Source organism: Aquamicrobium sp. YD-1-mutant5 (assembly GCF_059509755.1).
Genome location: NZ_JCAKKP010000016.1, coordinates 57,532 through 103,532, shown reverse-complemented (window position 1 = coordinate 103,532; position 46,001 = coordinate 57,532). Strand labels below are relative to the sequence as shown.

Below are 46,001 nucleotides of genomic sequence, written 5' to 3'. Positions count from 1 at the left end.
ATGCCGAAGGGCGGCAGCCCCGTCAGCACCGCCGCCGCCAGATAACGCACTGCCCTCGCCCTTCCCGGATGCCTTGTCCAGAGCGCCGCATGCACGGCGACGAAGGAGAGTGAGGCCGCTAGCCAAAGCAGAAGGCCGGGCCAGAGATCGGCGGCATAGAAGTTGGCGACGCCCAGCGGCAAACCACGCGAAGCGACCAGAAAATAGCCGGCCGACACGAGGGCCGCGACCACGCGCGACCGCGACATCGCCCAGAGCGCCGGGAAGAACATCGCGGTCGGAAGAGCGAGCACATTGCCGCTCCAGCCGAGTGAGCCGCAGACGACGGAGGCGACGATGAGCAACGCAGATCGCCAAAGGCCAGAAATGTGATCACGGATCGAAGGTGAGGATCGGCCGGGCGACGCCGAGGAGGCCGCGGTCCGGAACCGGCCCAAAATATCGGGAATCATAGGAGCTCGCAAAAGAGGAATGGAGATAGAGATGTCCTGATGGCACGATGCCACCTGGATATGGCGTGATCGTCCTGCCCTCTCCGTCCGTCTTCCGGACGGCGGATGCGGCAAGGGAACCGCCGTCGATCGCGACGTGATCCGTAATTTCGACATGCTGTCCGGGAAGCGCGGCGACCGTCTTGATCAGCGGCGCAAACCCACCGGCGCACAAGCCCCGCCGGAGATATCCTCGCAGTCGCGCTTCCTCGAACGGCGCAGTCGGGGGCGAGCAGATGAAGACGAGATCTCCTGCCTCGACCGGACGATTGAGTTTCTCGATGCGCCAGAGCCCGAGCGGCTCGCTCGGCGTCAGGTTCAGCCGATAGCCACCGACGACCGCAGCCGTGATGAGGCCCGCGATAGCAACCATTGACGTGCTCAACAGCATGATCGCACGGCGCCGCTTCATTGCTTCACAACCGGAGTCCGGCGTTGCGCGAGACGCAATTCCTCGACCTGCCGCAGGGTCTCGGTCGTACGCTCATGGGCGGCGAGCTGCTGGGCCGTGCGCATGACCGGCCAGGCTTCCTTGAGACGTTCCTTCTCTTGGTGGGAGAGGCCTTCGGAGAGTTTGTCGAAGAGTTTGCCCGATGGCTCACGCGCAGCGTTGGTGAGCAAGGTGCGCTCGCCGAAGCGTTCGGTGACGGCCTTGTTGAACCCGTCGATCTCCAGCTTCGTCTCGCGGTTGCTCAGCGCATATGCAAGGGCGGCGGGAAGATCGTTGCGGTCGATCGCATCGCGCACGCGCTCGAGCACCGCGCGTGCATCAGGCGACAGGGCCGGGATGTCGATCGAGACGCGCTGGCGCAGCGCCTGTTCGTCAGCCGCCATGCGCTGTGTGGCGCTTTCGCGCATGTGGAGATAGCGTTCGAGGTCGCGCTTCAGGGCGGGCACATTGACCTCGGCGACGCGTCGCGCCTCGCGCTCCGTCTTGCTGGCAAGAATGTCGGTCTTGCCCCTGAGCGGACCGATCGACGCCGGCTCGGCCTCAAGCTTCTGAAGCACCTGTCGCGCCGCGTCTCTATCCGCCAGCACGGCGTCGAAATTCATTGCCCGGAAGGCGGTTTCGGGATCGGCGAAGACGTAAGCGAACCGGATCGAAACCTCCTCCCATTGCTTCTTCAAGGCCGGATCAGCGTCGAGCCTCTCGCTGACCGTTTCTGCGACGGGATTCTCGAACCGGGTGATGCCGGCGACCATGGGTTTCAACTCCTTGACTGATTGGGTTGCCGGCGATTGCCGCAAGCCAAGCCGTTCGCCGAGAGCGCGAAGGCGGTTGGTGAGATCGGCCAGCTTGCTTTTCTGCCGCAGTGTCCAGTCGAGCCGGTCGCGCAGCAATGTTCGCGCCACGTGAACGATGTGCAGGCCTCGGTTTTCGGCAAAGCGAAGCGCCTCGCGGTAAAGCGTGCCGCGCTCGTAATCGAGGGTTGCTTCCTTGGCATTCTTCCGGGAGAGAACCTTGCTCAGCCCGCCGTTCATCTCGAACGAGCGGCGCCCGAAATAGACCTGCAGATCCTCCCGATGGCGCGTCATCGCGACATAGGTAAGGTGGCGATCCAGAGAGAGTGAAGCCAGCACCTTCACCCTGTCGACGGTCGCGCCTTGGGCTTTGTGGATCGTGGTGGCGTAGCCGTGATCGAGGTTGCTGTAGATGTGGCTCTCGACCATCACTTGCCGACGCTGATCGCCCTCACCCACGGCGACGGTGATGCGGTTCGCCGCCGCCTCTACCACATGACCGATCATGCCATTCTTGACTGCGAGCGAGCCGTCGTTCTTCAGGAAGACGATCTGGTCGCCGGCGTCGAAACGGCGGGTGCCGTCGGCGGTTTTGAAGGTGTGGCCCTCTCCGACGATCCCGCGTTCGACCAACTTTTCGCGTGCCATGACATTGAGCATGCGCACATCGCGTCGAAGATGGGCGACGATCAGCGTCGTCTTCGTCTGATCATAGTCGTGGTTCCAGTCGGCGATCAGCCTCTCGACGGCTTCAGACTTCAGGCGCGCGCCGAGCACCCTGCCTGCACCCTGGTATGCCACAATCGCCCGTTCGACATTGCCGCGTGCAAGATCGAGCGACGCCTTGCGCATCCAGTCCTGGCGCTGGCGATAGATGGTTTCGAGTTCGGCGTAGCCGATGCGATCGACGATGGCGCGGAAGGCAGCACCCGCCTCGATCGGTTGAAGCTGTTCGGGATCCCCGATAAGCACGATCTTCGCACCTGCCTTGACCACGGCGTCGATGAACCCGCCCATCTGTTTTGAGGCAACCATGCCGGCCTCGTCCATGACGAAGATGGTCTTGTTGTTCAGAACGTCACGGCCGCGGTTCCACCGTAGCTCCCATGAGGCAAGCGTGCGGCTCTGGATCCCCGCTTCCTTTTCCAGACCTTCCGCTGCCTTGCCCGCAAGCGCACCGCCAACGACGCGATATCCGGCCATTTCCCACGCCTCGCGGGCAGCCTTCATCATCGTGGTCTTGCCAGCACCTGCGCGACCGACCACGGCTGCGATACGCGCTGAACCGGCGACATGCTGGACGGCAGTCCGCTGTTCATCCGACAGACGCGAATGACGGGCGAAGGTGGCCTCCAGCACCGTGGCCGAGACGTCATGCGACACCCTTGCCGCAAGCCAGATTGAGCGACGCGCCATCTCCGCCTCGAGCCGGATCAACTCGCGCGTCGTGTAACGGGCCGGCACTCTTTCCCCGGTCGCGAAGTCGATTGTGTCGGGCTGAAGCCGCAGCACCTCCGGGCTCTCGATGATCCGAGCCAGGAGCTGCTGGAACACGGTCGCATCGTCGACATAACGGTTCAAAAGCTTTGCAACATCTCGGGCGTTGAAGACGCTTTTCTCCCGCGTGATCAGATCGAGCACGATCCCAGGGTTTCGAAGAATGCGGCGGGTGTTTTCCGCGCGCCGCGCATCGTTCAGCTCGATCCGTTCCAACTCCGGCCGAACGCCCTGTCTCTCCGCCTTCCGCTGAATCGCCTTGGCGCCGACGCCCAGATGGATGGTCGGCTCCAGATCGATGCCCTGCTTCTCATAGGATCGGCCATCGACGCGCAGCGAGATCCCGTTCAGCGCCAGGTGATGATTGAGACGCTCGAACCAGGCGTCACGAAAAGCGTTGAAATCATCCGTCCCGCCGGCCCAGAGCTCGTAGACGATCTTGCCCGCCTTGTTTCGCAGCGGTTGCCCGTCTTCGCCTGTTACCGCGACCTTCTTCGTGCCGAAACCATCCTCGGTCAGCGGACGCAGGGTCGTCATCAGGTGGATATGCGGATTGCCGGGATTGTCGTGGTAGACCCAGTCCGCCACCATGCCCTTCGACAGGATGTGCCGCTCCACGAAATCCCGCACCAGAGCAATGTTCTGCTCTGCCGTCAGCTCCAGCGGCAAAGCAATGGTCAGGTCCTTGGCAAGCTGGGCATCGGAGCGCTTTTCGAAAGCCTCGACCTTGTTCCAGAAGGTTTCCGAAGCACCGGCAATCGAACGATCGGCTGTCAGCAGCCGCACCCATTTCGGGGCATCCGCCGGGAGAGCAAACTCCTCGTGCAGAAGCCCTTCTTTCCGGGTGTAGTCGATGGTGCGGGCCTCCCGCTCGTACTCCATCCTGGCACAATGCCGGTAGGCAGCCGACAGCACTGCACTGCGGCCGTCACCACGGCTGACAATGCTGACGGAGAAGTGGGCGATGGCCACGGAGGTGAGTCTCCTGGTTCGAACCTCGTTCGTCGGGAACTGGCCAGGCCGTTCAGGCCTCAACGCAAGGCGTCGCGCCAGCGACGTATAATTGCGCCCTTGGACCGCTCCTTCGGAACGGCGGGATCATCCTCCAAAGTGTCGGCCTTGCCGACGTGCAAATCTGCACATTTCCTTGAGCATGCATCCGGAGGAGTCTTGGCGTCGCGAATGCAACGCCAAGACAGCCAGGGAGTGCCACCGGAATGAAGAAACCGTCGTCGAAGATCAGGGAAGAAATCGCGAAGCTCCAGGATCAACTCAAAGCAGCCGAGACACGCGAGGCGGAGCGCATCGGCAGGATCGCGCTCAAAGCCGGTCTCGGCGAAATCGAGATCGACGAGGCCACACTTCAGGCGGCGTTCGAGGACATCGCCGGACGGTTTCGCGGAGGCAAGGGACAGACGACCGGAAAGAAGAATGCCGGCGACGGCAGGACCGGCGGGGAGACATCCGCGGCGGTCGCGCCTGGCGCGGATGCGGGCAGCGCTGGCGAGGCTTGAGCGCATGCGGCGAACGACATCGACCGATGCCCGCAAGAAAGACACGCGCGAAAAAATCGAGCTCGGCGGTCTGATCGTGAAGGCCGGCCTGCGCTACGAAAAAAGGGCGCTGCTGCTGGGGCTGCTGATCGATGCCGCGGGGCGCATCCGCGGCGACGAAGTCGAGCGCTCGCGGTTGACTGCAATCGGCGCCGAGGCGTTCGGTCGCGGTAATGAATGAATAGGCTCCTTCTCACAATCCTGCCAGCGGCATTCATGATCGCAGCCATGTTGGCGATATCAGGAATCGAGACCTGGCTATCGGGTTTCGGAGCATCGCCTCGGGCGAAGCTGTTGCTCGGACGGATCGGCCTCGCCCTGCCCTACGCGGCGGCGGCGGCGATCGGCGTCATTGCCCTGTTCGCGACGGCGGGCGCGGCAAACATCAAGGCAGCCGGTTTGAGCGTACTGGCAGGCGCTTCAATCGTCTGCATCGCGGCGATCGCACGCGAAGGGTGGCGGCTCTTTGCTCTTGCCGATCGGATGCCTCACGGCCAGTCGGTTTTCGCTTATACCGATCCGTCGGCGATGCTCGGGGCATTCGCAGCCGTCCTTACCGGGATCTTCGCGCTACGCGTCGCGATCAGGGGGAACGCCGCCTTTGCCAAAGCAACGCCGCGGCGGATCGCGGGGAAGCGAGCCGTGCACGGCGAGGCCGACTGGATGAAGATGGGAGACGCCGCCAGGCTGTTTCCCGATGCCGGCGGCATCGTGATCGGTGAACGCTACCGCGTCGACAAGGACAGCGTGGCGGCGATGCCGTTTCGCGCCGGTGAGACGCAGAGCTGGGGCGCCGGCGGGAAATCTCCGCTGTTGTGTTTCGACGGCTCGTTCGGTTCGTCGCACGGTATCGTCTTCGCCGGTTCGGGCGGCTTCAAGACGACATCCGTGACGATCCCGACCGCACTCAAATGGGGTGGCGGCCTCGTCGTGCTCGACCCATCGAGCGAAGTTGCACCGATGGTCGTCGATCACCGGCGCAAGGCGGGCCGAAACGTCATCGTGCTCGATCCTGCCACGCCCGCGATCGGCTTCAACGCGCTAGACTGGATCGGCCGCCACGGCAACACGAAGGAAGAGGACATCGTCGCGGTGGCGACGTGGATAATGACCGACAATGCGCGTGCCGCATCGGCCCGCGACGACTTCTTCCGCGCATCCGCCATGCAGCTCCTGACGGCGCTGATCGCCGACGTTTGTCTCTCCGGGCATACGGACGAGAAAGACCAGACGCTGCGCCGCGTCCGGGCCAATCTCTCGGAGCCGGAGCCGAAGCTGCGCGAACGCCTGACGCGGATCTACGAGCAGTCCGAGTCCGAATTCGTGAAGGAGAACGTTGCCGTCTTCGTCAACATGACGCCGGAGACGTTTTCCGGCGTCTACGCCAATGCCGTCAAGGAAACACACTGGCTCTCCTATCCGAACTATGCGGCGCTCGTGTCGGGCGACAGTTTCTCGACCGACGATCTCGCTGGAGGCGAAGCGGACCTGTTCATCGCGCTCGATCTGAAGGTGCTGGAAGCCCATCCGGGACTGGCACGCGTCGTCATCGGCTCGCTGCTGAACGCCATCTACAACCGGAATGGCGCGGTCAAGGGGCGCACGCTCTTCCTGCTCGACGAGGTCGCCCGCCTCGGCTATCTGCGCATCCTTGAAACGGCCCGCGACGCTGGCCGGAAATACGGCATCACGCTCACCATGATCTTCCAGTCGATCGGCCAGATGCGCGAGGCCTATGGCGGCCGTGACGCGACCAGCAAATGGTTCGAGTCCGCATCGTGGATCTCGTTCGCTGCGATCAATGATCCGGACACGGCCGACTACATCTCGAAGCGCTGCGGCGACACCACGGTCGAGGTCGACCAGACAAACCGCTCCACCGGCATGAAGGGTTCGTCGCGCTCGCGCTCAAAACAGCTCAGCCGCCGGCCGCTGATCATGCCGCACGAAGTCCTGCGCATGCGCAGCGACGAGCAGATCGTGTTCACGGCAGGCAATCCACCGCTCAGATGCGGTCGCGCGATCTGGTTCCGGCGCGAGGACATGAAAGCCTGTGTCGGGCAGAACAGGTTTCATCGTGAAGGGCAAAAAGGGAATGACAGCAGCGCCTGAACCCGCGCAACCAGGTGCCGGCGGCGAGCCGGTCCGCGAGAGGATCGAAACCCGCATGGGACGAAACCGCTTGGCGGGTTCGGTGCGCTTCAGCGCATAGAGCCGTGCGGCAAAGCCGCCTCGCCCACGCCCCTCTACCTCCGGAGGGGAAAACCATCAGCGAGATGAATCAATCACGCAGGATCGATTCATGGAAGTCGTTGGACGCTGCTTCAAAACGAAGCGAGAATCCAATCATGGAAAACGAGGGGACAGGCCAGATTCATCTTCACCGTATCGACGCGGCCCGGAACATGCGTCGCTTCTATACGCTTGCGATCCAGCCGACGCTGTTCGGCGGCGCCTCCGTCATCCGCAACTGGGGCCGGATCGGATCTAGCGGCCAGACGATGATGGAAACCTTCGACGGCCAAGAGGATGCAGACAGGGCGCTATCGCGCCTGGAGCGCACGAAACGAAAGCGGGGCTATCGCGACGCCCACCGCGCCAAATAACAGACCTTGAACAGCCCGAGCCTGCTTGTTTCCTGTGGTTTTCTCGCATCTGCCAACACTTCCAGCATTCGCGCCTCTATCGGCGCCGCGTCTTCATCGTCATAGCTGAAGGACAACCACCAGCAGAGGAGACTGTCCTTCATGACTACCACCAACGAAATCGCCGACAAGATCGCATTTGAGCAGAACCTGACCAAGACACAGGCCAAGGCCATCGTCGAAAGCGTGTTCAGCCAGATCGCAGAGGCGGCAAAGAGCGGCGCGGAAACTTCCATCCCATCCTTCGGCAAGTTCAAGATCAAGGACACGCCGGAACGCGAGGGCCGCAATCCCGCAACCGGTGCGACGATCAAGATCGCCGCTTCGAAGAAGCTGACGTTCACGCCCGGCAAGGCGGTCAAGGACGCACTGAACGGCTGAGGCGAGTGGGCTGCTGAGATCGGCAGCCCTATGGAAGTCTCCTAGAAAGGAGGCTCCCCGCTGATACGGCCGTCCTGTTCGGCCTCAACGGCCGCAAGCTCGGCCTGCGCCAGTTCCAGCTCCACCGCAATCTGGCAGCGCTCGCTCGCGTCCAGAACGGCCCTGAGCTCAGCTTTCAGTTCCTCGATTTGCATTTCGAGAGAAATCGTCATCGTCGTCTCCTTGACGCTTGTGAAAGACGACGCCGCGCGTCATCGCGGAGCGGAGGAGTCCAGGATCGCGGAACGCGACCGCCGGAGGCGGCGAGCGGGGGAGCCGAAATGCGCCAGCATTTTGGGGGTACCGCTCGTGCTGGACGCCTTCGGTCCGCCATGGCATTCTCGGACGAACTGAGCAGACCCCCCAGCTCTCCGGATGGCACCCGAAAGGCCGGAAGCGGGCTCGATGCCCGCGACCGGCTTCCTCAGGCGACATAAGAAGAAGAGCCCCGCCCGGTGGCGGAGCTCCTGGGCGTGGCGATCAAGCCTCCCGCTTCGGGCGGTTCCAGATGAGGGCGTATTCGCCTTCCTTCTCGCTCGGCCACAGGGCCGCGGTGATCGGGGCGTTGAAGCTCGGGTCGTCCAGCTTGACCGAGATATATTCCTCGCCGTCGTTGGAGACCGCCTTCCAGCCTGCGCCGACCTCGACACCGTTGCCGGCGGTGATACGGAAGTCCGGGGCGTCGCGCGAGACGCGCTCGATGGGGTTGAGGCGGACCCGCATGCTGACCGTGAGCGTGCGCACGTTGCCGATGATCGAGTTGTTGCCGTTGGTGGTGAATTCGCCGATGACTGCCATTGTCGTGATCCGTGCGCCAAGAGTGACGGCTGGAAACCGTCACGCGCACTTTTTGCCCCTGCAGGGTGGGAGACCCTGCCGCCAACGCGCCGCAAGCGCGGGGGCTGAAGCAGACGGGTGAGGTAAGCCGGGTGCCTTCGGCAAGCCATAAATAAGCAGAACCCGTCAAAGTCGGACGGCCAGGGACTTCCGCCCGTGGCCGGTCCGGCAAGCATGCCTGTTATGGGAAGAATAATCGAACCGATGTTTGAAGCCTCGTTGCAACATGGAACCTGCCAAGCCGGAAGTGGGCAGGTCGGTCGAAAGACCGGAGAAGCGCCGATCTCCGCTGGATTACCGGGGATCAGGGGCGTGCGCGGTCGCGCGCGTCAGCCAGCGGCCCAGCTTGCGGTGGCCGATGGCCGGAGTTCTCACGGGGTAGAGTCGGTCCCTAAGGCAGGCGAAGGGACAACAGGTGAACTTGGGAACCTTGCCGTGTTCTCTCCCGCCGGACGGCGCGAGATGATCGAGGCGACCGATGATCGGCGCGGCTGGGGGCGGAGTCTTCGTAGTAGTCCGAGGGCGGGAAAGCCGTCCACATGGCGAAGGGAGACAGTGAGTGAAGCAAGCCGGCAGGAGGTGGGCCGATGAAGCCCGATGCGGTGAATACCGTGTTCGTCCTCGACATGCAGCGCAAACTTCACAGGTGGAGTGTCGCGGACGCCGACAAGGTGTTCGCGGATCTGTTCAACATCGTATGCGACCGCAGGACGCTCTCGGAAAGCTGGCGACGCTTGTCCCGTAACAAGGGCAGTCGAACACCGGGAACCGATGGCGTCACGCGGAAAACGGTTGAAGAGCGGCCGGGCGGCGCTGTGCAATTCGTCGAGGATATCCGAAATGAGCTGCGCGGCGGCACATATCGGCCCGAGCCTGTCCGGCAAAGGCTGATCCCAAAACCGGGCAAACCCGGCAAGGTGCGTCCACTCGGCATTCCAACGCTCAAGGACCGACTGGTACAAATGGCTTTGAAGCTCGTGCTGGAACCGATCTTCGAGGCGGACTTTTATCCGACCTCATACGGCTTCCGGCCCGGCAGGAGCACCCATGATGCGCTGGCGAACATCCAGCGTCATTTGCACCCCACACCCAGCGGCACCTCCGAGTACCGCTTCGTGATCGAAGGGGACATCAGGGGCTGCTTCGACGCCGTCGATCATCATGTGCTGATGGAGCGAGTACGCTGCCGTGTCGGAGATCGAAAGGTTCTCTGGCTCGTACTCGCCTTCCTGAAGGCCGGTGTCATGGTCGAGGGCTCCGTCCGCCACCCTGTCACGGGCACCCCGCAGGGTGGCATCATCTCGCCGTTGCTGGCCAACATCTATCTGGCTGCCATTGACGAGAGGTATGGACGGTGGTCGATGCGTCCTCGCGAGCGACCGCAGAATGCAGCCGATCGGCGGCTTTACGACCGCCGGAGAAACAGGCCGACATTCTTCGCCGTTCGATATGCCGACGACTTCGTCGTGCTGACGGACGGAACACGTGAGGAAGCGGAGACCGAAAAGCTGGCGCTAGCGCAGTTCCTACAGCAGGAATTGCGCATGGAACTGTCGATGGAAAAGACCAGGATCACCCAGGTTGGGGAAGGCTTCGACTTCCTCGGCTATCGGGTAGTGCAGACCAAGGCTCGCCGCACCGGCCGTATGGTCGGCAATCTCTTCATACCGAAGAGCAAGCTGAAGGATCTGCGCCACAAGATCAAGGTCAGGGTGAAGGAGACACCGACAGGTCAATCCCTTGCCGATCTCATCGAGAGCCTCAACCCGGTCATCACCGGCTGGCGAAATTACTACCGCTACGCCACATGGGCCACGCGGGACTTCTCCGGTCTGGATTGGTGGCTATGGGAGCGCATCGGGCGATGGCTGCGCAAGAAGTATCGAAAGGCGACATGGCGTGAGCTATGTCGCCGCTTCCGTGCAACAGCACCCGACAGCCGCTGGCGATGGGTCGACGGACCGAAATCGCTGCGGTTCTTCCGGGAGGGCGGGTCAACCCGCTTCCCGTTCCGGGGCATACGAATACCAAACGGATGGAACGACCCTGACGAGAAGTTCCGAAAAGGAGCTGATCGCTTCTGGGCATCGTTCGACACCCTCATGTCCGTGTGAGGGCCACCCGTGGCGATAGCCACGCATGGAGAGCCGGTGGCTTGGAAAACTTGCACGTCCGGTTCGGCGAGAGGGGCGCAGAAACCACCTGCCGCGAGGCAGGCAGGCGCTGTGCTCCTACTCTACTTTCCGGTTTGCTCGAGCCGCGCCCACCGCGGCCTCGATGGCGGTGTAAGGACCGATGGCGATCGACGCCGCACCCCGGGGGGCCGGAACGTGAGTGGAGGACGGCCGGGAGCGGCTTTCTTGGTTACCGCGAGGAATGCGAACGCAGTTCGCAGGGGAAGAAAGTTGCGGACGGCCGTTGCGGGATGGCGATCGAGACGAAGTCGTCCTTCGGTCACACCAGATCCATCGAGGTCTGCGTGGGTGTGGCCCGCTTCAATCGAGCAAGGAACACCGATCATGGCCCGGAGTTCATCGGCGATCCCCGACGGCGACCGCGGTGATGGCACCGCTCTCTCACGATGGCTCCCGTCCGCACGGCTCGCCGTGTCCGTCGATCCCTCACCGACGCCCCATCCGCATCATGTCCATAACGAATGCGCTGGTCGGCGCCGATCTTATGGCGGCTCTTCCATCGCGCGCGTATCCTCGGACAAGCGGGCAACCCGGGTTTCACGGCACCTCCCTGGAGGGCGGTCGAGAGGAAGGAATGGGAGCGCTTCGAAACCAACAGGCTCGCGGCATGCCTATATCGACCACACCAGATCCGCCGTCGCGCGGCGGGGCTCGTTCCGCGTGCCTGCCGACTTCGCCCGCCCGATCAGAAGGGCCTACACGTGACGATCGCCGACACTGCACCGCGCCGTTAGACGTCGCTCGGCGAAATGAGCTTCGGCCCTCTCGTCGGGAGTGTCGGCCCGGGAATCTTCCAAGGCCTCCTGCACCTTCGCCCGAAACCAGCCATCATGGCCGGCCGCGTCAGGGTACGGTGTCGACGTCTGTCTGTCTGAACTCATCTGCCGTCGCCAGAATGGGTACGTTATAATATTTGGCGCATGCATAATGCAGGCAGTCACCGAGATTGAGGCCCCGGCGGCCCGCGCGATAGCGATGCGCGGCGGAAAGAGCGATCCGGGTAGTCGCGTCCGCAGGCGGGAGATCGCGGATTTCGATTCCGCGCTCATCGAGGAACTCGATGACGATCGGTTCTACCTCCGCCACGGCGAGGCCGAACTTGTCGGAGCGGGCAAGGCCGAGCACCGCTTCAAGCACGGCAACCGGGGATGTGAAGGCGACCTTCGCGGACGCGATCGCATTGGAGACACGCTCCGCTTCCGGCTCGTCGGAGAGGAGCGCTATGATGGCGCAGGCATCGACGAACATCAGCTTTCCCACAGTTCGTCGTAGGCTTCGTGCGGAAGCGGCTGTCTCTGAGCCTCATCGAGTTTGACGCCATGTTGTTCGCGGAGCCGGGCAGCGGTTTGCAGCGGCGTCTCCTCGTGACGGCGGCGTTCGATCGCCTCTTTCATGGCAATCACGATCGCATCAGTAATGCTGACGCCAGCCATATGCGCGAACTTGCGCGTGAGCGCGTCCGCTTCAGGATTGTTGACGTTGATCGGCATGGGTCACTCCATGTAGATAAATTCAAGAAATAATGTAGATCGGCTCGCCCATATCTGCAAGGTTTCTCCAACAGATGAATCGAAGCTCGCACGGCCGGATGAGGAAGGCCGGTCGCCCTCCCCATCGATGTTCGGAGCGTCACCATCAGGCAGCCTTCCGCTCCGCATTCGGCTGGAGGTCATGAAGATAGGCGACAGCGCGTTGCGCATGTGCGGCCGCCTGGAAGATTGCCCGGCGGTCACCGTCGAGCAGCTTCAACCACGAGGCCACATAGCTCGCGTGATCGGGCCGCGGCTCCAGCTCGGGCACGATTCCGAGATCGGCGCAGAGGAAACATGCCCCTATGTCGGCACAAAGCTCTTCGCGCGCGCGATCCGTGCGATCCTTGTGATAGCGGCTCAAATCCCGATTCAGCCGGTGGCTTGCGCCGACCCAGTGGGTGACCTCATGTCCGAGGACGGCGTAATAACTGTCGGCATCCCGGAACGTCTCGAAACCCGGCATCTGAATGCTATCGCTGGATGGCTGATAGAAGGCCTGTGACCCACCATGCCGGATCACCGCGCCCGTGTTGGCGAAAAAGCGGTCCGCGTACTCGATGCGCCCGAGCGGCTCTGCGCCCGGTTCCGGGCGGTGATAGTAGTGATCCGGAAGCCCCTCGATTTGATCACAATTGAACACCGTGTACGCCTTGAGGAACGGTATGTCGCGCTCGACTTCACCGCCGCCGGCATCCTTCTCGGTCTTCGTGAAGCGGCTGGCGTAGACGACGGTCGCGCCGCTCTCGCCCTTGCGAACATGGGCGCCGAGTTCGTTCGCCTGGCGCAGCGTCATCCAAGTCGCCGACATGAACCCGCTGGCGATACTCTCGGACCAGAGCAGGAGGACATTCAGCCCCGTATATGGCTGGCCGTTATGGCGCAGCGGCCGGGTGATCCGGCCGGACATGTTGCCGGCACTCCAGGGCTGCACCCACGGGCGCACGCCCTTCTCCAGATCGGCGACAATGCGCTCCGTGATCCGCGCATAGATGTCAATCCTCGCGCTTGCTGATTTCCTGCTCATCCTTCTGACCTCCGTGTGAGGCCGCGCCCATCGCGGCCCCGTCGCGGAGGGTCGATGGCAGGAGCGGTCGGGCGGCATGCGCACCGGAACGGCCGGAACGAAGAGAAGGACGGCGTAGCCGTTGCGCCTGCCGCCGGCTCCTGCAGGACCGACAGAAGGGACGGGCCGCGATGGCGCCTGTCTCTCGCCCCGATTTCTTTCTCTCTCTCACCTCTCCTGATGCGACTTCGCCGCGACGTCGAAACGCGAAAAGCCGCCCCCCGTGAGGAGACGGCTTCTTCCTGGATACGATGAAGGCGGAGCCGAAGCTCCGCCAGGTCGGCCTCAATCGAAGGCCGACATCTGCGCCGCGGCCGCCTTGCGGTCGAGGGACTGGCCCGGATTGTCGACAGGCCGGTCGAAGGGCTTCCATGCTTCGCCAACGATCTGCTCGTAGGCGGCGACGGCACTTTCGGCGGCCATCCGCAGCGCGTGCGCCTGAACGCCCATGTCGGCCGCGAACTCGCGCTTGCGCTGGGCGGCGCTGTCATAGCCGACGGGACCGTCGAGATCCTCGTCGCGCGCATCGGCGACACCCTTAGCGGTGGCGTCACGCGCCTCGCTGACGGCGCGGGAGTAGAACTGGCCCGCGCCATGAGCGGATCCGACATACGCTCCAACGATGCGCTGCAGATGGATCTGCATCGCCCGTTCGCTTAAGCCCTCGGAGAGTCCTGTGGCGGTTTCGATGATCAGGCGCTCGTGCATGTCGCGGATGCCGTCGCTGTCGAGAATGGCGGTCCCGAAGCTCTCGGCGATCCGGAGCGCCTGCGCTTCATCGGGGCATGTGAGGCGGACCATTTCGATGGTGGCGCCCTTGCGGAGCTGGACGACTCGGGCGGATTGGCGGGACTGGGTTGCGGACTTTGTCATGGTGGTTTCCTTCTCGGTTTCCCCGAAGCGGTTCGGCCCCCTTGGCCGATCTGCCCTTCGGTGCGGTCAAGAGGAGCCGGCGCAAGCCGGGCGTTTCAGGGTCCGGGCAGGCCAGATCGAGCGGAGCCGGTGCGCGAGCAAGCGGGTCTTTGAGACCTGCGAGGCCCGCGTTCCTGCTCTGCGACAAGCGGCATGACCGGCCGCCCCGCGGCGCGACAGCGGCCTTGAAACGACCGGCAGCCGGTTCAGACCGCAACGAAACCGAAGGGCGGAACGGCCAAGGGATCGACATCGGATGCCAGAGCCGAAGAGGAAACAAGGCAAGGCGCGCCAAAACCAATTCCCATCTGCCGGAAGAGCTTCGCTCACCAGGACCGGAATGCTTTGACGGCCCTCCTGATGTCCGCTGGTCTGCGAGGCGCCCTCGATGGGAAAGCGGCGGTTTGCTCTCGGCGGCTTTCCGCGATAGATGCGCTCCTGACATGCGGGACCCTTGCAAGGTCTCCCAGGGAAGGGGCACGACAGATGAGCGACCAGAGCAACGACGATTACGTCTATGACGAAGCAACCGGGGAATGGCAGCCGGCCTCCGAACTTGCCGCGGAGAAGGCGAAGACAGCCGAAGTCCGGGATGCCTCCGGCAATATTCTAGCCGACGGCGACTCCGTAGTGCTGATCAAGGATCTGAAGGTCAAAGGCGCCGGCCAGACACTGAAGCAGGGCACCGTCATCAGGTCGATCCGGCTCACCGATAATCCGGAAGAGATCGATTGCCGCCACGACGCGATCAAGGGGCTGGTCCTGCGCACGGAATTCGTGCGCAAGCGCTGACGGGATGCGCTACCGTTTGGGCAAGCGGTAACGATCAAGCCAGGTGGGGCCGTGCGTGTTGCGAAGTCGGCGTAATATCCCGACATCGTCATGGGGCGCTTCGCCCATCCAGGCGTTGTTCAGGATGCGCTTCCACGAACGCCCGTGTCTGGCGGCATAATGCTGAAGGGCATTCACCTCTTCCTCGGTCAGAGGTGGAAGGGGCTCGGCGTCGAAGCGCCTCATGGCGCGCTCCTCTCACGACGGTGATGACGGCATCCTCGTTCCGGACCCCGAGCGGAAGCATTAAATTCCGGTCGCGCCTGGAAAGCGGCGATGGCCGCCTCCTGGCGCGCGAGCTTGCGAGCAAGAGCATCGATCTCCGGCTGCCGTTCCGCGGTGATCGCCGCCAGACTGGAGCGATAGCGGGCGAGGAAGGCTTCCGGCGCGGGCGGTTTACCCCGCCGGTATCCGCTTCGGCGCCGCCCGAGCGACGGGATGAGAGCCGTCATCTTGGCGGTAATCTGCCGGTCGATCATGTCGAGCTGGCGTTGAGTCTGGCGGCGGGCCTCTTCCATCCGGAAAAGCAACTCCTGACGTTCCGGGGACCGGGTCATGACGTCTCCCTCCCCTGCCAGACGACAAAGCTCGATGGCCCGTCATAGGACCGATGACGATCGACATCGATGACGAAACCGAAGCGGCCCGGCTCGTATTCACTAGATGGCACGAGAAACCGTCGTTCCCCGGCATTGTGCTCCCGCTTCCCGCCACGCGTGGCGATCACTTCGATCATGCCGGGATGATGATCGGAGCGAAGGGCGGAGATGACGATCCAGTCACCGGCATGGGCCGCCTCGAAAGCGCGACGGTCCTTCACATGGGACTCCCCCGGCGCAAGGGTCGTGACGAAGATCGTTTCCCAGGCGTCGGGCCACCATTCCTTGATGGACCGTTCCGCGCACCGGCGTTCGAACGCGGTGAACAGATGGGGGAAGGTGATCGCGACGATCGCCCAGGCGGAGTCCTCCTCATAGAAGCCGTCTTTCGACCGCAGCAGCGGGTGAACCTTTCGGTTGCGCTCGGCCGAGAGCTTGAAGCCGCCGTGCCCGGCGGTGGAATGGCACTCGATACCCTGCGCATAGACGGTCGTGCGCTGCGGCATTCCCCAGGGCGTATGGACACGGGTGAAGATCTCGCAGCGGCCAAGTGCCTGCCGTTCGCGCTGATGTTCGGCGTTCTCGATCACGCGTGCACGAAACGCCGCCTCGTCGGCGAGTTCGCCGGAATGGCCGTAGAAGTCGGATCGCCGCCACTCGGCAAGCGGCCGGGCGATCTTACCACCGAGGCCAAGATAGTGCCGCCCATTACGGCCGGGCACCATCGCGAACGCCGTATCGGCGACACGGGCGACCGGAAAGCCATCGGCGGATCGCCCAAAAGAGACCTCCGGATATCCGGAGGTGTCATTGGCTTCGGTCATGACAGGGCTGGTGTTCATGCTGCCGCCCTCCCTTCCACGACGTCGGCAGCGACCTCGTCCGCAGTGACGACCTCCAGCACGGCATGAGGATAGCCGTGTCGGGACAGCCATTCCTCTGCGGCTCGGCGGTTCGCTGCGAGATGGACGAGCTCGGCATTGTCGCCGGCGCGATCGAACACGCGGCAACTGCCGATGGCAGGGCGTTCTGCAATCGTGAACGTCAGACGGGTCTCCAGCGAGAAAGTCCAATGAACGCGGATTGTGATGACGCAAGCAGCACCTTGGTCGTCTTCATGAAGCGTGAAGCTCGCGGGCAGGATGCTGCTGCCTGAGCCAAGTTCTCCCTGTTTGCGGATCAGGCGGCCGCTGCTGTTATTGCTCTGCCATGCAGACAGCTTCCTGCGATGGCGTTCGGGTGGCCGCGGCGCGCCGTCCGACCAGGCGATGATCGAGCCGATGGGTGCCATGAATGCGATATGCGCGGACATGCAAGTTCTCCCTAAGTTTCGAGGGTTGCGCAAACGAAACCGCCGCCGATGGAGATCACCGGCGGCGGAACATCATTCGGAAGGAAGTGAGGCGTGCGGCTATTCCGCCGCGATGCAATAGGCCTCCTGCTCATCGTCGAGATCGGTTGCATCAGGAGCATCGTCTGACGTGTCGAGCAGATCGGCTTGACCCTCGAACGGATCGAGAGCTTCACCTTCATCTACGACGCTCCCATCAATCGGAGCGCCTTCGCCTGGATCCGTCTCCGCATCGACCGCGGCGCCCTCAACGGGCTCGCCGTCGAGGCCATCCTCTGCGGCGTCAACCTGGGCTTCATCATCGTCAAGAGTATCGGCTTGGCTGATCAGATCGGCGACATCATTCGAATCGGGCGCGAAGAGCGCCGACGAATGGACGAAATGGCCTTCCTTGAAGTGTTCGACCAAAGCCGCACGGGTTTCGCGCACCTTTGGACGCGGCAGGACATTGACCTCCTTCGCTGCCGATTCCAGCGCCTGCCGCGACAGGCACAACAGGAAGTCTTCCGAGCCCATGTTCGTGAGATACCCGTCGGCGCCGATGGCATCGCCGGCGATGCGGGAAACGACACCGCTGTTCGAGATGCCGCGGCGGCAGGACAGGACGTCGATCAGCATGGAGCGGGCGGCGACGCGCACCGTCTCCATATCGAAGGAAAGCTTGCCGTCCCCGGAGAAGAGGCGGGCGGCATGGCGCCGGAAACGCTTCGGTCCGAACACGGTGTCGTTGGAGCCAGAGTCGACGCGGACATTCTGGCCGGCAAGTGAGAGAACGAGCAAGGCCATGAGCATGTCGTCCTCGATCGGCGCGCGGCCGAGCGCCTCATGCAGGGCGTCGGTGCGGAAATCGCCGATCATGTCATGGCCCTTCTGGGTGACGTCAGGGCGCGGCTTCGGCGTATCGATGATCCTGCCGTCATGGAGAACATCGCCCTGCCCGCCTGTCGCGGAGACGCCGCCCTTGCCTTTCGTTTTGCTGTCCTCCGGCATGCGGAAGGCAACCGACTGCACCTTGCCGTCGCGATCGAGATACATGGCCACATGGTCGGACTTCGACGGCTTGCCGTAGACGCGTTCCGCCTTCTTCGGCAGTTCCGGTTGACCCCAGCTGTTGACCTCGACGATCGCGCCCTTCTTCGGAAGGTTATTGGTCATCCATTCCTGCTGGGCGCCGAGGAAAGCCTCGACATTGGTGGTATAGCGCGTGTCTTCGTCGGCCGGCGAAAACAGGTCCTCGACCCACTCGATGCCGTAGGCCGCGGCGAGATCGTCACCGAAGCTTGCATCCTTCGCATACATGCGGGTTTTCGAGAGCGCACGGGAGATATTGTACCAGTCCGCCCGCTCGTTCTTCTTCGGCTTGTGCGCCTTCCACACCTCTTTCTGTTCGTCGAGCGCCGCGGCGGCGACGGTGCGGAGCTGCTGCTCGTTGGGCATGTCGCCGAGCGCCATGTGGTCGAGCATGGCCGGCAGCACGTTGGCGAGTAGCCTGAGTTTCCTGATCTGGCGAACCGGCAGGGCGAGCGCAACGCCGATCCCCTCCTCCGTCCAGCCCAGCGCAACGAGCCGTTCTATGCCGCGCCACTGGTCCACCCCGTTGAGAGGTTCTCTCGCGATGTTCTCGACCATCGAGCGCATGGCACCGTTATCGTTGGCCGCCTCGCGGACGATCACCTCGATTTCCTCGAGGCCGGCGGCGATCGCCTGTCGGACGCGGCGATGACCGGCCTGGATGATATAGCCGTTCCCACCATCCGTCTGCGGCGACACGATCGGCGGCTGGATGATGCCGACCGCCTTCACCGTCGCCAGAAGCAGTGCGTCAGCCTGCGGCGACGATTTGGAACGGCGCGCGTCGTCGGGATTGTCCTTCAGCGCGCGGGGATCGAGTTTGAGGATCTGCATGGGATTTGCTCCTTCCGGGGTTTCGGAACCGGCACATCGCCGGCTCTTGTCCGCCTTCAGTTCTTTCCGAAGACATTTCCCGGACCGCAGGGCGGGCAGACCGGCGCAACTGCGCCCGAGCGGCCCTGCCGGTCAGGGCGAGCGGGGCGAAGCCTTGCGAGAACGACCGGCAGGGTTGCGGAGGGGGCGGTTGAGCGCCAGCGGCGACGGGTCGACCGCTCTGCGAAAGGGTTTTCTCCTTGCTTTCCTCCTCTTACTTTTTCAGACGGGTGAGGGAAACGCGAGGCAGCACACACAATCGAAGGCGCCTGCAGGTTCTGCCTGGCCCATGGTGTAGGGATTTATCCCCTCTCGGATTCGTCGTTGATATCCGTCTCCATGCCGGGCATGGTGGCCGATAAAGAGCGGACATCCTTAGCTGTGACCGTGCTGTCCTTGCGCTCCACCACATACTGAAGGCGCAAAGCCGGGCTGAATTACCGGGCAGGCGGGATCGGCTATATTGCTCAGGTGCAGGAAGACGTCGGAACCACTTGACCTTGCCTGTCTGCGTATGCGTATCACTGCTAGTGGGGTTTTATCAGCGATTGTTTCGCAGCCCATGTTTCATATTCCCGGAGGAGGTCCTCGACTACCGACCACTGCGGATATTTGCTCCGCAAGAGTTCATCGTGCTGGTCCAAGCACGGTGACTCTCGCATAGCACTTTGCCGGAAAGGCTCGAGGGCGCTGTGGCGCATCAAGGCCAGGCATTCAGGCGACGACAGATCGCGTGGCAGGTGTTCCAGCAAGCCGCTGACGATGATCACCCAATTGTTGACGACAAACGGACGACCAGCTTCCTCCACCTGAGCTGTGATCTCCTCCAACATCGACAGCAGCGCGACAAACCGCACGGGCCAGGTTTCGGCAAGGAATTGCGGCGCCATCATCTCGATCGTCCCGCGAATTTCCTCGGGTAGTGCGTCGCAGAAGCCGAGTTTCGAATATTCTATCCGCGCCATTGACTGATCTTGGCATCCTTGACAGCAGATTTCCGCTCTCCGTTGAGGCGCTCCTGCGTTGCCCATCCTTATCCTTCGAGAGCGAGACAGGGCAAGGTCAGAAGCGACGTCAGAAACGGGGCTAAGCAGCAATTTCCTCGGCCTCGGCATCACCGCGCGCAGACTTCGCCAGCGCCTCCTCGACCTCACGCAACTTCTGGCGCTTCTCAGCCAGTTCGTCGGCAAAGGCGAAGGTGCCACCCTGACGCGACTGGTAGGAGGAAAGCCGCCGCTGGTACTCATCCAACCTCAGGCGATAACGTTCCCGCTCCTCTTCGAACCCGCCGAGTGCATGCTCGAGGCGGGAGATGGCCCCAAGCGGCGTGACGGTCACCGGCAGATCGATCTCATAATCCGCGCCGGTGCGCTGAAGCAGGGTCTGGTAGTGGTAGTTGTCACCCCGGCCGAAGCGCTCGCCTTCATAGGTGAGATCAAAGCCGCCGATCGACGCGATGTGAACCTCGCCCTCTTGGCCGAGCTGGACGAGGGTGAGGATCTCCTTCATCAACGCCCGACCGGCATCCTTCCGCTCCGTGTATGGCTTGCCCATCACGGTCATGGTGAAGGCATCGCCGGAGGTCGGAACCAGCCGTTCGATGTCCTGGCCGATTTCGCCGATACGGCGGTTTGCCGTCTCGATTTCACGCTCGGCATCGCGAAGCTGCCGGCGCACGGCGAACAGGTCGTCGTCATGGGCGGCGCGCAGGCGCTCAAGCCGGGCAATATCGGCTTCCAGGCCCGCTTTCTGCATCAGGCGCTCATCACCACTGGCAATCGCCTTGGCCATGGCGAACTGGTTGGCCTGACCTTCGTTCAGATCCTCCAGCCGGCGGATGGAAGTATCGCCGGACAGTGCCGCGGCGATAAACCGAGCCTTGCGCTCGTTCTGCTGCCACATCGTTGCGTCGACGCTTCCCTGCGTGGCATAGGCGAAGATATCGACTTCGTCATGCTGATTGCCCTGGCGCACGATACGGCCCTCCCGCTGTTCGATCTGCGACGGCAGCCACGGCACATCGAGATGATGCAGGGCCTTCAGGCGAAGCTGGGCGTTGACGCCGGTGCCCATCGTTTCGGAACTGCCGATCAGGAAGCGAACCTTGCCGGCGCGGACGTCGCCGAACAGGCGCTGCTTCGCTTCGGTCTTCTTGTAATCCTGCATGAAGGCGATTTCCGATGTCGGCACGCCCATGCGGATGAGCTCGTCGCGGATCCAGCGGTAGGCTGAGAAGCCGCGGGTCTTCTCGACATTGGTCGTCCCGAGATCGGAGAAGATCATCTGCGCCGCACCGGGCAGCTCGTAGACTTTGCCGTCCGGGCGGCGATAGCTGTTCTCCGAAGTTTCCCTCCAGATACGGAAAGCGTTACGGACCAGCAGATTGAGCTTGTTCTCCGGCTCGTCATCTATTGCCGGCATGACCAGGCGGAGATCGATCGCGGCATGGCGGCCATCGGTGATAACGGACAGCAGGATGTCGTCACCGGGCTGCGCCGGCCCCTCGCGCATCTCGATCGCCTTGATGCGGGTTTCGAGGATCTGCTGGTAGGCTTTGAAGGCAGGCGTTGGCGCAGCGGTCAGGATTTGCCGCTTGCCCGTCGCGATCTCCGGCACCCTGACGTGCGCTTTAAGATCCTCCGGCATCACAACGTCGGCGAAGGCCCGAAACATAGCAATCAGTTCGGGGACGTTGACGAAACTGGCGAAGCGGCTGACCGGCTTGTATTTGCCGGATGGCTGAAGCTCCAGTTCGGTGCGTTCATCCCCGAAGTTCGAGGCCCAGGCGTCGAATTCGTGCAGGCCGCGCTCGCGCAACGCCTCGTAGCCGAGCAGGCGCTGGATCGAGAACATTTCTCCGAGCGTGTTGGTGATCGGGGTGCCGGAGGCAAGCACGAGCGCCCGGCCCGGATTCTTCGTCTCGATGTAACGGGATTTCACATAAAGGTCCCAAGCTTTCTGCGACCCGTTCGGATCGACCCCCTTGAGCGTCGACATATTGGTGGCGAAGGAGAGTTTTCTGAATTCCTGCGCTTCGTCGACAACGATCTGGTCGATGCCGATTTCGGAGATGGTCAGCAGATCGTCCTTACGGGTGGAAAGCGCCTCCAGCCGCTCCTGCAAGCCCTCCTTCAGCCGCTCGAGCCGCTTGCGGGAGACCCGGTCCTCGTCATCAACTTTGGTCAGCAGGTCCTCGTAGAGCTGCAGCTCGTCGTGGATCATCTGTTGTTCGAAGGCGGATGGCACGCCGATGAACCTGAACGCGGAGTGCGTGATGATGATCGCATCCCAGACCGCCGTCGCGGCTCGCGACAGGAAACGCTGACGCTTGTCTTTGGTGAAGTTGGTCTCATCAGCGACGAGAATGTTCGCTGAGGGATAGAGCGCCAGAAACTCGCGCGCCGCCTGTGCGAGGCAGTGGCCGGGAACGACCAGCATCGCCTTGGCGATCAGGCCCAACCTCCGCTGCTCCATGATGGCGGCTGCCATCGTCATCGTCTTGCCGGCGCCAACAGCATGGGCAAGATAGGTGGAGCCGGAGGAGATGATCCTCCATATGCCGCGTTTCTGGTGCCCATAAAGAACGAAGGCGCCAGAGGCGCCGGGTAAATTCAGATGGGAGCCGTCGAATTTGCGCGGCGCTATGTTGTTGAAGCGGTCGTTATAGACCCGCGCCAGCCGGTCGGTGCGATCAGGGTCGGTCCAAACCCAGGTCTGGAAGGCATCCTTCATCCGCTGGAGCTTGTCGCGCGCCGCTTCGGTATCGATGACATTCAGCACCCGCCGCTCGCCATCGGCGTCCTTGATGGTGTCGAAGATCTGCGGCACGCGTGAATTCAGCGCATCGGCAAGCAGTTCGCCGGCATGGCGGCGGCTCGTGCCCCATTCCGAGGTGCCGGCGGCGCTATAACCAAGTTGCCGAGCCTCGACCGTCCATGATCCCAGTTCCGGCAGATGATGAATGCGGATATCCGCCCCCATCATCTCGTACACGAAGGCGACGACATCGGACGCCGGGATCCACGGCGCTCCGAGGCGTGCGGTAATATCCGACGGACGTAGATCGGCCGGCTGGACTTCCTGTAGCGCCCGGACATTACGCAGATAAGCGGTATCGAGCGCAGCGGCGGCTTCAGCGGCCGCAAACTTGGTGCGGACCGGGCCGGAAAGATAGGCGTCGGAGGTCCGCCACGACCCATCCGAGGGATCGCGGAAGATGGCGTCGCCGAGGTCGGCGATGACCGCATCGGGGTCACGATGCAGGAGTTCGGCGATATGGTCGACGTCGACGCGGCCGCGCTCGTTGAGCACCACGGCGAGCGCATCAGCCGCGGACGTAATCACCGGGGTGGCCGGAGGTGAGACCACCCGTTCGGAGAAAATGGGACCCGGTCTGGCCGTATCGGTTTCGAGGTCGTAATCCTCGATGGAGGCCACCAGCCAGCAATCGGGATCGTCACGGAAAGGCTGAAGGTTCGGTTGCCGATGTGTCTCGCGAACCTCGCCGGTTTCCTCATCTTCAGAGATCGATACGGTAGTGTGGTTGATCGGTCCGAAATCACGGACGAACGAGGACCAGGCGATGCGCAGGCGCACCTGAAGATCCTTCCACGGGCGATCCTGTTCCTGAGCCTTCAGCACCTCCCGCAGAGCATCCCGGACCGGGATCAGCTTTTGGATGATGCGGACATGCTTTCCGGACAGGCATTCGCCTGGCTGCCTCTCGGCAGACCGCCCCTTGCGAACCTTGATCGGAACCGGAGAGCCCTCGACCATCTGCATCAGGCCGTGCCTGGCATCGATGAAGAAGCTGCCCTCGCGAACTTGTCTCTTTCCGGGGCGAAGATCGACGATCTCCCCGAGCTCGTCCTCCAGGTCGATGTCGATTGCTGACGGCTCGCCGTCGTAGCGATCTTCCGGAAGAAGAGAGATGGCAGCATTCAGCGCCACTTCGAGATCGACGCCGGCGCGACCACGGCACGTATAGGTCTCCCCGAACGCACCCGACGTCAGGGCGTGGTCGCCAAGCACGAAATCAGGATGCCGTGCGAACCAGCGATTGATGCGAATAGCGCCTTCGTCTTCTGTTGCCGGGCGGACTTCATCCACGTCGAGCCAGGTCTGGTCGCCCTCAGGTTCTCCAGCCTTGCGCCTGCGGAAGAACAGGATGTCGACGACGACGTCCGTGCCGGCATCGCGGCGGAAGCTGCCTTCGGGCAGACGAATGGCCGCAACCAGGTCGGCCGATCTGGCGATATGCTCGCGGGCTGTCGCATCAACCTTGTCCATCGTGCCGGAACTGGTGACGAAGGCCGCGAAGGCGCCGGGCTTCAGGAGATCGATGGACCTCGCGATGAAGTAGTCGTGCAGTCTGAGACCAAGTGACCGATAGTGCCGGTCCGAACGCACGATGCGATCGGAAAACGGTGGATTGCCAATGGCGAGATCGTAGATCGGCGAGAGATCGGCGCGCGCGAAATCCCCTTCGATAATCCGGGCTTTCGGCTGCAGGAGCTTTACGATTCGCACAGTCACCGGATCGAGTTCGACACCGGTTACATAAGTGTTGTCGCGATACGCCCTCGGCATCAGCGCCGGAAACAGGCCCGTTCCGATGCCCGGCTCCAGTACGCGACCGCCGCGCCAGCCCATGCGCTGCAATCCCGCCCAGATCGCGCGGACGATGAACTCCGGCGTGAAATGCGCATACTGCGTGCAACGCGACAGGCTGGAATAGTCGCTCTCCGAGACGGCACTTTCGAGCGACGAGCCGAGATCGTCCCACCCATCCCGGAAACTCACCTCGCCCGGACGGCGGAACATGCCGTTCGCCAGCTCGGAGGCGCCGAAGCCGGTGAAACGGATCAGCCGCTGCTGATGCTCGCGCGTGACGGGGACCTTGTTCCGCTCGATCTCATTGGCGATCAGGATTGCCGCCACGCTCAATCGCGCACGTTCCTTCCACGACGCAGCAAGGCCGCGATCCTCCCCATCATCGAGGTAGAAGTTCGTGTGCTCCCCTTGCCGGCGTGGTGCTGAGCGCAGGGGCGGCGCGATCGGCAGCGCCGGTGCGGGCGCAGGCGGCGTCGGATCGGGATCGTCGTCATTCGCAGGTTCGGGGGCCGCCTCGCGCGCGAGACCACCGAAGGCCGTCACGCCCAGGCCGAGCCCTGACGACAGGGCTGTATTCCCGAACATGTCGAGGGTGCCAGACGGATCAAGCGAAAAAGGATCGTTGGACATGAAAATGCTCTCCTTGAAAAAGGGGCGAGCGCCATCGTTCCGCTGGAGGTGAGCCTCCGGGCGGGGCGGTCGCGAAGTTGTTGGAAGGGTGCGCCGCGTCAGCGGCGGATCACGCTGATGGATATGGACGTGTCGTCCATCACGATCCGCAGATGCGTCGCGTCGGGCTGAGCCGCGACGAGCTGTTCGAGTTCTACCGCGTCGATGAATTCGACACCGTCATCGCCCCCGAAATATCGGCGCTTGTAGTGCCAGTAATCCGGATTGCTCTTCGGATCGCATTCCTCGGCATAGATGACGAGCGGACGCTGTCCCTCGGCGAGTTTTCCGTTCGAGAGAAGGTAGACGCTCTCGTCACCGACCAGCCACAGGCCGGCTCTGGCCTCGGCTTCAGGGGATATTCCCTGATACGGAATCCGAAAGCCGCCGTTTGCGGCCGCGTCGGCACGGCCACGCGCCAGAACGGCGCAAATGTGCGTGAGTGAGAAAGTGAACATGCCGCCCTCCGTCACGCCGCGAGCGCGTCGGGCAGGTAACGCAGATGTACCGGCAGCTTCGCCGCGATCTCCACGTCCGTCAGGTCTTCCAGCAGCTTGCATGTGGTGCCGCCTGGTCTGGCGAAGAACATCACCGTGCGTTTGCCACGATCAGCCTCCGGCCAACGCTCGCCGGCATAGCCACGATAGTCGTCAGCGGTGCTGCTCCAGATATGTTCGAGACGCTCCTCGCGCGTCATCGCCCGAACAGGACGGGATTCACGCTCGATGATGGCGGTGCGCATGCGCTCGGGCGAACCCTTGTCGATCAGGTCGCAATAACCGTGGAAGTGCCGGATACGCCCGTCGATCGACAGCGTGAAAAAGATGCTGGTGATCGAGCCGGTGAGGAATTCGCGCATGGCGAACATCTCACCCCGCATCCAGAGGGGCGGCAGGATCTCGAACATGTAATCGTGGCAAGCCTCCCCGATCTCGAACCATTCGCCGCGATAAAGCGCACTGTCGTCGCACTCCCATCGGTTCGGGCGCTGCGCATGACGGTCGAACATGCGGAACATCTGGCGGCGATCGGCGATGCCCTGATAGACTTTACGGATGGGAGAGAGGTTCATGAGCGGGCTCCTTTCAGCCTCGTCGGGCTGAAGCGCGGCTCATCTTTGCGATGACTCCATCTTCTCTTCAGCCCTTCCTGACCCCTCCCCCGCGGCCGCCTCTCCGTCCGGTCGGGTCAAGGGCCGGCTTCAGCCGGGCGAAGCTTCACCCTTGACGCGGCCGGCGGGCATGCGGCAGGCCTCCCCTACCCACCCTTCTTTCCTTTTCTTCTCCTTTTCTCTCCTGCAATGCGTCGTTCCAGTCCTCAGCCGGCGGCGTCAGGCGGAACCAGTCGCAGCCGGCATCTTCTGCGATATCGCGCAGGCGGCCGGCAAAGGCCTCGCCCTGACTGTTGGCATCCGTGGCGGCGACGAGCTGCGCGCCGGGGCGCGCGGCGAGCACGCGAACCGCGGCTTCTGTCGTCGGCGACCATCCCCCGCCTGTGCTGAGATAGAGGCTTCCCTCTCGCATTCCTTCGAACGCGGCCAGGCTCATGGCGTCGATCGCCGCCTCGGTGACGCAGAGGCGTGAGGCGTCGAGGGCGCCGAACCGGAACAGAACCTTTGACCCTCCTGTCGAGAAGCCACGCCAGTCGGGGCCGCGCTCCTCCCAGCCGGTGACGCCGCCATCGGCATCAACATGGGCGGCCCACATGCTGCCGTAGGGACCTTCCCGCAGCACATCGCTTTGGAGGGCGGCACGGATGATGGTCTCCGGCAGGCAGCGTTCAGCACGCAGATAGCGCCACGTCATCGACCCTCGCCAAGGCTTGCGGCGTTTTGCCCACCGCTCGGGGATGGTCGCGGCCGGAACGGGATCTCGAGCTTTTCGGGTCCACACCGGCTCTTTGGCGACAAAATGGACCAATGCGGCGACCTGGTCGAGCGCTTCGACGAAGGACACTCCTTCGAGATGCGCGGCGAGACTGAAGACGTCGCCTTTCGCGTCGGACAGGGGATCGAACCAACCCCGCCCGTCATGGATGACGATGGCGATTTCCGCACCGCGCCGATATTTGACCGCCTTGCGGGTGCTCTCCTTCACGTCGACCGCAAAGCCGGACTGCTCCAACACGACGCCGCAGAGAACACGGTCCCGCAAGTCTTCCAGTTCTTTTTTCTCCATGCTTTCTGTCGGCGCTCGCACGTCCGCCCTTCTTGTCCGTTTCCTTTCTCCCCGCAGTTTGCGGGACCCCTTTCCGGCGGCCCGCGAAGAGCAAAGGTGGCAAGGGCGCGGCCGGCAAGGTGCAGATCTGCACCTTGCCGAGCTGGCCGTGCCAGCCGCGGCGAAGCTTCCCTTGCCGCCTGCCGCTCGCAAGCGGCACCTAAAAAGGGGAAAGCCGGCTCAATGAGCCGGCCCGTATTCGAAGGGATCGAATTCGGCGATGGTCTCGACCTCGCCGTCATCGAGTTCGTCGCTCGGGAGAACGCCAAACTCGTTTCCGGACCTGAAGAGCGTGACCGGGACCATCAGAGTGCGGGCAAGTGCGAATGCGTGGCGTTGAGCGAATGCAAGATCCTGTGCCATGTGAGAAACCTCCGTCCGGAGCGGGCCGATCCCGCTCGATGGCTCCTCGAAGGACCGGGGACGGTCGCGATCACCGCGAAGGCGAAGCCGAGCGGCGGCAGCTTGCTAGCCGACCCTCAACGGGTTGATCGTCGGAGATCCGGACCTGGTCCAGGACGCCATCCATAAAGAGCGGGGTTGGTTTGCTTCGGAGGGCCAGGCGGTTCTTCCAGCACAGATCTTTCACCGGTTCCGCAGCGACAGCCACGACCCGGCGTTCTTTCCATCAAGCGCCATGCAGATGCTTAGCGGTGACCGGCGCCTTCCTGATCGGCAATCGCCTTGACGGCCTCGACCGGACGTTTGCTCTCTTGCAGCAAACGATTGGCCGAAGCGGAGACTAAGCACGATCTTTAACCTTGTTGGACGTAGGTGGTCCGGTCGCGCCTTAGGGCCTGCGGCGGAATGATGTCGCGGGTTTGGAGCGGCGTCCGATAGTCCGAGCGGCGGTGAGTGCGACCAAAGCTACCAAAGCTACCAAAGCTACCAAAGCTACCAAAGCTACCAAAGCTACCAAAGCTACCAAAGCTACCAAAGCTACCAAAGCTACCAAAGCTACCAAAGCTACCAAAGCTACCAAAGCTACCAAAGCTACCAAAGCTACCAAAGAGGTGTAAATTTTTCAGTTGCGCACGGTCAACCTCAAAGATGGCGAAGCTGTTGGCGTCCTCCACAAGCACTTCATCTCCCCATGATACGCAAGCATGGTCGATCGCGGCATCGCGGTCGCGTACCAATCGGATGCTGTTGTCATTCCGGTCGAGCACTTGCCGATCTATACCCCGTTTCAAGATGACCCCGGAGAACTCCTCCAGGATGGAAAAGAAAAGGGGCTGTCCGACCGGAAGCGCAACGTCGGTCGTATAGGTCGGCTCGTCTCGGCCGGTGAAAAAGCGATTGCCTTCCGAGGTCAGATTGAGAAAATCGTATGTGAGCGCATCCTCGTCATCGCGATCCAGTAAAATTGGCTCCATCTCAAGCGGCACATTAAACTGCTGCTCAAGATACTGCATGCGGTGGCGCGTAGCGCGCCGGCCGCATATGGCGACAGCGGAATCGTGGCGCGTCAATTCCGATTTGGGATCGCGCCAGGCTGACAGCCAATTGAAGGAACCGTCAACGAAGATCCTTTCGTCGACAATGAGCGACTTATTGTGGGCTCCGCGCAATCGGTGAACGGTAACGCCCAAATCCCGGAGCATTCGAATGCCCTCGGCAAAAGACCGCTTGTATGTCTCGAACAAGTCCTCAACTTTGCAATTCTTGTCGACCTGCATCAGATTGAACTCATAGTCGGTGTAGAAATGTATCTCTGCCCTTCTTGCCGCGCCCATCAACTCCGTCCACATCGTCGCCAAGGCTCCGCCGGTGATCCACGGTGAAGAAATGATAACCTCGTGCTTGGCGCCTCGCAGACAGAACGCCAGAAATTGAGACAGTTGTTCCGCCCCGGCAACGAAGGTACTGGAACACTCGCAGGTGCAGTCGAAGAGGTTGTGCTGGCAGGCACGGCAATGGAAGTTTCGCGTCATCGGATCGATCTTTTACTCATTGGTGATAATCGGTTTGACCTAGCAACATCCCGTTGAAAAATGGCGAATATCCATGAGCTATCTGCTACCCCAAACATGTTCTCTTTGACCTGCTCTTCGATGGGTTCATGTCCCGGCAGGTAGCGCTTAAACCCTGATGACTGATCGCGTTCGAACATACCGACCTGGATTTTTTGCTCGGCTCCTTCCCCAAGGAAAATGGAAGGTCAGGCTGAACGTGTCGTTACCAGCAGCCTTGCAGCTCGATGTGAACGGCGCCCTCGATCTTCCTTGCCTGGATGTCATAGCAATTTCTGTCACCAAGGCATTGCTGTGGCACTCGGTTGAAGTCCGCTCGCGTAAAGGGATTCATACCCTATCGTGCCTCGGAGAAGAGGCAGCAACCCGGCTTGCGGCAAACCTTTACAGCTTCATCAACAGCCACCTCTTCGACCTGATCAGCTTTGACACCGACCGCTTGAGCGAGGTGGATACGAAACTACAGACTATCACCGAGGGTAACCGGCAATATCTGGCCCATGCCGACCTCGCCCGTGCGATTGCGGGCGTAACCGGTGAAGCCGCGGCCGCGCTTTCGCACCCTCTGTTCGACCCGGAACTGATGCCGGCCACCCTGAAAGCGGTGCTGCCCCGATCGCTCGCGTTCGTTACCGATCCGGACGTGCGCCACAGATATAATGACGCGTTTGTCTCAGCTGAGCTGTCGAGATACCGGTCGTTCTTTGACAATTTAGACGGCCGGTCCTTGTCCGATCAGCAACGCGAGGCATGCATTCGACTGGAGGACAACAATCTTCTTGTCGCCTCAGCGGGGTCGGGCAAGTCCGCAACCATGGTCGGCAAGGTCGCCTATGTCCTCGACAAGCAGCTCTATCGCCCTGAAGAGATTCTCGTCCTTGCCTTCAACAAGAGCGCCGCTGACGAGCTAAAGAAGCGGATATCCAGACAGCTCGCGGTAGATCCAGGAAATTCGGAATGTAAAGTGACCACGTTTCATGCGCTGGGTCGCGGAATTATCGAGGAGGTCGAAGGCCGTCCCCCACAGCTCGCCGACTGGGTCGAACACCCTGCCGGCGAAGCGAAAATCATCGAACAGATCATTGACGATCTGCTGCGATCAGATGCGGAATTCGCCGATCTCTGGGTCAACCTCCTCGTCCTTCATCCCAAGGCGGATATCCCGGTCGAGGTGTTTGGTTCTGAGGCTGACTACGAGCGCTATCTGTCGGTGCGCCGGCGGAAAGGCAATGCGACCATCGGCACGATGGCCGGGATACATGTGAAGTCGCTCCAGGAGCAGACAATCACGAATTGGCTGTGGCTGCATTCCGTCGAATTCGACTACGAACGCCAGATCCCGATCGAAGAGAAAAACGGGCAGATCCGGTACGTCCATCCGGACTTCTATTACCCCACCAGCAAGACGATACACGAGCATCTGGCTATCAATGCCGATGGCTCATCACCCTTCACAGACTACGCCACCCATGCCGAACACAAGCTGGCCGGCTACCGCAAGGCGGGGATGGACGTTTTCCAGACGACGTCTGCACAAGCGTGCAATGGATCGCTGATTGAGGAACTCGAGGCGCAGCTCACGAAACGGGGCATCTCGTTCGAAAGAAAGAGCTATACGGCGATCGTCAAAGCCCTCGAGCCTGTTGTCATCAAGCACTATCACAAGCTGATTGCGGTCTGCATCAAACACATCCGCGCCAGTCACCTCACCCTGGACATGCTGCTTGAGCGGGCCAAGGCGCTCCACGACCGCACCCGCGCCAAAGAGTTTGCTCAGGTCGTCTGGAAGATTACCGAGACCTATTCCCGGAAGCTTGAAAAAGCCAATCGCATAGACTTCGACTCGATGATCGCCAATGCCACGCGGCTCGTGGAAGCCGGACAGTATCAGAGCCCCTACTCCCTTATCCTGGTCGATGAATTTCAAGATATTTCCGAGCCGCGTGCGAACCTGATTAAGGCGCTGAAGCATCAGAAGGCATTCACCAAGATCTTTGCGGTTGGCGATGACTGGCAGTCCATCTATCGCTTCGCCGGATCGGACATAACGATCTTCACGCAGTTCGAGGCGAATTTCGGGGCAAGCTGGCAAGGTCGACTGGAGCAGACCTATCGTTGCAACCAGCTCATCGCCGAGACGGCCGCCAGTTTCGTGCAGCGCAATGCCGCCCAACTTAAAAAGTCGGTGCGATCGACACGGCCCGCGATTGCGCGGTCGATCCGGGTCATTCCGACCGACGGTGAAGGGGGCAAGCCAGATTTCGCCGATTCATGCCTCCGATTGCTGAAGCGCCTCGACACCTTCCTTGGCGGGATTTCCGTACAGTGGCGGAGTGATGGACACCAGAAACTCAAGGTCATGGTGCTGTGGCGCTACAACCAGCTGGACCCGTTCAGGGGGGCGACACCAAAATTCGAGCATATCGAGGTGTCGGGACTGTCGTTCCATCGAGCCAAGGGACTTGAGGCCGACTATACGATTCTGCTCGATGTCAGTGAAGGCGACTATGGGGTGCCAAGCCGGATAGAGGACGACGAGCTGTTCAATCTAGTCATGCCGCGACCGGAGACATTTGAGTTTGCCGAGGAGCGCCGCCTTTTCTATGTCGCATTGACCCGCGCAAGCCGCGGCGTGTTCCTGCTTACGAACAGCCGTGAGCCATCCAGATATATTCGGGAGCTCTCAGAAATCGCCGGCGAAAACTTGCGTTTCGAGACCATTGATGGTGATACGCTAAATCAATGTCCGGCGTGCGGCGTGGGCCAACTGGTAGAACGGAAAGGTCGCAACAACGGCCGCTTTCTCGGGTGTAACCAGTATCCCGGCTGTGACCACACGCAGCGACGAAGCGCCGAATGAACGAGCCACGTCGCCTGCGCGGCTGCGCGAGGTCTGCAATCGCTCTTCCAATTGATCGTGTCGGCCGGAAACAACTGCTCTACCGGCCAGATCGCACGATACCGAACGCATTTCGCGTCGGCACGGCCGATGCCAACCATTCGCGTTTTCAGCATTCGTCAATGAACATACGGAGCGTTTGTCCGAAATTTGTATGTATATTTCGGACTCGCCTTTTGTCCGAAAAAAGTATACATCTTTCGGACATGGCAGCCGACTCACCCGATCTGAAATCAGCAATGCTCGAACGCATACGTGGGGATTCACCGCGCAAGGTTTGGACGCCTAGCGATTTCGTTGACCTCGCCTCGCGAGATGCGGTCGACAAGGCGTTGCAACGCCTAACAAAAACAGAAATCCTCAGGCGGATCGATCGAGGACTTTATGACCAGCCTGGTTTTAACAAACTAACTCAAAAGCCCAATCCTCCCGATCCGCGCTCTGTTATCGATGCCGTTGGGCGCCGCGATCAAACCCGTATGCTTGTAGACGGAATGACTGCAGCAAATGACCTCGGTTTGACAGACGCTGTTCCTGCAAAAATTATCGTCCATACCGATGCACGTCGGCGACCGATCAAGCTCGGCAATGTGACGATCACCTTTCGTCCAACAGCCGCCAGCAAATTGTTCTGGGCCGGACGACCGGCAATGCGGGTCGTTCAAGCGCTTTACTGGATTCGCGATATTTTGCTCCGCGAAGGTGAAAGTGACCGCGTGAGCGGCAAACTTGCCAAGCTTTTCGAGGATCCTGCGGTCGGCGCGGCCATTAAAGCCGATTTGGCAGCGGGCATTACCGCGCTTCCGACATGGATGTGGACATTTCTCAAGCCGCTCATCGAAGGCGAGAGGGGCGATCATGATCAGCATGTCAGTAGCGATCGCACTGCAGATGATTACGACGCCGACGATCATCACCGCAACGACGATGATGGACATCGCCATGGCGATCCTCGCCTGAAACGTAAGTCGGTCTCGACCCGCATAACAAGCAACAAACGCAGTCACTCCAGGCAATGAAGAAATGAATCCAGCTTATGACGAGGTCCTTGCAGCTGGAGAAGCTGCGATGTTGAGCGCCTTCGATACGACGGCGCAGCGGCTCGGCACGGCCGCCCAGAACATAGAAAAAGACTTTTGGGTCTGTTGGACCCTAGATGTCTTATTCAACGGATTAAACGACAGTGGTCCTCGCCTCCTCTTCAAAGGCGGAACCTCATTATCCAAGGGATTCGGTCTAATCAGCCGGTTCTCCGAAGACATAGATGTCACGGTATTTAGAGATGACATTGGCGAGCCGGCGACCATCGAGGAACTTGAGGAGCTCAGTGGAAAGAAACGCAAAGCACGTCTCGAGGCGATCAAGGATGCCTGCAAAGCCTACATTAACGGACCCCTGCGCGACGAATTGACGAAAATTCTTGCGGACCGCCTCAAGGCCGCCGGCGCTGATCCCTCAAACGCGAGGATCGAAGCCGACGACACCGATCCCGATGGCCAGACCTTGTTGATCTGGTATCCGGCAGCGACACCACGGTCGGAGTATGTGAGGGCGGCCATCAAGATTGAGTCAGGTGCAAAGTCTGCGCTTGATCCCAATAGCGAAGTGCCGATTAAACCCTATGTCGATGACGATCTTCCGGCGCTTGACCTGACGGTGCCAGCCGTGCGGACTGTCGATCCTGAACGAACCTTTTGGGACAAGGTCGTCATTGTCCACGGGCTGCGGCGGTGGTTCGACAAGCGCGGTGAACTAAAGGGCGGTGGCCAACGGGTTTCGCGACACTACTACGATCTGCATCGGCTCGTCGCGACACCGGTAGGAGCAGCGGCCATCAAAGATAGAGCGCTCGGTGAAGATTGCGTCGCGCACGCCCGCATGTTCTTCAATCGGCCCGACTTCGATCTCGCCAGCGCTGTTCCTGGCTCCTTCGCACTTGCGCCGCACGACGCGATGATCGAACAGCTCCGCATTGATTACCGGGCTATGCAGGGCATGATCTTCGGCGACCCGCAGGGGTTCGAAGCCGTGATCGACAGCATCGCTTCGCTTGAGGCGAGTTTGAACAAGAACGCAGACTAAGCGGACGGGGCTATGAAGAGGTTGGAGGGAGTAGTGGGGGCGAAACCGGAGCCGGAAGCGCATCGTAACGGCAACACGGTTGTAGCTCCGCTGCGCAAGCGACGACTTACTGGCGAGCTTTATGAGCGCGACAGGAGGGTGGAAACACTCATCGCCGAGTTGGCCGCGCTGCCACGCGACGAGTTAATCGGCAGAGCTGCAATTACGAAGCGCTCCGAGCCGGGATATGTACCCAGCGAGTGCCTCGTATATTTCATCCGCGCTAGTCGTCACGACAATAACGAAACATGGTTCGAGCGCCTTTATCGTATACTTATGGAGCGGGTGCTCCGTAGCGTGCCCAAACCGGAGAACTCCGACGGCAAGACTGAATCGCTGACGCGCAGCGTGGTGCGTGACAAAGTCTTCAGCCGGTTTGTAGAAATTCTATCCGCAGACCGAGCATCATACGTCGACAAACTCGATTATTTCGAGGTGCGATTCGATGGCGCTGTGGCGAGCTTGCGACGCGATGCTCAGGAACAGGCTTGGCGCGACGAGAACAGATCCAAGCCTCTCGAATATGACGAGGAGAGTGGTGAACTGTCAGCAGAGGTCGAGGCAGCGGCCGGAGCCCATGATCCTTTCGCCGCATCGGATTTTGACGATCCGTCTTACCGGTCGCGTTTGGATGCGGCGATTGAAGGTTTACCGCCAGAACAAATCAGGATCATACATATGCTGAAACAGGGCTTCCCAATAGATTCTAAGGAGCCAGACGTCATGACCATCGCCAAGGCCCTAGGTCGTTCCGAAAAAACGATCCGAACTTATCGCGACAAAGCGTTTGCAGCGTTGCGGGTGGCTCTGGCCGACGGTGAAAAGCAATGAGTCCCGCCGGCGAACGCCCATCCCGCGAAGCCGTGCTCGACGCATTCGCAGTCGAAAGCGAGCCCGATCGCTCGACCCTCGAACGCTACCTGCGTCTTTACCCAGAATACGCCGCAGAACTCGTCGATCTCTCGCGCGAACTCAGCCGCGAGACCTCGGAAGAGGCCGCGCCCCCTTCCGCTGCGGATCAGGCGCTGATTGATGCCGCCTGGTCGCAACATGCGAGGGCTCTGCCCGAGGCAATTCCAGATCCTTTTGCGGCTCTCACAGCCGCTGACTGGCGCACTGTCGCTCACCAACTGGACATCCCGCGCCAGGTCGTCACGGCACTGCGTGAACGGCGCGTGTCGTTTCTCAGTATCCCTCGCCGTTTTCTTGAAAATCTGGCGATCGCAATGCGCTGCTCCGTCGCCCAGCTGGAGTTGTCTTGGGGAGCCACCCCACTGGCTGCGGCTCGTAGCTACAAGGCTGACGGAAAGCCAACCACGGGTGAACAGGTCACTTTCGAAAAGGTGTTGATCGACGCCGGCATTCCCGTTGAGAAGCGAACCCGGCTTTTGGGGGAGACGGACTGATATGGACAGCGTGGAGCTTGCCAGGCAAGTCGCCGCCGAGCTTCACGCTCACCTTGTCGAATTCGGCGCTAATCCTTGGGCACCATATGAATTCGTCGTCGCCGAGGCCACGCGGCGGGGGATTGACGTTGAGCCGACTGCGGCGGGTGCAGCTATGCTCAACGGCGGTCGCGCGACCTTCATAGCCGCCGACGATCTGATCCTTCATGAGAATGTCGGCTCTCTATTCGAGAAAGCCTTCCTTGTTGCGCACGAGATCGGGCATGTCGAGCTTGGCGACGATCCGGACGATGAGTCTGCGCCGACGATCGACCCCGCCCGCGCCGCCGAACCATCACCGGTCGGTATTGATCGGGTTGTCGACTATGGGCGCAAGCAACGGCGCGAAGTCCAGATGGATCTGTTCGCGAGAGAGCTGCTGCTTCCTCGTAGTGTCGCCCGACAACTCCACGTAGCTGGAGGGCTTTCTGCTTCTGAGATTGCCGAGAAGCTCGGTGCGCCGTTCGAGGTCGTGGCGCAACAGCTGCTTGATGCCCTCTTGTTGCCGCCCTTCCCGACCAAGCCGACGGCAGCGCATGAGGAACGGCCCTTGAATCCCTTGCAAGCAACGGCGGCGGGGCATCGCGGAGGGGCCTACCTGCTTGAAGCAGGTCCAGGCACTGGCAAAACCCAGACGTTAGTCGCACGCGTTGAAGGCCTCCTCGCAGACGGTGTCGATCCAAGGCGCATCCTGCTTCTGACGTTCTCGAACAAGGCAGCGGGTGAAATGGCCGAAAGGATCGCACGCAAGAGGCCCGACGCAGCGGCCGCAATGTGGATCGGCACGTTTCACGCCTTTGGCCTCGATATCATCCGCCGGTTCTATGCGGAGCTCGGCTTACAAAAAGATCCACGGATGATGGATCGTACTGAGGCAGTTGAGCTCCTAGAAGAGGAGTTTCCGCGTCTGAGGCTGGCTCATTATCGTAACCTGTATGATCCCACACAAATCATCTCCGACATGCTGGTTGCTATATCCAGAGCAAAGGATGAGGTGGTCGACGCCAACAGTTACGCCGCGCTCGCTGGCGCCATGCTAACGAAGGCAACTGACACCGAGGCCCGCGAAGCGGCAGAGCGTGCCGTCGAGGTGGCTCGTGTCTACGCGACCTATGAGCAGCTCAAGCGCAACGCGCATTGCATCGACTTCGGTGACCTTGTCGCGCTGCCGGTGCAACTGCTTGAAAAGGATGCGGCCATTCGCGAAACACTCCAGGCACAATACGATCATGTCCTAGTCGATGAATATCAGGACGTGAACCGCAGCAGTGTGAGATTGTTAAGCGCAATACGACCTGACGGTCGCAATCTTTGGGTGGTCGGCGACGCCAAGCAGTCCATCTATCGCTTCCGTGGAGCCTCATCCTTCAACATGACTCGCTTCGGCAAGGAAGACTTTGCCGGCGGCAAGCGCGGGCGTTTGAAGCGCAACTATCGTTCGGCGTCAGAGATCGTCAACAGTTTTTCCAACTTTGCTGTCACGATGCGAGCAGGTGACGCCGATAGTGGTCTCGAAGCAGAGCGGGACCGCAATGGGCGTGGGCCAGAGTTGCGCACGGTCAAGCGTGCCGAAGAGCAGCAGGTCGCTTTAGCGGACGCGATCGAGGAACTCCGCCGCGCGGGCCACGCCTATCGCAATCAGGCGGTTTTATGCACCGGAAACGAAAAGCTGTCGAGGATCGGTCAAGATCTCGAACGGCTCGGCGTGCCGGTCCTATTCCTGGGAAGCCTGTTTGAACGAAGTGAGGTCAAGGATCTTCTGGCAATCCTATCGATCCTCGTTGACCGGCGCGCCATGGGTTTGGTACGAGTCGCCTGTTGGCCGGATTTCGCGATGTCTTTCGCAGACGTCGCCGAAGTTTTCGAGCATCTGCGAACCACAGATCCCGCTCCGGCAAGTTGGCTTCAGCACGTCGATTTAATCCCAGGCGTGAGTGTGGCTGGACGCGAGGCACTCGGCAAGCTCTCAGTTGCTCTCGCAGCCTTCGACGAAGCCGCCTCGCCCTGGACTGTCCTCTCAACACTGCTCCTCGATCGCACGCAGATTGCGGCGCGTCTCGGGACATCGCTGGACCTCGGCGATCGAACCCGGGGAATTGCTATCTGGCAGTTTCTCAACTTCGTGCGAGTACAGCCGTCGGGGCGCGGACTACCTATCACGCGCCTGCTTGATCGCGTGCGCAGGCTTGTGCGCCTCGGCGACGACCGTGACCTGCGTCAGTTGCCAGCAGCAGCTCAACATCTTGATGGTGTGCGGCTGATGACTATTCACGGCGCCAAAGGCCTGGAGTTCGAAGGCGTGCATATCCTGGGTCTCAACAGCGATACGATTCCACGCACGCCCCCTGCCCCGCCCTGTCCGGCGCCCCCGGGCATGATCACAGGTTCTGAAGGCAGCGTACTGGAAGCATTCCGAGCGGGCCAGGCCGAGGAACAGGAGTGCCTTTTCTATGTTGCGCTCTCGCGCGCTCGCGATCGCCTGGTCCTCTATGCGCCGACACAGAAGAGCAACGGTCACAATCGGCCGCTCTCGCCATTCCTCGATCGTCTTGGGGCGTTGACGCGCAGCTCGATCGTGCCGACGCGGCCACTTCCGCTGGCGGCCGAAGCGCGAGGTGTCGAATTGATCATCGACGGACGGCTTCGCTTCAGTGGACCGCAAATCGCACTTTATGAATCATGCCCTCGCCGCTTTCTTTACACGCACATCCTCCAGGTCGGCGGCCGTCGAACCGCTACCGCCTTTATGCACTTGCATGAGGCAGTTCGCTCAGTCGTCGGGGCGATGATTGCAGCCGATCTGTCACCTTCCGAGCAGGACCTCCAAAATCGTGCTGAAGCAGCGTTTGCCAGCCAAGGGCTCTCAGATCACGGCTATCGCGCCGAATTCCTCGACCTGGCCATGGCGATGCTGCGCTTCTTCCTGTCCAGCCGCGCAGGAGCCGTCGCGGAGCCTTCCGCAGCGGTCAGCCTCACAATTGAAGGTGAGGAAATACTCGTCCAACCGGATGAGGTGCTGGTTCGACCCGACGGTGTTCGCGCCGTGCGGCGCGTCGGCACAGGTCACATGCGATCTGCGGAGAGCAAGGACGTCGGCGCTGCGGCGCTGATCCTCGCGGTCAAGCAGGCCTTCCCCGGCGCCGTCGCTGAACTGGTTCATCTCTCCGATGGCGAAGCGCGTTCGCTCTCATTGTCGGATCGCGAGTTAACAGGGCGCAAGGACAAGCTTGCAAAGTTTCTTGTCGACATTCGCGCCGGCCGTTTCCCGGCTGACGTTTCACCATTCACCTGCCCGAACTGCCCAGCTTTCTTCATTTGTGGACCGACCCCCGAAGGCCCCTTGAAAAAAAAGTTTGCCTGACCTTACCGGTCGGCCAATCTCGCTCCGATTGGATCTTTAGAGCCGCGGCGTCGCCACGGCGCAAATCTAAGGAACCAATCTATGAGTACACAAGAACTTCTTGAATTTGACGATGTCGGCGATGCGCTGCGCGAAGGCCGGCCGCTTCGTCCGGCGCGGGTTTATCGCTTCCTCCTCGCTGAGGGCGATCTCAATTTTCAGCACCGTCAGGTGACCGATCCCTTGCCGCTCGGACGTCAGTTGCTCGAAGCTGCCGCCCTCGACCCTCGGCAGGGTTACAGTCTTTTTGCGATTTTGCCCTCGGGCGATTTCGAGGACGTGCGCTTGAACGAGCCCTTCGATCTGCGCGAACGCGGAGCTGAACGTTTCATTGCTTTTGAGACGGACCGCGACTTCAAGCTGATCCTCAATGACGACGAACTGCGCTGGGGCAAGCCCGTTATCAGCGGCGCGGTCCTCTATGGCCTGGCCAAGCCGGGTGATAACGAGGCGGTCTTCCTCGAAGTTCAAGGCGGTGAAGATCGTCTGATCGAACACAACGAACTGCTCGATCTGACCGGCGCCGGCATCGAGCGTTTCATCACCGCTCCGAAGCCGCCAATTACCTTTGAGATCATCGTCAACTCGCGCCTCCGCACGGTGGACGAGCGGACGGTGACGTTCGAGCAGATCGTCCAGCTCGCCTTTCCGGGCCAGCACCCGCCGAACGTCGTCTTCTCGATGACCTACCGGCATGCGGCATCTGCGCCGCATGCCGGAGAACTCGGGGCCGGCGGCTCTGTCGATGTCAAGAAGAAGGGGACCGTGTTCAATGTCACGCGCACTGTTCAATCGTAATCCTGACCTCAAGCGCCTGATGGACGAAGGCTACTTCGTCCAGCAGCGGGGCGGCTATCTCGTCATGCGCGAGATTCCTTATGTCGATGAACGCCGGCAAGTGCGCACCGGCACCTTGATCTCCAGCCTTACGCTGGCCGGAGATCAGACGCGCACGCCTGACACACATGTCGTCCACTGGGACGGTGATTTCCCATGCCACGCCAATGGCGCACGAATTCAGGGGATTTCGCACGCCAACGGCGCCTTCGACCTTGGTCACGGCTTGAAGGCGACGCACAGCTTCTCCAGCAAGCCGGAAGGTGGCTATACGGACTACCACCACAAGATGACGAGCTACGCGAACATAATCGCGGGCCCGGCGGCTGTGCTGAAGCCCGGCGTGACAGCTCACACTTTCCGTGAGCCCGAGCAGGAGGAAGAGAGTGTCTTCAACTACGTCGAAACAGCCTCCGACCGCGTGGGTATCGGCATGCTGACAGAGCGGCTCGTCAATGAAAAGATCGCCATCATCGGGCTCGGCGGCACCGGCGGCTATGTTCTCGATCTCGTCGCAAAGACGCCGGTTCGGGAAATCCATCTGTTCGATAGCGACGAGTTCCTGACCCATAACGCGTTCCGCGCACCGGGTGCTCCGAGCCTGGAGGAACTGCGGGAAGCACCCAAGAAGGTCGAATACTTGAAGCGCATCTACAGCCGGATGCACCGCAACGTCGCGGCGCACGACGCCGCGCTGAGCGCCGACAATCTCCACGTTCTCGACGGCGTCACCTTTGCATTCCTCTCTCTCGATGCTGGAGAGGCGAAACGGTTGATCGTGGAGAAGCTCGAGGCGATCGGAGCCGCGTTCATCGATGTCGGGATGGGGCTTGAGCTCGATGATGGGTCGCTCGGCGGCATCCTGCGGGTCACCGCCAGCACGCCGGAAAAGCGAGATCACGCGCGGCAGCGCATCTCCTTCGTTGGCGGCGGCGCCAAGGATATCTACGCATCCAACATCCAGGTCGCCGATCTCAACGCCTTGAATGCCGTTCTCGCGGTCGTGAAATGGAAGAAGATTCGCGGGTTCTATCGCGACCTCGAGCGCGAGCATCACTGCACCTACACCACCGACGGCAACATGCTGATCAACGGAGACTTTGCGTGATGCGGCACCAGCGACTCGACCATCGTTTCATCGAACACATCCCTGAGCGCCTGGAGCCAGGCGTGCTCTATGTTTCGATCGAATATGCGACATCGGCCCATAGCTGCTGCTGCGGCTGCGGCGAGGAGGTCGTCACGCCTTTCACGCCGACGGACTGGAAGATGACGTTCGACGGCGAGACAGTCTCGCTTCGACCGTCGATCGGTAATTGGACGCTGAAGTGCCGGTCGCACTATGTGATCGACCGGGGCAAGGTGATCGAAGCCGGTCCTTGGAGTGAGGAGCAGGTCGAAGCCGAGCGACGTCGCGATCGCGCGGCCAAGGCCCGCTTCTATGGGCAGCCGCCAAAGGTCGCGCCTGCCGTTCAGCCCGCTCCGGTGAAAGTACAGCACAGTCTCTGGCAGCGCCTCTGGGCATGGATCTCGGGACGCCCTGCAAAATAAACTTGTGAGTTACATTTCCGCGCAAGCATTTCGCGCGGAAGTGTACTTTCGAAACATCACTAATACCTCATAGAAAAGATGCAGCGCACTCAACTTCGAGAGAGTCGTGCGTCCGTAAGCACGTAGGTCGTGAACCACGCCTCGGCGAGGATCAGCCCAGTAAGGAAAGCAGTATGACCAACTCGAGCCGGTCAACACTCGTCGTTCATGGTCGCCTCGCTATGCGCGAAGCCCGCCTCGCTGCGGCCCGCGGCGCCTGCCACGGCCTTCAGATTATGTCCTTTGAGCAAGCTGCGGTGCGGCTTGCCGGGGGATTCGCGCGGCCGATCGATGAGGAAAGCCTGCGCACGGCGATCCAAGCAGTTCTCCCCAGTACGCCAATGGGGGAGTTGGAAAGCATCAAGATGCTGCCGGGCATGATCGGGGCAGCGGCGGACACACTGCACAAGGCTTGGCGCGCCGGCATCGATCTGGCCGCTCGGGCGAGTGATCATCCGCGGCTGTCAGCAATCTCCCGGCTGGAAACCGCAGTCCTGGCGCAACTGCCTGCCGGAATGATGCGCCCGGTCGACATCGTCGCGGCAGCACGTAGCCGCATCGCCCATGCACCCGCGATTTTCGGGAAGATCGAGATTGTCGGATTGACAGAGCTTTCTCCATGTTGGCGTCCGCTGATCAAGCAACTGGCCGAGCGCCTTCCGGTTCAGTGGACGGCCGGTCCCCGGTCGGTCCCGAGCTGGCTAACCGAGAGCGGCGTCGCCGTTGTGCGGGGCAAGGCTGAAGCGCCGGCGGTTCGGTCTGTCAGCGGCGCGACCGCGTATCACGAAGCCATAGAGGCCATGCGCTGGGCTCGCACCTTGCTTGGCTCTGGCATCTCACCGTCTGAAATCGCAATCGCCACGGCTTCGCCGGCGGATTATGACGATCATTTCCTAGCGCTGCGCGCCGACGCCAATTTCGATCTGCATTTCGTCCATGGTATGCGGGCGGTCGCGACACGAGAAGGCCAGGCGGCTGCCGCACTTGCCGACATCGTTGTGCGCGGGCTCTCACAATCCCGTCTGCGCCGCCTTGCCACGCTGTGCCGAGAATCGGCACCGTTGACGATGCTTCCCGACGGTTGGCTGCGCGTTCTGCCGAACGATGCACCCTTGTCGACATCTGCCGCCTGGAACCGACTGCTCTTGCGCCTCAAGCCAGCAGACTGGCCCGATGCTAAGGATCACGCACCAACGCTGCGCAAGGCGATTGACATATTGGCAAAAGGACCCGCCGCTGCTCAGGAGATAGGCAATGCCTTCCTTAAAGGTCGGTCATTGGCCATCTGGCGCAAGGCGCTGCTCGCCGGGCCTGCCGAATCTGTCGATGTCACGCTCGAGGCGCTAAAGCAGGATGACGGGCTTGAGGCTTGCGTGTCGGTTGTCTGGATGCCAGCAAGCGCGCTCGCGGCCTCACCCCGGCGCTTCGTTCGGCTGATCGGTCTCAACTCCTCTCGTTGGCCGCGCGGGATTGCCGAGGACCGGCTGATTCCCGACCACATCATTCCGACCGCCGAGCTCGACCCGCTTCCGGTCAGCCTCGCAGATCGCAGGGATTTTGAAACAATTATCGCGACTACGTCGGGCGAGGTCGTCCTCTCTCGCGCCCGTCGCGACAGCGACGGTCGTCTGCTCGGGCGCAGTCCGTTGTTTGCTGCCCATGGCGACGAAACGTACCTGCGTCGCAACGCCATTCCCGAGCACGCATTTAGCGAAACCGATCGATTAATGGCGCGACCGCAAGAGTTCGCAGCGGTTGCCCAAGCGATCGCTGCCCGCAGTTGCTGGCGCGACTGGCGCTCGCCTGACATCACGTCCCATGACGGCCTCGTGCGACCTGATCATCCGCTCATTCTCACGATCCTTGCGCGAACGCAGTCGGCCAGTTCGCTGAAGACGCTGCTGCGCGGCCCAATTGGTTTCCTCTGGCGCTACGCCTTCGGCTGGCGCGCACCGCAGAGCAGCGCCGAGCCTCTTGTGCTCGATGCCCTCGCAGCAGGCGATCTGATCCACCTGGTATTGGATCGCGCTTTGCGGACCCTCGAAGCGGCCGGCGGTCTGTCCTCCGCAGATGCGTCCGCGATCGAGAGAGCCGTGGCGGAGGCTGCGGATGCGGCCGCAATTGATTGGGAAAGTGAACGCCCGGTTCCTCCTAAAGTTATCTGGGAGCGAACACTCAGCGACGTGCGCCTTCTGGCGGCGCGGGCCCTCTCTTACGGCGACGAACATCTACCAGCAAGCCGCTCCTATAGCGAAGTTCCCTTCGGAGGGGCCGAGCCGAAGTCGACGGCGGTGCTTCCCTGGAATGCGAGCTTGCCTGTCCTTATCCCGAATACGGGCTTTCAGATCGCGGGCTATATCGATCGGCTCGACATTGCCGGCGACGGAAGCCGGGCGCTCGTTCGCGATTACAAGACTGGCAAGCCTCCTAAAGGCGAAATTCGACTGAATGGCGGGCGTGAGCTGCAACGCTGCCTCTACGCCTTCGCCGTGAAGGCGTTGTTGGGCGACCAGGTCGCGATTAGCGCGTCGTTACTTTATCCGCGCGAACCGCTCGAAGTTCGGCTGGATGATCCGGAAGCCATGCTGGCTGAGATCACGCAGTTCCTGCGGGCTGCGCGTAGCGCGCTTGCAAGTGGCGCCGCATTGCCGGGTCCGGACACGGGCGGTGACTACGACGACCTCGCATTCGCCCTGCCGGCCAATGCCAACGCAACATACTGCAAACGCAAGCAACCCGCCGCGAGCGAGCGGCTTGGCGAAGTCGCTCAGGTGTGGGAGGCGGAATGATGACCATCATGCAAAGAATCCTCAAGGATGACAGTGCCCGGCGCGATGCCATCAGCGGCCACGAGCGTTCCATCCTCGTCGAGGCAGGAGCAGGTTCTGGCAAGACAGCGGTTATGGCCGGCCGCATCGCTGTGATGTTGGCACAGGGTGTTGCACCTCGCGCGATTGCCGCCGTCACCTTCACTGAGCTCGCGGCGAGCGAGCTCCTTTCCCGTGTTCGGGAGTTCGTCAGCGATCTTGCGGTGGGCCACATTGCACCCGAACTTCGGGTGGGGCTTCCAAGCGGTCTGTCGCAGATGCAGCGTGACAATCTCATCGCAGCGAGCGCCGCGATCGACGAGATCACCTGTTCGACAATCCATGGGTTCTGTCAGCGTTTGATCAAGCCCTATCCGGCAGAGGCTGATATCGATCCGGGTGCCACGGTCATGGACCGCAACCAGGCCGACCTCACCTTTCTTGAAATAGTGGATGGCTGGCTTCGAGAGAGGTTGTCCGGCGACCATGATGGCATCCTCGCCGAAATGGTTCTGCACAGCCCTGGCGAGACCGTGGCCCTGATGCACAGGGTCGCCGAAGCGCTGCGCCGGCGCAGGAGCCTCGTCGCTCCGGCGGTGATACCGCTTGCGGACCATTTGGAAGCGTTTCGGCAGGCGGCTGATGATCTCTCCGCCTTCATGCAGACCGCCAGCGTCCGTGAGCCGGAGACGGAGGTCTATGCGGCACGCTTTTCCGAAATGGCTGCGCGCTTGCCCGCCGTGTTGAACGCGGAAACGCCTGCCGGCTTAGTCGGGCTGCTGGTCTCGCGCCCACATCCCGACTTGTGCACCAAGGCTGGCGACTTCTCCTCCTATCGCAAGAAGGGCAAATGGGCGGCGGCGGCAAAACAGGCGGGGCTTTCCAAAGCCGACGCCGACCGGTTGAACGATGCCGCAGAAGACTTCTTTGACGCCTGCTGCGCTGCGTGGACCGCCCTCCTTCAGTCGGCGTCTGGCCAGGTGCTCGCAGCGCTGATCGATGAAGCACGGCTGATGTTGGACCGGTATCGAGAGCACAAGCGCGCTAGCGCCCAGCTCGATTTCGACGACCTGATCTACGCCGCACGGGATCTGCTGCGTGACCATGAGGCCGTGCGACGGGCGCTCGGGCAACGGTACGCGAAGGTCCTCGTCGACGAGTTCCAGGATACCGATCCGCTTCAGGCGGAAATCTTCTGGCGGCTCTGCGGTGACCCGGCGGAGGATCCACGAGATTGGGTCAGCTTTCGAATCCGGCCTGGGGCGCTCTTCCTCGTCGGAGATCCCAAACAGGCGATCTACCGTTTCCGCGGCGCCGAC

At 61.6% G+C, this 46,001-nt stretch carries 38 protein-coding genes and 1 pseudogene (1 of these 39 running past the window's edge); 18 read left to right on the top strand and 21 right to left on the bottom strand.

The features are described from left to right. The 3 genes and pseudogenes from AC5XE7_RS17725 to traA all read right to left on the bottom strand — a co-directional run. Window positions 1-344 (bottom strand): annotated as a pseudogene (locus tag AC5XE7_RS17725) (conjugal transfer protein TraB); the annotation flags it as partial. 28 nt (window positions 345-372) lie between these two features. After that, window positions 373-864: a conjugative transfer signal peptidase TraF gene (gene traF / locus AC5XE7_RS17720; RefSeq protein ID WP_272791914.1), complete on the bottom strand. Its 492-nt coding sequence runs from the start codon at window positions 862-864 to the stop codon at window positions 373-375. A 35-nt stretch (window positions 865-899) separates the two neighbouring features. Next, window positions 900-4,202: a Ti-type conjugative transfer relaxase TraA gene (traA, locus tag AC5XE7_RS17715; RefSeq protein WP_272809206.1), complete on the bottom strand. Its 3,303-nt coding sequence runs from the start codon at window positions 4,200-4,202 to the stop codon at window positions 900-902. Between the two features lie 245 nt (window positions 4,203-4,447). Between traA and traC the strand changes: the two genes are divergently transcribed. The 5 genes from traC (at window position 4,448) to AC5XE7_RS17690 (ending at window position 7,809) form a co-directional block, all read left to right on the top strand. Then, window positions 4,448-4,744, top strand: coding sequence for a conjugal transfer protein TraC (gene traC, locus AC5XE7_RS17710; protein WP_272791912.1), 297 nt, complete (start codon window positions 4,448-4,450; stop codon window positions 4,742-4,744). A gap of 4 nt (window positions 4,745-4,748) precedes the next feature. Next, window positions 4,749-4,964 (top strand): type IV conjugative transfer system coupling protein TraD, encoded by a 216-nt coding sequence (gene traD / locus AC5XE7_RS17705; RefSeq protein ID WP_272791911.1) that lies wholly within the window; start codon window positions 4,749-4,751, stop codon window positions 4,962-4,964. Continuing rightward, window positions 4,961-6,895 carry a Ti-type conjugative transfer system protein TraG gene (gene traG, locus AC5XE7_RS17700; RefSeq protein WP_272791910.1) on the top strand — a complete coding sequence of 645 codons (1,935 nt, stop codon included), beginning with the start codon at window positions 4,961-4,963 and terminating at the stop codon, window positions 6,893-6,895. The genes traD and traG overlap by 4 nt, the downstream gene beginning before the upstream one ends. A 236-nt stretch (window positions 6,896-7,131) precedes the next feature. Further along, window positions 7,132-7,389, top strand: a complete 258-nt coding sequence (locus AC5XE7_RS17695) for a WGR domain-containing protein (RefSeq protein WP_114048293.1) — start codon at window positions 7,132-7,134, stop codon at window positions 7,387-7,389. A gap of 141 nt (window positions 7,390-7,530) precedes the next feature. Further along, window positions 7,531-7,809 carry an HU family DNA-binding protein gene (locus AC5XE7_RS17690; RefSeq protein ID WP_272791909.1) on the top strand — a complete coding sequence of 93 codons (279 nt, stop codon included), beginning with the start codon at window positions 7,531-7,533 and terminating at the stop codon, window positions 7,807-7,809. A gap of 41 nt (window positions 7,810-7,850) precedes the next feature. Here the strand turns inward: AC5XE7_RS17690 and AC5XE7_RS17685 are convergent, their stop codons facing one another. Together AC5XE7_RS17685 and AC5XE7_RS17680 are read right to left on the bottom strand one after the other, a co-directional pair. Next, window positions 7,851-8,021, bottom strand: a complete 171-nt coding sequence (locus AC5XE7_RS17685; protein ID WP_272791908.1) for a hypothetical protein — start codon at window positions 8,019-8,021, stop codon at window positions 7,851-7,853. A 307-nt stretch (window positions 8,022-8,328) separates the two neighbouring features. Further along, complete coding sequence (locus AC5XE7_RS17680; protein WP_210057624.1) at window positions 8,329-8,646, bottom strand: DUF736 domain-containing protein; 318 nt, start codon at window positions 8,644-8,646, stop codon at window positions 8,329-8,331. A 626-nt stretch (window positions 8,647-9,272) separates the two neighbouring features. Between AC5XE7_RS17680 and ltrA the strand changes: the two genes are divergently transcribed. Then, entirely contained in the window at window positions 9,273-10,799 is a 1,527-nt protein-coding gene (ltrA, locus tag AC5XE7_RS17675; RefSeq protein ID WP_272809205.1) for a group II intron reverse transcriptase/maturase, read from the top strand. A gap of 924 nt (window positions 10,800-11,723) precedes the next feature. On the opposite strand, the gene AC5XE7_RS17670 is transcribed toward ltrA, so the two are convergent. From AC5XE7_RS17670 to AC5XE7_RS17655, 4 genes are all read right to left on the bottom strand, one after another. Continuing rightward, on the bottom strand, window positions 11,724-12,128 hold the full coding sequence (locus AC5XE7_RS17670; RefSeq protein ID WP_064334948.1) for a type II toxin-antitoxin system VapC family toxin: 405 nt from the start codon (window positions 12,126-12,128) through the stop codon (window positions 11,724-11,726). After that, window positions 12,128-12,370 carry a type II toxin-antitoxin system VapB family antitoxin gene (locus AC5XE7_RS17665; protein WP_272791906.1) on the bottom strand — a complete coding sequence of 81 codons (243 nt, stop codon included), beginning with the start codon at window positions 12,368-12,370 and terminating at the stop codon, window positions 12,128-12,130. Before AC5XE7_RS17665 ends, AC5XE7_RS17670 begins: the two co-directional genes overlap by 1 nt. Window positions 12,371-12,515: 145 nt before the next feature. Beyond that, the gene (locus AC5XE7_RS17660) at window positions 12,516-13,436 is read right to left on the bottom strand and encodes an ArdC family protein (RefSeq protein WP_272791990.1); all 921 of its coding nucleotides are present in this window, start codon (window positions 13,434-13,436) and stop codon (window positions 12,516-12,518) included. Window positions 13,437-13,760: 324 nt separating this feature from the next. Then, window positions 13,761-14,348, bottom strand: coding sequence for a hypothetical protein (locus AC5XE7_RS17655; protein WP_272791905.1), 588 nt, complete (start codon window positions 14,346-14,348; stop codon window positions 13,761-13,763). Between the two features lie 525 nt (window positions 14,349-14,873). Here AC5XE7_RS17655 and AC5XE7_RS17650 point away from each other — a divergent pair. After that, the gene (locus AC5XE7_RS17650) at window positions 14,874-15,179 is read left to right on the top strand and encodes an alkylphosphonate utilization protein (RefSeq protein WP_272791904.1); all 306 of its coding nucleotides are present in this window, start codon (window positions 14,874-14,876) and stop codon (window positions 15,177-15,179) included. Window positions 15,180-15,188: 9 nt separating this feature from the next. On the opposite strand, the gene AC5XE7_RS17645 is transcribed toward AC5XE7_RS17650, so the two are convergent. The 12 genes from AC5XE7_RS17645 to AC5XE7_RS17590 all read right to left on the bottom strand — a co-directional run bounded on the left by AC5XE7_RS17645 (window position 15,189) and on the right by AC5XE7_RS17590 (window position 29,544). Continuing rightward, entirely contained in the window at window positions 15,189-15,404 is a 216-nt protein-coding gene (locus AC5XE7_RS17645; RefSeq protein WP_272791903.1) for a hypothetical protein, read from the bottom strand. Further along, window positions 15,401-15,775 (bottom strand): hypothetical protein, encoded by a 375-nt coding sequence (locus AC5XE7_RS17640; RefSeq protein ID WP_272791902.1) that lies wholly within the window; start codon window positions 15,773-15,775, stop codon window positions 15,401-15,403. Before AC5XE7_RS17640 ends, AC5XE7_RS17645 begins: the two co-directional genes overlap by 4 nt. After that, window positions 15,772-16,659 carry a DUF7007 domain-containing protein gene (locus AC5XE7_RS17635; RefSeq protein ID WP_272791901.1) on the bottom strand — a complete coding sequence of 296 codons (888 nt, stop codon included), beginning with the start codon at window positions 16,657-16,659 and terminating at the stop codon, window positions 15,772-15,774. Before AC5XE7_RS17635 ends, AC5XE7_RS17640 begins: the two co-directional genes overlap by 4 nt. Further along, complete coding sequence (locus AC5XE7_RS17630) at window positions 16,656-17,129, bottom strand: UCP036055 family protein (protein WP_272791900.1); 474 nt, start codon at window positions 17,127-17,129, stop codon at window positions 16,656-16,658. Before AC5XE7_RS17630 ends, AC5XE7_RS17635 begins: the two co-directional genes overlap by 4 nt. Window positions 17,130-17,228: 99 nt before the next feature. After that, window positions 17,229-19,073 (bottom strand): ParB/RepB/Spo0J family partition protein, encoded by a 1,845-nt coding sequence (locus tag AC5XE7_RS17625; RefSeq protein ID WP_272791899.1) that lies wholly within the window; start codon window positions 19,071-19,073, stop codon window positions 17,229-17,231. A gap of 566 nt (window positions 19,074-19,639) precedes the next feature. Next, the gene (locus tag AC5XE7_RS17620) at window positions 19,640-20,077 is read right to left on the bottom strand and encodes a hypothetical protein (protein WP_272791898.1); all 438 of its coding nucleotides are present in this window, start codon (window positions 20,075-20,077) and stop codon (window positions 19,640-19,642) included. A gap of 121 nt (window positions 20,078-20,198) precedes the next feature. Then, window positions 20,199-25,355, bottom strand: coding sequence for a helicase-like domain-containing protein (locus AC5XE7_RS17615; RefSeq protein ID WP_272791897.1), 5,157 nt, complete (start codon window positions 25,353-25,355; stop codon window positions 20,199-20,201). Window positions 25,356-25,453: 98 nt separating this feature from the next. Further along, the gene (locus tag AC5XE7_RS17610) at window positions 25,454-25,852 is read right to left on the bottom strand and encodes a DUF3085 domain-containing protein (protein WP_272809238.1); all 399 of its coding nucleotides are present in this window, start codon (window positions 25,850-25,852) and stop codon (window positions 25,454-25,456) included. Between the two features lie 11 nt (window positions 25,853-25,863). Continuing rightward, window positions 25,864-26,466, bottom strand: a complete 603-nt coding sequence (locus AC5XE7_RS17605) for a DUF1419 domain-containing protein (RefSeq protein WP_272791895.1) — start codon at window positions 26,464-26,466, stop codon at window positions 25,864-25,866. A gap of 145 nt (window positions 26,467-26,611) precedes the next feature. Then, window positions 26,612-27,571, bottom strand: a complete 960-nt coding sequence (locus AC5XE7_RS17600) for a DUF3991 and toprim domain-containing protein (RefSeq protein ID WP_272809204.1) — start codon at window positions 27,569-27,571, stop codon at window positions 26,612-26,614. 219 nt (window positions 27,572-27,790) lie between these two features. After that, the gene (locus AC5XE7_RS17595) at window positions 27,791-27,973 is read right to left on the bottom strand and encodes a hypothetical protein (RefSeq protein ID WP_272809203.1); all 183 of its coding nucleotides are present in this window, start codon (window positions 27,971-27,973) and stop codon (window positions 27,791-27,793) included. Between the two features lie 392 nt (window positions 27,974-28,365). Further along, a complete protein-coding gene (locus tag AC5XE7_RS17590; RefSeq protein ID WP_495366995.1) occupies window positions 28,366-29,544 on the bottom strand; it encodes a phospholipase D-like domain-containing protein in 1,179 nt (392 codons plus the stop codon). Window positions 29,545-29,701: 157 nt separating this feature from the next. Here AC5XE7_RS17590 and AC5XE7_RS17585 point away from each other — a divergent pair, with 157 nt between their 5' ends. The 11 genes from AC5XE7_RS17585 to AC5XE7_RS17535 form a co-directional block, all read left to right on the top strand. Further along, the gene (locus tag AC5XE7_RS17585) at window positions 29,702-32,443 is read left to right on the top strand and encodes a UvrD-helicase domain-containing protein (RefSeq protein ID WP_272809201.1); all 2,742 of its coding nucleotides are present in this window, start codon (window positions 29,702-29,704) and stop codon (window positions 32,441-32,443) included. Continuing rightward, entirely contained in the window at window positions 32,440-33,501 is a 1,062-nt protein-coding gene (locus AC5XE7_RS17580) for a DUF6088 family protein (protein ID WP_272809200.1), read from the top strand. The genes AC5XE7_RS17585 and AC5XE7_RS17580 overlap by 4 nt, the downstream gene beginning before the upstream one ends. Window positions 33,502-33,505: 4 nt before the next feature. Continuing rightward, window positions 33,506-34,564, top strand: coding sequence for a nucleotidyl transferase AbiEii/AbiGii toxin family protein (locus tag AC5XE7_RS17575; RefSeq protein ID WP_272809199.1), 1,059 nt, complete (start codon window positions 33,506-33,508; stop codon window positions 34,562-34,564). Window positions 34,565-34,597: 33 nt separating this feature from the next. After that, window positions 34,598-35,434: an RNA polymerase sigma factor gene (locus AC5XE7_RS17570; protein WP_443021297.1), complete on the top strand. Its 837-nt coding sequence runs from the start codon at window positions 34,598-34,600 to the stop codon at window positions 35,432-35,434. Continuing rightward, window positions 35,431-36,009, top strand: coding sequence for a hypothetical protein (locus AC5XE7_RS17565; RefSeq protein ID WP_272809197.1), 579 nt, complete (start codon window positions 35,431-35,433; stop codon window positions 36,007-36,009). The genes AC5XE7_RS17570 and AC5XE7_RS17565 overlap by 4 nt, the downstream gene beginning before the upstream one ends. A gap of 1 nt (window position 36,010) precedes the next feature. Beyond that, window positions 36,011-39,409 carry a UvrD-helicase domain-containing protein gene (locus AC5XE7_RS17560; protein ID WP_272809196.1) on the top strand — a complete coding sequence of 1,133 codons (3,399 nt, stop codon included), beginning with the start codon at window positions 36,011-36,013 and terminating at the stop codon, window positions 39,407-39,409. A gap of 81 nt (window positions 39,410-39,490) precedes the next feature. Beyond that, window positions 39,491-40,246, top strand: coding sequence for a multiubiquitin domain-containing protein (locus AC5XE7_RS17555; RefSeq protein WP_272809195.1), 756 nt, complete (start codon window positions 39,491-39,493; stop codon window positions 40,244-40,246). Further along, complete coding sequence (locus AC5XE7_RS17550; protein WP_272809194.1) at window positions 40,221-41,393, top strand: ThiF family adenylyltransferase; 1,173 nt, start codon at window positions 40,221-40,223, stop codon at window positions 41,391-41,393. Before AC5XE7_RS17555 ends, AC5XE7_RS17550 begins: the two co-directional genes overlap by 26 nt. Then, complete coding sequence (locus AC5XE7_RS17545) at window positions 41,393-41,836, top strand: ubiquitination-like system serine protease family protein (RefSeq protein WP_003501438.1); 444 nt, start codon at window positions 41,393-41,395, stop codon at window positions 41,834-41,836. The genes AC5XE7_RS17550 and AC5XE7_RS17545 overlap by 1 nt, the downstream gene beginning before the upstream one ends. A gap of 173 nt (window positions 41,837-42,009) precedes the next feature. Next, a complete protein-coding gene (locus tag AC5XE7_RS17540; RefSeq protein WP_272809193.1) occupies window positions 42,010-44,664 on the top strand; it encodes a PD-(D/E)XK nuclease family protein in 2,655 nt (884 codons plus the stop codon). Then, a protein-coding gene (locus AC5XE7_RS17535; protein ID WP_272809237.1) for a UvrD-helicase domain-containing protein crosses the window boundary here: on the top strand, window positions 44,664-46,001 show its beginning. The gene runs 2,055 nt beyond the window's last position; the window shows 1,338 of its 3,393 coding nt (coding positions 1-1,338); it begins with the start codon at window positions 44,664-44,666; the stop codon falls past the right edge of the window. Before AC5XE7_RS17540 ends, AC5XE7_RS17535 begins: the two co-directional genes overlap by 1 nt.

Excerpts from the sequence above, each read along its gene's own strand:
- AC5XE7_RS17680 (WP_210057624.1), bottom strand. The coding sequence starts at position 8,646 with ATGGCAGTCATCGGCGAATTCACCACCAACGGCAACAACTCGATCATC.
- AC5XE7_RS17635 (WP_272791901.1), bottom strand. The coding sequence starts at position 16,659 with ATGAACACCAGCCCTGTCATGACCGAAGCCAATGACACCTCCGGATAT.
- AC5XE7_RS17690 (WP_272791909.1), top strand. The coding sequence starts at position 7,531 with ATGACTACCACCAACGAAATCGCCGACAAGATCGCATTTGAGCAGAAC.
- AC5XE7_RS17555 (WP_272809195.1), top strand. The coding sequence starts at position 39,491 with ATGAGTACACAAGAACTTCTTGAATTTGACGATGTCGGCGATGCGCTG.
- AC5XE7_RS17595 (WP_272809203.1), bottom strand. The coding sequence starts at position 27,973 with ATGGCACAGGATCTTGCATTCGCTCAACGCCACGCATTCGCACTTGCC.
- AC5XE7_RS17625 (WP_272791899.1), bottom strand. The coding sequence starts at position 19,073 with ATGCAGATCCTCAAACTCGATCCCCGCGCGCTGAAGGACAATCCCGAC.
- AC5XE7_RS17630 (WP_272791900.1), bottom strand. The coding sequence starts at position 17,129 with ATGTCCGCGCATATCGCATTCATGGCACCCATCGGCTCGATCATCGCC.
- AC5XE7_RS17665 (WP_272791906.1), bottom strand. The coding sequence starts at position 12,370 with ATGCCGATCAACGTCAACAATCCTGAAGCGGACGCGCTCACGCGCAAG.
- AC5XE7_RS17610 (WP_272809238.1), bottom strand. The coding sequence starts at position 25,852 with ATGTTCACTTTCTCACTCACGCACATTTGCGCCGTTCTGGCGCGTGGC.
- ltrA (WP_272809205.1), top strand. The coding sequence starts at position 9,273 with ATGAAGCCCGATGCGGTGAATACCGTGTTCGTCCTCGACATGCAGCGC.
- AC5XE7_RS17645 (WP_272791903.1), bottom strand. The coding sequence starts at position 15,404 with ATGAGGCGCTTCGACGCCGAGCCCCTTCCACCTCTGACCGAGGAAGAG.
- AC5XE7_RS17655 (WP_272791905.1), bottom strand. The coding sequence starts at position 14,348 with ATGACAAAGTCCGCAACCCAGTCCCGCCAATCCGCCCGAGTCGTCCAG.
- AC5XE7_RS17685 (WP_272791908.1), bottom strand. The coding sequence starts at position 8,021 with ATGACGATTTCTCTCGAAATGCAAATCGAGGAACTGAAAGCTGAGCTC.
- AC5XE7_RS17605 (WP_272791895.1), bottom strand. The coding sequence starts at position 26,466 with ATGAACCTCTCTCCCATCCGTAAAGTCTATCAGGGCATCGCCGATCGC.
- traG (WP_272791910.1), top strand. The coding sequence starts at position 4,961 with ATGAATAGGCTCCTTCTCACAATCCTGCCAGCGGCATTCATGATCGCA.
- AC5XE7_RS17550 (WP_272809194.1), top strand. The coding sequence starts at position 40,221 with ATGTCACGCGCACTGTTCAATCGTAATCCTGACCTCAAGCGCCTGATG.
- AC5XE7_RS17585 (WP_272809201.1), top strand. The coding sequence starts at position 29,702 with ATGACTGATCGCGTTCGAACATACCGACCTGGATTTTTTGCTCGGCTC.
- AC5XE7_RS17575 (WP_272809199.1), top strand. The coding sequence starts at position 33,506 with ATGAATCCAGCTTATGACGAGGTCCTTGCAGCTGGAGAAGCTGCGATG.
- traC (WP_272791912.1), top strand. The coding sequence starts at position 4,448 with ATGAAGAAACCGTCGTCGAAGATCAGGGAAGAAATCGCGAAGCTCCAG.
- AC5XE7_RS17695 (WP_114048293.1), top strand. The coding sequence starts at position 7,132 with ATGGAAAACGAGGGGACAGGCCAGATTCATCTTCACCGTATCGACGCG.
- AC5XE7_RS17560 (WP_272809196.1), top strand. The coding sequence starts at position 36,011 with ATGGACAGCGTGGAGCTTGCCAGGCAAGTCGCCGCCGAGCTTCACGCT.
- traD (WP_272791911.1), top strand. The coding sequence starts at position 4,749 with ATGCGGCGAACGACATCGACCGATGCCCGCAAGAAAGACACGCGCGAA.
- AC5XE7_RS17640 (WP_272791902.1), bottom strand. The coding sequence starts at position 15,775 with ATGACCCGGTCCCCGGAACGTCAGGAGTTGCTTTTCCGGATGGAAGAG.
- traF (WP_272791914.1), bottom strand. The coding sequence starts at position 864 with ATGGTTGCTATCGCGGGCCTCATCACGGCTGCGGTCGTCGGTGGCTAT.
- AC5XE7_RS17545 (WP_003501438.1), top strand. The coding sequence starts at position 41,393 with ATGCGGCACCAGCGACTCGACCATCGTTTCATCGAACACATCCCTGAG.
- AC5XE7_RS17540 (WP_272809193.1), top strand. The coding sequence starts at position 42,010 with ATGACCAACTCGAGCCGGTCAACACTCGTCGTTCATGGTCGCCTCGCT.
- AC5XE7_RS17600 (WP_272809204.1), bottom strand. The coding sequence starts at position 27,571 with ATGGAGAAAAAAGAACTGGAAGACTTGCGGGACCGTGTTCTCTGCGGC.
- AC5XE7_RS17615 (WP_272791897.1), bottom strand. The coding sequence starts at position 25,355 with ATGTCCAACGATCCTTTTTCGCTTGATCCGTCTGGCACCCTCGACATG.
- AC5XE7_RS17590 (WP_495366995.1), bottom strand. The coding sequence starts at position 29,544 with ATGACGCGAAACTTCCATTGCCGTGCCTGCCAGCACAACCTCTTCGAC.
- AC5XE7_RS17580 (WP_272809200.1), top strand. The coding sequence starts at position 32,440 with ATGAACGAGCCACGTCGCCTGCGCGGCTGCGCGAGGTCTGCAATCGCT.
- AC5XE7_RS17650 (WP_272791904.1), top strand. The coding sequence starts at position 14,874 with ATGAGCGACCAGAGCAACGACGATTACGTCTATGACGAAGCAACCGGG.
- AC5XE7_RS17660 (WP_272791990.1), bottom strand. The coding sequence starts at position 13,436 with ATGAGCAGGAAATCAGCAAGCGCGAGGATTGACATCTATGCGCGGATC.
- AC5XE7_RS17620 (WP_272791898.1), bottom strand. The coding sequence starts at position 20,077 with ATGGCGCGGATAGAATATTCGAAACTCGGCTTCTGCGACGCACTACCC.
- AC5XE7_RS17670 (WP_064334948.1), bottom strand. The coding sequence starts at position 12,128 with ATGTTCGTCGATGCCTGCGCCATCATAGCGCTCCTCTCCGACGAGCCG.
- AC5XE7_RS17565 (WP_272809197.1), top strand. The coding sequence starts at position 35,431 with ATGAGTCCCGCCGGCGAACGCCCATCCCGCGAAGCCGTGCTCGACGCA.